Here is a 57,671-nt window from a genome sequence, read left to right as displayed (position 1 = left end):
GTTCCAGCCGCACCGTTATACCCGCACCCGCGACCTCTACGAGGACTTCGCCGATGTGCTCTCCAAGGTAGACGTGCTGGTGATGCTGGAGGTTTATGCTGCCGGTGAGGAGCCGATCCCGGGCGCTGATGGACGGGCACTGTGCCGCTCCATTCGCTCGCGTGGCAACCTGGAACCCATCTTCGTCGCCACACCGGATGACGTGCCAGCCGTACTGGCCGACCTGATCGGCGAGGGGGATTTGGTGCTGACTCAAGGCGCCGGGAACGTCGGGGCGCTGGCTCGTCGTCTCGGAGAGATGAAATTGAGCATAGATAGCATGAAATCTGGCGCCTGAGGGCCCAATGAGTATTTTGACCGCCAAGCCGGGGCCTATATAATGGCGAACCGGTCTGTCAAAGGCCGGTTTAGCGCGTTACACGGGGATCGATCGGGTGGAGGCAAGGGCACAGGGGCGCACCAAGGGTGGCTTCATCGCAGGGGTAGCATTTTTCCTGCTGGTGATATGGGGCTGCTACCGGACGGCGCTGGATGTTAAAGGTTGGCTGACAGATGCCAACCGGTTGCCCATGAGCGAGCTGTTGCTGCAGGGGCAACACCAGTATTTGCAAACCGAAGAGCTGCGGATGGCCGTGCTGGATGGCGCCGAGCTGCGCAACTTCTTCGAATTGGACGTCAACGAATTGCAGGCAAGGCTCAACGCCCTGCCATGGGTGGCCTCGGTCTCGGTACGAAAGAAGTGGCCGAACAAGATCAAGATCTACCTCACGGAACAAGATGTGGCGGCTCGCTGGAATGGCAACCGCTTCGTCAACACCAAGGGCAAGGTATTCAGTGCCCCAGATCGGGTCAAGACACCGCTGTTGCAGCTGTCAGGGCCGGATGACCAGGCCGCCCGGGTGTTGAAAGAAAGTCGGCAGTACGAGTCGCAACTGGCTGCCAAGGGATACAAGTTGCTGGGGGTGAATCTGACCCCCCGCCATGCCTGGGAACTGACCCTGGATGGCAATATCAAGCTGTTCCTGGGACGCAATGACATTGCGCTCCGGCTGCAGCGGTTTATCGATGCCTTCCCGGTTATCGAACCCCGTGCGCAAGTCGCCTACGTGGATCTTCGATACGACACCGGAATGGCAGTTGGCTGGAAGAAGAGCGAAGAGAAAGTGCATGACCAACACCGCAGATAGGAATTTGATTGTCGGACTGGATATCGGCACAACCAAGGTGGCGGTTCTGGTCGGGGAAGTATTGCCGGACGGTGAACTGAACGTCATCGGTATGGGCAGTCACGCTTCTCGCGGAATGGAGAAGGGCGGGGTCAATGACCTCGACTCCGTGGTCAAGTCACTGCGCCGCGCGGTGGAAGAGGCCGAGATGATGGCGGATTGCCAGATCAGCTCTGTCTATCTGGGGTTGTCCGGCAAGCATATTGATTGCCGCAACGAGACCGGCATGGTGCCCATCTCCGATGAAGAGGTGACCCAGGAGGATGTGGACAACGTGATCCACACCGCCAAGTCGGTTCGCCTCTCCGACGAGCTGCGGGTGCTGCATGTGCTGCCTCAGGAGTTTGCCATCGATTATCAGGAAGGGATCAAGAATCCGGTCGGCCTCTCCGGTGTACGGATGGCTGCCAAGGTTCACCTGATCACCTGCCACAACGACATGGCTCGCAACATCGAGAAGTGTGTCGAGAAAGTGGGTCTGCGAGTCGATCAACTGATCTTCTCCGCGCTGGCCTCCAGCTATGCGGTGTTGACCGAAGACGAGAAAGAGCTGGGGGTCTGCGTGGTGGACATCGGTGGCGGTACCATGGATATGTCGCTGTTTACCGGCGGTGCCCTGCGCCACACCAAGGTGATCCCGTATGCTGGCAGCACTGTGACCAGCGACATCGCCTACGCCTTCGGCACGCCGCCGCTCGACGCGGAAGCGATCAAGGTGCGCTACGGTTGCGCCCTCGGTCGTCTGGTCAGCAAGGAAGACAATATTGAAGTACCCAGTGTCGGCGGTCGCCCGGCGCGCAGCCTGCAACGGCAGACACTGGCTGAAGTGATTGAGCCCCGTTACACCGAGTTGCTCTCCATGGTGAATGATGAGCTGGTGCGGGTACAAAGCGAGTTGAAAGCGCAGGGGGTCAAGCATCAGCTGGCAGCCGGTGTGGTCTTGACCGGCGGCGCTGCCCAGATTGAAGGCATTGTGGAGTGTGCAGAGCAGATCTTCCAGAGCCAGGTCCGGGTGGGAGAGCCCATGAACATACGTGGTTTGAGTGATTACGTGCAGGCACCGGTGTACTCGACTGCGGTCGGGTTGCTGCAATATGGCCGCACCCATCAAGCCACAGGTAGCAACAAAGAATATGCCGCCAAGGCAAGCGTCGGTGGCCTGGTCAAACGGGTTAGCAACTGGCTGCGTGGCGAGTTCTAAGAATTTTGCTGAGTCAGGCAAATAAAGCGGAGAGACAACATGTTTGAATTTATGGATAGCCACACTGACGAAGCCGTCATTAAAGTGATCGGTGTAGGTGGCGGCGGCGGTAACGCTGTCGAGCACATGGTTCGTCAAAATATTGAGGGTGTTGAGTTTATTACCGTCAACACCGACGCCCAGGCACTGCGTAACTCCAGCGCCAACACTACCCTGCAGATCGGCGGTGGCATCACCAAGGGTCTGGGTGCCGGCGCCAATCCGGAAGTGGGTCGTGATGCGGCCATGGAAGATCGCGAAGCGCTGCGTGAGCTGCTGACCGGTTCCGACATGGTGTTCATCGCTGCCGGTATGGGCGGTGGTACCGGTACCGGTGCTGCGCCGATCGTGGCCGAAGTGGCACGCGAGATGGGCATCCTGACCGTTGCTGTGGTGACCAAGCCGTTCTCCTTCGAAGGGAAGAAGCGGATGGGCTTCGCCGCGCACGGTATCGAAGAGCTCTCCAAGAATGTCGACTCCCTGATCACCATCCCCAACGACAAGTTGCTGAAGGTGCTGGGTCGCGGTATCTCCCTGCTGGATGCCTTCAAGGCGGCCAACGATGTACTGCTTGGCGCGGTACAGGGCATTGCCGAGTTGATCACCCGTCCGGGCTTGATCAACGTCGACTTCGCGGACGTGCGTACCGTGATGCGTGAAATGGGTACCGCCATGATGGGTACCGGTTCCGCCTCCGGTGATGACCGTGCCGAAGAAGCGGCCGAGAAAGCCATCTCCAGCCCGCTGCTGGAAGATGTGGATCTGGCTGGTGCCCGTGGCATCCTGGTCAACATCACCGCCGGCATGGACATGACCATCGAAGAGTTCGAAACCGTGGGTAACGCGGTCAAGGCCTTCGCTTCCGAGAACGCCACTGTAGTAGTGGGTACCGTAATCGATCCGGAAATGCACGACGAACTGCGTGTGACCGTGGTTGCTACCGGTATCGGTGCCGAGCGCAAGCCGGATATCACTCTGGTTAAGAGCAGCCAGGTGCAAGAGCGCCCGGTGCGTCAGCCGCTGGTTAGCGACATGATGCAAGGCCGCGTGATGGACGAAGCCCCGGCCAAGGTGGTCAACGCCGAGCCGCAAGCTCGTCGTGAACCGGATTACCTGGATATTCCGGCGTTCCTGCGCAAGCAAGCTGACTAAGCCTCTTATGGCTCTCGTTTGTTTGTTGTTCAAGGAATGTGCTAAGATGGCCTGCCAACGACCATCTGGTCCGGATTTTAAGCTGTTTAGGGTACACCCATGATTAGACAAAGAACCTTGAAAACGAGTGTACAGGCGACTGGTGTCGGCCTGCATTCGGGCCGGAAAGTCACCATGACGTTCCGTCCGGCGCCTGTGAACACAGGGATCGTTTACTTGCGTACCGACCTGAATCCTGTGGTGGAGCTGCCAGCCAATGCCGATCAGGTGCGCGATACTGTGCTTTGTACCGCTCTGGTCAACGAAGCCGGTGTCCGTGTCTCTACCATTGAGCACCTCTCTGCCGCGCTGGCCGGGATGGGGATCGACAACCTCTATGTCGAGGTTGACGCGCCCGAGATCCCGGTAATGGACGGCAGTGCGCATCCTTTTATCTACCTGCTGCAGGAAGTCGGGATCCGTGAGCAAAATGCTGCCAAGCAGTTTGTGCGGATCAAGAAGAGCATCCGGGTTGAAGACGGCGACAAGTGGGCGGAATTCCACCCCTATCGCAACGGCTTCAAGATGGATCTCGAGATCGATTTCCAGCATCCGGTCTTTGAAGGGCGCAATCAGCGTTGCGTACTGGATTTCTCCGGTGCCTCCTTCGTGAAAGAGATCAGCCGTGCCCGTACCTTCGGGTTCATGCGTGATATCGAGTACCTGCGTTCCCAGAACCTGGCGCTGGGCGGAAGCCTGGAAAACGCCGTGGTACTGGACGATTATCGGGTGCTGAACGAAGACGGTTTGCGTTATGAGGACGAATTCGTCAAGCACAAGATGCTGGACGCGATCGGTGACCTCTATATGTGTAACCGCAGCATCATCGGTGAGTTCCGTGCCTACAAGACCGGGCATGCCCTGAACAACAAGCTGCTGCGTGCTTTGCTGGCCGAGCAGGAGGCTTGGGAACTGGTGACCTTCGAGGGTGAGGGCGACAAAGCGCCTATCGCTTACTACGATAACGGTCTGGTTCTGGCCTGATAGCTGTGCAACGGAACGTCGGTCCTCTCTCCGCACCGACGTTCCGTCATTTGTTTACTCCATCCTTTAATACCGATTATCTCCCGGTTTTATTTCCCGTGCAGGCTCCTGGCCGCACCTGACCGAGCAGACTGATTTCTATGAGCATTACCCTGATCCTCCACGGCAAGCAGCGACGCAAGTTGCACCTGCCCAAACAACGTCTGGCCTGGGTCGGCGGTATTCTCTTCTCCCTGTTGGCCCTTGGTGGTGGTTGGCTCTGGCAGAGCTGGCACCAGAAAATGGAGGCGCTGGAAGTGGCGCTTGCCGTTGCCGAGCAACAGTCCGTCGACCAGAGTGGCGACGAAGCCCGTGAACAGTTGGCAATGCTGGCTGCTCAGGTGGGCACTATGCAAGGCCAGCTTGGCCGCCTCAATGCCCTCGGTGAACGATTGACCGAGCAGGCCGATCTCGATCCCGACGAGTTCAATTTCAAAGAGCTGCCCCCCATGGGCGGCCCTTCTTATGATGAAGAGCTGGAAGTGAGCCTCAACGAGCTGCAAGCCTCGATGAAACACCTCAGCCAGCAGCTCAGCAGCCGTGAAGAGCAGCTGTCGGTACTTGAATCTTTCATCATGAATCACCATATCACCGATGCCGGTTTTATTTCCGGCACGCCAGTCAAACAGGAGCGAGTTTGGGTCTCGTCCGGGTTTGGTGGACGGGTCGATCCGTTCAATGGGCGTGCCAAGATGCACAAAGGGGTCGATTTCCGTGGCAAACCCGGAACCCCGATTCTGGCCACCGGGCCCGGCATTGTCAGCTGGGCGGGCCGTCATCCGGAATTTGGCAATATGGTGGAGATTAATCACGGCAATGGCCTGGTCACCCGCTATGCCCACAACTCCAAGTTGCTGGTCGAGGTGGGCACCCTGGTTGATCAGGGTCAGAAGATTGCCTTGATGGGACGCACCGGTCGCGCGACCGGGGTCCATTTGCATTACGAAGTGTTGAAAGATGGTCGTCAGGTCAACCCCGCACGCTTTCTCAGTGCCAGACGGGGTTAGGTTTTTTTCTTCAGGTTCCAGTGACGGAACGCTTTTATAACCAGAAATAGTTGGTACCCATGATTAGCACACTGCTTACCAAGATTATCGGCAGCCGGAACGACAGAACGCTCAAGGCTTTGCGCAAAATTGTAAAACAGATCAATGCCATGGAGCCGCAGTTCGAGGCTCTGTCCGATGCCGAGTTGCAGGCCAAAACGGCTGAATATCGTCAGCGTATCGAGCAGGGTGAGACCCTGGAGCAGTTGCTGCCGGAAGCGTTCGCGACCGTGCGTGAAGCCTCCAAGCGGGTGTTTGGCATGCGTCACTTCGACGTGCAGCTGATCGGCGGCATGGTGCTGAACTCCAACCGTATCGCGGAAATGAAAACCGGTGAAGGTAAGACTCTTACTGCGACTCTGCCAGCTTATCTGAACGCCCTGAGTGGCCGCGGTGTGCACGTCGTGACGGTGAACGACTATTTGGCCAAGCGTGATGCGGAGGCGAACCGCCCGCTGTTTGCCTTCCTAGGCATGACCGTCGATTGCAACGTGCCCGGTATGGATGCATCCCAGAAGCGTGACGCCTACGCAGCCGACATTACCTACGGTACCAACAACGAATTCGGTTTTGACTACCTGCGCGACAACATGGCGTTCTCGCCAGAGCAGCGCGTACAGCGTCCGCTCAACTACGCGCTGGTGGATGAGGTGGACTCGGTGCTTATCGATGAAGCCCGTACTCCGCTGATCATCTCCGGTCCGGCCGAAGACAGCTCCGAGCTCTATATCCGCGTCAACAAGTTGATCCCGCTGCTGGTCAAACAGGACAAGGAAGACACAGAAGAGTACACCGGTGACGGTCACTACACGGTGGACGAGAAGAACCGTCAGGCGCTGCTGACCGAAAACGGTCAGATCTTCGTGGAAGAGCTGCTCAAGAAAGAGGGGCTGCTGGACGAGAACGACTCCCTGTTCTCCGCCTCCAACATCAGCCTGCTGCACCACGTCAATGCGGGTCTGCGTGCTCACACCCTGTTCGAGCGCAACGTGGACTACATCGTCCAGAAAGACGAGATCGTCATCGTCGACGAGCACACCGGCCGTACCATGCCGGGCCGTCGCTGGTCCGATGGTCTGCATCAGGCCGTTGAAGCGAAGGAAGGGGTGAAGATCCAGAACGAGAACCAGACACTGGCATCCATCACCTTCCAGAACTACTTCCGCCTCTACAACAAGCTGGCGGGGATGACAGGTACTGCGGATACCGAAGCCTTTGAATTCCAGCAGATTTATGGCCTGGATACCGTGGTTATCCCGACCAACAAGCCGATGGTGCGCAAAGACATGGGCGATCTGGTCTACCTGACCGCCAATGAGAAGTATGCCGCCATCATCGAAGATATCCGTCAGTGCGTGGCCAAGGGCCAGCCTGTACTGGTTGGTACCGTCTCTATCGAGAACTCCGAGCTGCTCTCCGGCATCCTGACCAAGGAGAAGATCCCGCACAAAGTGCTGAACGCCAAGTTCCACGCCATGGAAGCGGAGATCGTCGCCCAGGCCGGTCAGACTGGCGCGGTCACTATCGCCACCAACATGGCCGGTCGTGGTACCGACATTGTGTTGGGCGGCAACTGGCAGGCAGAGCTTGCCAAGCTGGAGAACCCGACCAGCGAGCAGATTGCCGAGCTGAAAGCGGCCTGGCAGGTGCGTCACGATGCGGTGCTGGCCGCTGGTGGTCTGCACATTATCGGCACCGAGCGTCACGAATCCCGTCGTATCGACAACCAGCTGCGCGGCCGTTCCGGTCGTCAGGGTGATCCGGGTTCCTCCCGTTTCTACCTCTCCATGGAAGATACCCTGATGCGGATCTTCGCCTCCGATCGCGTGACCGGCATGATGAAGAAGCTGGGCATGGAAGAGGGCGAAGCCATCGAGCACCCATGGGTCACCAAGGCGATCGAAAACGCCCAGCGCAAGGTGGAAGGTCGCAACTTCGACATCCGCAAGAGCTTGCTGGAGTTTGATGACGTGGCCAACGACCAGCGCAAGGTGGTCTACGAGCAGCGTAACGAGCTGCTGGATACCAACGACATCTCCGAGACCATTCACGTTATCCGTGACGACGTCTACGGCGCGGTGATCGACGAGTACATCCCGCCCCAGTCTCTGGAAGAGATGTGGGATGTGCCGGGTCTGGAAGCACGCCTGAAGGCCGACTTCGCGCTGGATCTGCCGCTGCAACAGTGGCTGGCGGAAGATGACAAGCTGTATGAAGAGAAGCTGCGCGAGCGCATTCTGGACGAAGCCACCAAGCTCTATGCCCACAAGGAAGAGCTGGTCGGCAAAGAGGTGCTGCGCAACTTCGAGAAGGCGGTGATGCTACAAACTCTGGATGGTCTCTGGAAAGAGCATCTGGCGGCCATGGATCACCTGCGTCAGGGCATCCATCTGCGCGGTTACGCCCAGAAGAACCCCAAGCAGGAGTACAAGCGCGAATCCTTCGATCTGTTCACCCAGATGCTGGAAACCCTCAAGCGCGACGTGGTCAGCATCCTGAGCCGTGTTCAGGTGCAGGAGCGCGATGTGGAAGCGATGGAAGAGCAGCAGCGCCAGCAGGCGGAAGCCGCTCCCCGCACCTATACCCACGCCGCTGCCGAGAGCCAGCTGGCCGATGAACAGGCCGCAGGCGAAGAGGGGCACACCACCTTCGTACGTGACGAGCAGAAGGTCGGTCGTAACGATCCCTGCCCGTGCGGCTCCGGCAAGAAGTACAAGCACTGCCACGGTCAGTTGACCTGATCGACGCTATGCCATAACAGGCGGGCCAAGTGCCCGCCTTGTTATTGGTGGCAACAAGCGAACAGAGGTAATTGATGGAACAGAAAAAACGGATCTGGGTGGCGGTTGGCGTCATCGAGAATGAACGGGGCGATATCTTCATCGCCAGACGCTCCTCCGATCGCCATCAGGGGGATCGCTGGGAGTTTCCCGGTGGCAAGGTCGAGTCGGGCGAGGATCTGCTCACCGCACTGGATCGGGAGCTGTGGGAAGAGATCGGCATCCGGGTATTGGATTGTGCCCCCTTTATGGAGCTGCAGCACGATTACCCCGAGAAGCAGGTATTGCTGGATATCTGGAAGGTGACCCGTTTCAGCGGCGAGCCGTTCGGCAAGGAGGGGCAGGAGTGCCTGTGGGTGCCGGTGGCCGAGCTGAACAACTACCACTTCCCCGATGCCAATGGCCCGATTGTCGCGCGGCTACAGGGTCTGCTGGCGTGAGCCGGTAGTAATCAACAAGCATGAAAAAAGGGCCAATCGGCCCTTTTTTCATGTTGCAGAGGTGCGTGACTAGGGGCTTATAGCCACTGATCCCCCTCTTCCGGCTCCGGCAGCAGATCCGGGTTGATCTCCCCCGGGATGCGCTTCTCTTCATCGGCCCATTCGCCGAGATCGATCAGCTGGCAGCGCTTGCTGCAGAAGGGACGGAACGGACTCTGCGGGCCCCACTCCACTTCGCTCTGGCAGGTCGGGCACTTTACCTTGGTGACCATGAGCCCTCCTTAGCAGCAGGCGAGCTGGAATGGCACATCGCCAATCGGCTGTTCGCCGGTTGGCAGGAAGCGCAGCGCGAAACGGTTCTTGTGGCCGCTCAGGGTAGGGTAGCAGCAGAGATTGCCCGGCAGCTTGATGCGGATCAGCTCGGCGCTCTCGGCGGTGTCCTGGAAGAAACCGTTGCTGGCAACCTGCTCACTGAAGCTGCCTGATTCACGCCACAGGCGCAGCAGGAGCGTGATGGCATTCATCAGCAGGTTAATATCGCTCAGCCAGCCCTGCATCTGCTGGTGACGGGTGATGGCCGGGGTGCCGAGCCAGTGGTGCAGCTGCGGCACATCGAAGGCACACAGACCACCCGGGATGGAGAAGCGCTGGCGGATGGAGCCGAGCAGACGATCCTCTTTCAGGCGGGCACCCGGGCGTGGCGAATTGAGCAGGTTGCGGGAGAGCTGGCTGCTCTCTTGCTGCATCAGTTTGATCTGCTCCAGATCGACATCGGGCAGGCTGGCCCAGTGGCTCAGACGCTGGCCGAGACGCTCCAGATCCTTGATGAGGTCGGCGCGCAGGTCACCACGCTCCAGCAACTCCTGCAGATCGAACAGCCCCTTGAAGAAGGCGATATGTGCCCAGGATTGTTCACTCTCCAGATTGTCGCGGATCTGGGAAAACAGGGACTCCAGACGAAGATAGGTCCGGCTTTTTTCATTGAGGGGGAAATCGTAAATCATGCCTAATCCTGGCCAGCCATAAACCGGCCTAGTGTACTCACACTTGGCGGCCTTGTTGAGAGGCAATTGCCAGATATGTCTCGTGCAGCGCCAAAATCCGCGTTTTAATCGCCATTTCGCTGCCATTGTAGTTTTCGATGACATCATCCGCCGCCGCGAGGCGCTCCGACCGACTCGCTTGGGCGGCGATGATGGCCTTGGCTTGCTCGGCCGATACCCCATCACGGCGACAGGTGCGCTCAATCTGGGTGGCTTCATCCACATCGATCACCAGCACCCGGTTGGCGAGGCCAGTGAGTTTGTTCTCCACCAGCAGCGGCACCACCAGCAGGCAGTAAGGAGAACTGGCTGCGGCACACTGGCGCAGCATTTCGCTGCGAATGAGCGGATGGAGCAGGGCATTGAGCCACCCCTTGGCCTGCGGGTCGCTGAAGACCCGCTCGCGCAGGGCACGACGGTCGAGTTGACCGCTAGGTTCAATCACATCAGGGCCAAAATGGTCGGCGATGGCGGCAAGGGCCGGGGTGCCCGGCTCGACCACTTCACGGGCGATCACATCGGCATCCACCACCTCGATACCCAGCGCGGCAAACTGATTGGCGATAGTGGTCTTGCCGCTGCCGATACCACCTGTGATAGCAACTACATACATGGGGCCTCTTGCTCAAAGCAGGGTAGAGAGATACCAGCGGGTGATGGTATCGCCCCACAGCAGGGCGATCCAGCCCGCGATGGCGAGGTAGGGGCCGAAGGGAATGGGCTTGCCCTGATGGTGTTTGTGCAAGGCGATCAGACTGATGCCGATCACGGCGCCGACCAGGGATGAGAGCAGCAGAATTATGGGCAGCGCCTGCCAGCCGAGCCAGGCGCCCAGTGCCGCCAGCAGCTTGAAGTCGCCATAGCCCATCCCCTCCTTGCCGGTTAGCAGCTTGAAAGCCCAGTAGAGGCTCCAGAGCACCAGATAGCCGGCCATGGCGCCGCTCACTGCATCAGCCAAGGGGACGAAGCCACTTGCCAGGTTGAACAGCAGCCCGCCCCACAGCAGTGGCAGGGTGAGCTGGTCGGGCAGCAACATCTTGTCGAGATCGATAAAGGTGAGGGTGACCAGCACCCAGGTCAGCAACAGGGCGGCCAACGTACCCCAGCCCGGGGTTATGACCATGGCTACGGCCACCGAGAGCAGGGCTGTTATCAGCTCTACCAGCGGATAGCGGGCCGAGATGGGGGCCTGACAGTCGCGGCAACGCCCTTTGAGCCAGAGCCAGCTCAACAGCGGGATGTTCTCAAGCGCAGTGATGGCGTGGCCACAGTGAGGGCATGCGGAGCGCGGTACCATCAGGTTGTAGCGCTCTGGCGCAGTTGCCTCCTCATCGGGGGAAAAGTAGCCGCGATACTCGGCCTGCCACTCCCGCTCCAGCATGATAGGCAAGCGGTGGATCACTACGTTAAGGAAGCTGCCGATCATCAGGGAGAAAAGAAAAACCAGCGAGAAGTAGAGCCAGGGCAAGCTGTGAGCCAGCTCGAGAAGAAGTGTCATAACCAACCGTCAGTTATTGGATGAGGGGGAGGGCATGGCGGTGGTGCCATGCCCTGATAAATCAGCCTACCACGTCGCCAAGCTTGAAGATGGGCAGGTACATGGCGATAACCATGCCGCCGACCAGCACCCCGAGCACCACCATGATAAGGGGTTCCAGCAGGCTGGTGAGGCCATCGACCAGATCATCCACCTCCTGTTCGAAGATGGTGGCGACCTTGGAGAGCATATCATCGATGGCACCGGACTCCTCACCGATCATCACCATTTGGATCACCATGTCGGGGAAGAGATCGACGGTGCGCATTGCAACGTTGATCTGCATACCGGCCACCACCTCGTTGCGGATGGCCATGACAGCGGTGCGATAGACATAGTTACCCGAGGCCCCAGCCGCCGAAATCAGCGCATCTACCAGCGGGATACCGGCGGAGAAGGTGGTCGACAGGGTGCGGGCAAAGCGGGCCATCGCCGCCTTGTGCAGGATCATCCCGACCACCGGAATGGTGAGGACGAACTTGTCGGTATTGTCTTTCACCTTCTGGGAGGCCCGCCAGGCCCGCACGTAAAGGAAGATGCCAAGGGCCGTGCCACCAAAGAAGACATACCACCAGTTCTGCATAAAGCGGGAGATGCCGATAACAAACTGGGTGAACACCGGCAGCTCGGCACCGAAGCTCTTGAAGATATCCTCGAACTGCGGAATGACGAACAGCAGCAGGATGGAGGTGACCACGATGGCGACCAGAATGACCATGGTGGGGTAGAACATCGCCTTCTTGATCTTCGACTTGAGCGCTTCCGACTTTTCCCGATAGGTGGCGATACGGTCGTAGATGGTTTCCAGCGCACCGGATTGCTCACCGGCTTCCACCAGATCGCAGTAGAGATCGTCAAAGTAGAGGGGATGGCGGCGCAGTGCCTCCGACATGGGGGTACCGGTCTCCACATCGGCGGCAATCTGCCCCATCAGCTCGCGCATCGAGGCTTTCTCGTGACTGCGGGCGATGATCTGCAGGCTCTGCACCAGTGGTACGCCGGCGGAGAGCATGGTGGTGATCTGGCGTGAGACGATGGCGATATCCATCGGCTTGATCTTGGCGCCGCCCTTGGAGAAGAGCCCCTGGGATTTCTTGGCTACCTTGGTGACGTTGACCCCCTGCTTGCGCAGTTCGGTCTTGACGGTGTTGATGCTGTCGGCCTGCAGCTCGCCGGAGACCTTCTGCCCCTTGCGATTAACCCCGTGCCAGCGGAAGGCGAAGACTTTCTTGGGGGCATTGTTCTTTTTCGTTAGGGTTGCCATCTTTGCATCCTGCAATGGGGTTGGTTGTCAGAGTCGGACTCTGCACGTCACCAACCTGGTCAAGGTGCCCGACTGGCTTGATGCCTGCGGGGTACTGATAGGGTGGGTGGTACCTTCTTGGCGCCAGCCCAGTTACTTGAATATCTGATTACTCCGTTGTCCTGACTATCGTCCGTCCCGTATTCGTGAACGACCGATAGGCTCTGCCAACCAAACCGGCGGTTCGTTCCGCACACGGATCAGTTGGTGGTGACCCGGTTGACCTCGGCCAGACTGGTGACCCCGAGCCGGGCCTTCTCCAGTCCCGAGGTGCGCAGGGTACGCATCCCTTCCTTCTGGGCGATCGCGGCGATTTGCAGGGAGTTGGCCCCCTGCATGATCAATTTGGCGATGTTCTCCGACATCAACATAATTTCGTAGATGCCGACCCTCCCCTTGTAGCCGCCGGAACACTCCTTGCAACCGACCGGTTTGAACAGTCGTAGCCCGGCCGCCAGCTGCTGCGGCGTAAAGCCCAGCTCCAGCAGTTCGGCTTCCGGTACTACTTCCGGCGCCTTGCAGTGGTCGCACAGTTTACGGGCCAACCGCTGGGCCATGATTAGGGTCACCGAGGAGGCGATGTTGAAGGCGGGCACCCCCATGTTCATCATCCGGGTCAGGGTCTCGGCGGCGGAGTTGGTATGCAGGGTGGAGAGCACCAGGTGGCCGGTCTGGGCAGCCTTGATGGCGATCTCGGCGGTTTCGAGATCGCGAATTTCCCCCACCATCACCACATCCGGATCTTGCCGCAAGAAGGATCGCAAGGCGCTTGCAAAGGTGAGCCCCGCCTTGGGGTTGACCTGCACCTGGTTGACGCCGGGCAGGTTGATCTCCACCGGATCTTCGGCGGTAGAGATATTTACCTCGGTGGTGTTGAGAATATTGAGGCCGGTATAGAGCGAGACCGTTTTGCCCGAGCCGGTGGGGCCGGTCACCAGGATCATCCCCTGCGGCTTGGAGAGGGCGCGCAGGTACTGCGCCTTCTGCCTGTCATCAAAGCCGAGTTGCTCGATATTGAGGCGTGCCGCCGAGGAGTCGAGCAGACGGATAACGATCTTCTCCCCCCACATGGTGGGCAGGGTATTGACCCGCATATCCATCGACTTATTGCGCGACAACTTCAACTTGATGCGGCCATCCTGCGGCAACCGCCGCTCGGCAATATCGAGTCGCGCCATCACCTTGAGGCGAGCGGAGAAGCGGTTGGAGAGGTTGACCGGCGGTGTGGCAATTTCATGCAGAATGCCATCGATGCGAAAGCGAACCCGATACTTGAACTCATAGGGCTCGAAGTGCAGGTCGGAGGCACCGCGCTTGATGGCATCCATCAGGATCTTGTTGATGTACTTGACGATGGGAGCATCGTCATCGGCGGTATTGACGCTTTCGTCCAGCCGGCTGTTCTCGTCGGAGACCTCGAGATCCGAAATCTCGGATTCGTCGATATCCTCCATGCCGAGGGCGTCGTTTTCGCTCTCCAGCAGCTTGCCGATGGCGGCGGTGAGCTTGTTTTCCTCTACCAGCAGTGCTTCGGTATGAAGGCCGAAGCTGAAGCCAAAGTCCTCCAATGCCGAGACATTGGTCGGATCCGACATGGCGATATAGAGGGTGTGGCCCTGGGTGTAGATGGGCAGCACGTGGTGTTTCTCAATCAGCTTCTGATTGAGGTACTTCTGCGGGATCTCGGCCAAATCGAAGGCGGCAAGATCCAGCAGAGGTACCCCATACTCCAGCTCGCAAAAATCGGCGAGCGCTTTACTGTCGAGGATTTCGTTCTCTATCAGAAATGTGACAAAGGGTTTGCGCTGGGCCTTGGCTTGGCTCAGATAGCGCTGGGAGTCCTCTTCACTGATCAGTGAAGAGGCGGCCAGGCTTAACGCCAGGCCGCTATTGGGGCTAGAAGTCATCTATTTATGGGCAGTAAGCAGTATCGTCACTGCCAGACAAGTCACATGTGCCAACCCACACCAGTGGATCACTCGTGCTTGTAGGTGCAGATGCTGCAAGCTTATAAATATCGCTATCTGTTAATGGGGTTAGTTTGCCTGTAACCGGTTTAACTTCGATCGTATAAGGGGCGGAGGAGGAGCCTGCGGTATATTTTACTTGCACATTTCCTCTTGCCACAAATGCGGTATCAGTTGCTGGACACCCTGATCCGGATTGAACACAGAGTTCCACTGCTGTCTTGATTGCACCTGTCGCAGCGACTAACTCAGTCATCTTGGCTTTTTTGGTGTAGTTCTGATAAGCCGGCAGCGCTACCGCCGCCAAAATGGCCACGATTGCGACCACGATCATCAGTTCAATAAGGGTAAAACCCGATTGCTTCTTCATTTGAAATATCCTTTTATCCTTGGTTCCTGGGAAGTGTCGGTGGAAAATCATCCGCACGTCAGTATCTTATCCGAGCTGTCAGGGGTGGCAACAGAGATTGCTGCCTTTGTTAACTACTTTCATGTCATTTACCAAAAACTTGATGCGAGTCATAAAATAAGTGGCTTCTTATGACTCTTTGTTACGGGTGAAAGCGGGTCCGTCATTACACTCCTTTGCTGATGGATCCTGCATAAAGAAAAGGCGCCCATGGCGCCTTTTGCAAGTTGTTTATCCGGTTAGGTCGAGTATTTGCTCAGGCCTGCGGGGTGAATCTCACTGCTGGATAAAGCGCATGGAGAGATCGAGCGCCCGTACATGCTTGGTCAGCGCCCCGACCGAGATAAAATCGACGCCGGTGGCCGCAAACTCGGCCAGAGTGTCGAGGGTCACATTGCCGGAGACTTCCAGCTTGGCGCGGCCCTGATTGATGGCGACCGCTTCCCGCATCATGGTCACGTCGAAGTTGTCGAGCATCACGATATTGGCCTTTGCCGCCAGCGCCTGTTCCAGCTCTGCCAGTGATTCCACTTCCACCTCCACCGGTTTGCCCGGATTGAGATGACGAGCCTCGCTAATTGCCTCGGCAATGCCGCCACAGGCGAGGATATGGTTCTCTTTGATGAGGTAAGCGTCGTAGAGGCCGATGCGATGATTCTTGCCGCCGCCACAGGTGACTGCGTACTTCTGGGCGGTGCGCAGCCCAGGGATGGTTTTGCGGGTGTCGAGCAGGCGGCAGTCAGTGCCCTCCAGCTCTGCCACATAGCGGGCGGCGAGGGTGGCGACACCAGAGAGGGTCTGGACAAAGTTCAGGGCATTGCGCTCGCCGGTCAGCAGCAGGCGGGCAGGGCCGTGGAGGCGGAACAGCTCCTGATTGGGGGAGAGCACTTCTCCATCCTGCACCTTCCACTCTACCTTGACGTCGCCGCCGAGTTGTACGAACACTTCATCAACCCAGGGCTGGCCGCAGAACACACCGGCCTCACGGGTGATGACCCGGGCGCTGGCCATCCGATCGGCCGGGATCAGCTGGGCGGTGATATCGGCGCTGGCGTCCGGTTGGTCCAGCGTAGTGAGGGCATCGCCCAGATCTTCGAGTAGTGCGGCGCGCACGGCGCGGCTGACATCCTGTTGAAACATGCCTTATTCCTGCAAGGGTCTGAGCAGCAGTTGCCGCTCCTTTTGAACCAGCTCCAGCCGACCGAGGGCGTTCATGCCAACCAGCACTTCGTCACCGTCTGCCGCCGGATTGATAAAGATGGCCAGATCGTACAAGGTCAATGGCCCCATCGCCAGCGTTTCGATGGTGCCGTTGCCGACCCGGATCTGCCCCGCAGCGGTATTGACCTGGCTGCTGCCATGAGCGGTTAGGCCGAGCCGCTCGGCAACCTGCTGCGGGATGGTGATACGGGTGGCGCCGGTATCGAGCAGCAGTTGCACCGGCTGACCGTTGATGGCACCCTCCAGACGATAGTGGCCGCTCTGGTCGGCCCGCAGCAACAGCTCGCCGCTGGCGGTGACGCTTGGTTGGTTGCGGGAGTGAAAATAGAGGGTCAGCAGGCTCATCAAAGAGAGCCAGGCCAGTAACCACATCCAGCGTGCCGTGTGCTGCATACCCCATCCATATCGAGCGGAAGATGACTCAGCCTAACATACCATTTCCCTTGGATTCAGTGAGTTGGTGCCGGATTGCCTATCAGGTATCTTCGTTTTCTCGCCATTTATCAGCCAACTCGAGTAGCAGATGACTCAACTCGCTTCGCAACCTTGTTTCTCTATCGATGCCGCAGGCTGGTGCCAGCAGGCGCGCCGGGTGCCTTCTCCCCATCACAACGAACGGGCAGCGCCGGATGATATCTCCCTGCTGGTGGTGCATGGCATCAGCCTGCCGCCGGGGGAGTTCGGCGGTCCCTTTATCGACGATCTCTTTATGGGACGACTCGACCCTGAGGCTCACCCCTATTTTGCCGGTATCCATCAGTTGCGGGTTTCGGCCCATTGCCTGATCCGCCGTGATGGCGAGCTGGTGCAGTATGTGCCGTTCGGCGCGCGCGCCTGGCATGCTGGTATCTCGAGCTGGCAGGGGAGGGAGGCATGCAATGACTTCTCCATCGGTATCGAGCTGGAGGGGACTGACGAAATCCCCTACACCGAGGCTCAGTACCGGGCACTGGCGGGGCTCACCCGAGCCATATCAGATCGCTATCCGGCGATTACCCACGAAAAAATTGTCGGCCATTGCGATATCGCACCAGGGCGCAAGACGGATCCCGGAACCAGTTTCCAGTGGGATTACTACCGGCAATTACTAAACAGATAAAGTAAATATTAAAATTTAGTTTGGATTTTAAAATCAATGGCTTGCCTATCTGGCAGGCCATTTTTGTCTCTGGTTGCGCAAATGTTATTTGTGAGCGTGGTCAAGATTATTGGTCAGACCATTTTCTATGAGCTAAATCATGATTCCCCTGCTTTACCTCTTAAGTGGTGGGGCTGATTCTTGACTCAGATCATCTTTTGAGTGGACTTTTCAAAAGGCCTCTGCTAATTTTCGCCCCATCCATAAAATTGGTAATACCAATTTAACAAAGTAGCCTCATGCCCTATCGCAAGATTACGCAACCCAAGTTGGCCGACTCCATTGTCGCCGAGCTGGAACAGATGATTCTGGAAGGCAGCCTGCAGCCGGGGCAGAAATTGCCTCCCGAGCGGGAGCTCGCCATCCAGTTTCAGGTATCGCGCCCCTCCTTGCGCGAAGCCATCCAGCGACTGGAAGCGCGCGGATTGCTTTATCGCCGTCAGGGCGGCGGCACTTATGTGCAGAATGCCCTGAGCAAGGGGATCGCCGATCCTCTGTTCGAACTGCTCAGTACCCACCCGGAAGCCCAGTATGACCTGCTGGAGTTTCGCCACGCGCTGGAAGGCATCTGTGCCTACTACGCGGCTTTGCGGGGAACCGGGTCTGATTTCGAGCGCATTCGTCAGGTGCAAACCACCATCGAAGAGGCGGGCCAGCTGGGCTCGCTGGTGGCCGAGTCGGCAGCCGTGACCCAGTTTTATCTGGCGGTGGCCGAGGCGTCCCACAACGTGGTGCTGCTGCACCTGCTGCGGGCCATGAGCCCGATGCTTGAGCAGAACATTCTGCAGAATAACGAGATTTTGAATCGCCGCCCGGGAGTGGTAGCCAAGATACGTCGCCATCGCGCGAATCTGATCGAGGCTATTCTTTCGGGGGCTCCGGAGCGGGCCAGAACAGCTTGTCATGAGCATCTGGCCTTTATCGAGGACACCTTGTTGGATATGCAGAGGGAAGACAGCCGGATCCAGCGATCCATGCGTCGGATCCGTCAGCAGGAAAACTAATCCCACAAGGCTCTATTGTCGAATGCTTGCGCCCTTCGCCGTGCAATGCCGTGCAATCACAACAACATAGGAACCAGCCATGTCTGATATCCTGAAGAACGATGTGGACCCGATAGAAACGCTGGAGTGGCTTGCCTCTCTGGAATCCCTGCTGCGTGAAGAGGGTCCGCAACGCGCTCAGTTCATCCTTGAACAGTTGGCCGAGAAAGCCCGCGTAAGCGGTGTGGACGTGGCTGCCAAGGCAAATCGCGATTACATCAACACCATCCCGTCCAGCGATGAGCCGGACTACCCGGGTGACCTGGAGATGGAACGCCGCATTCGCGCCATCATCCGCTGGAACGCCATGATGATCGTGCTGCGCGCGTCCAAGAAAGACCTGGACCTGGGTGGTCACATGTCTTCCTTCGCTTCTTCTGCGACCATCTATGATGTCTGCTTCAACCACTTCTTCCGTGCTCGCAACGAGAAGGATGGTGGCGATCTGGTTTACTTCCAGGGTCATATCTCCCCGGGCATCTATGCTCGCGCCTTTGCTGAAGGTCGTCTGACCGAAGAGCAGCTGGACAACTTCCGTCAGGAAGTGGATGGCAAGGGTATCCCTTCCTATCCGCACCCGAAACTGATGCCGGACTTCTGGCAGTTCCCGACCGTCTCCATGGGTCTGGGCCCCATCGCCGCCATCTATCAGGCTCGCTTCCTGAAGTACCTGACCGACCGTGGTATCAAGGATTGCTCCGAGCAGACCGTTTACGCCTTCCTGGGTGACGGCGAGATGGACGAGCCGGAAGCCAAGGGTGCCCTGACCGTTGCCGTGCGTGAAAAGCTCGACAACCTGGTGTTTGTGGTTAACTGCAACCTGCAGCGTCTGGATGGTCCGGTTGTCGGTAACGGCAAGGTCATCAACGAGCTGGAAGGCCTGTTCGCTGGCGCCGGTTGGGATGTCACCAAGGTTATCTGGGGTCGCAAGTGGGATGAGCTGCTGAAGAAAGATACCTCAGGCAAGCTGATCCAGCTGATGAACGAGACCGTGGACGGTGACTACCAGACCATGAAGTCCCGCGACGGTGGCTACATCCGCGAGCACTTCTTCAATCGTTATCCGGAAACTGCCGCGCTGGTCAAAGACATGACCGACGAGGAGATCTTCGCCCTGAACCGCGGTGGTCACGATCCTCGCAAACTGTTCGCCGCATTCAACAAGGCGACCCAGACCAAGGGCAAGCCGACCGTTATTCTGGCCAAGACCATCAAGGGTTACGGCATGGGTGAAGCGGCCGAAGGCAAGAACATCGCTCACCAGGTCAAGAAGATGGAGCTGGACTCCGTGCGTCACCTGCGTGACCGCTTCAACCTGCCGGTGGCCGACGAGCAGCTGGCCGATCTGCCGTACCTGAAGATCGAAGCCGGTTCTGCCGAGCACAAATACCTGCATGACCGTCGCACAGCCCTGAAAGGCTATGTGCCGACCCGTCTGCGCGAAAGCACCACCAAGCTGGAAATCCCGGCGCTGGATGCCTTCGGTCCGCTGCTGGGCGAGCAGGCGCGCGAAATCTCCACCACCATGGCGTTCGTGCGTTCCCTGAACGTGATGCTGAAAGACAAGTCCATCGGCAAGCGCATCGTTCCGATCCTGGCTGACGAAGCCCGTACCTTCGGTATGGAAGGTCTGTTCCGCCAGATCGGTATCTACAGCCCGCACGGTCAGCAGTACACCCCGCAAGACCGCGACATCGTCTCCTACTACAAGGAAGACAAGCAGGGTCAGGTTCTGCAAGACGGTATCAACGAGCTGGGCGCCATGTCCTCCTGGCTGGCTGCTGCGACCTCTTACAGCACCAACGATTGCCCGATGATCCCGTTCTACATCTACTACTCCATGTTCGGCTTCCAGCGGATCGGCGACATGGCGTGGGCAGCCGGTGACCAGCAAGCCCGTGGCTTCCTGCTGGGTGCGACCTCCGGTCGTACTACCCTGAACGGCGAAGGTCTGCAGCACGAAGATGGTCACAGCCACATCCTGGCGAACACCATCCCGAACTGCATCTCCTACGACCCTTCCTACGCCTATGAAGTGGCGGTGATCGTACAGGACGGCCTGCGCCGCATGTACGGTGAGAACCCGGAGAACGTGTTCTACTACATCACCACCCTGAACGAGAACTACGCCATGCCGGCCATGCCGGAAGGCGCCGAGGAAGGCATCCGCAAGGGTATCTACAAGCTGGAATCCGTCGCCGGTGCCAAGGCCAAAGTTCAGCTGCTGGGTTGTGGTTCCATCCTGGGTCACGTGCGCAAGGCTGCCCAGATCCTGGCCAGCGAGTACGGCATCGGTTCCGATGTGTTCAGCGTCACCTCCTTCAACGAGCTGGCTCGTGACGGTCAGGACGCGGATCGCTGGAATATGCTGCACCCGACCTCTGAAGCGCGTGTTCCCTACATCGCTCAGGTACTGGGTTCCGAAGCCACCATCGCTGCGACCGACTACATGAAGTCCTTCGCCGATCAGGTTCGCGCCTTTGTTCCGACCGAGAACTACCGCGTGCTGGGTACCGACGGTTACGGCCGTTCCGACAGCCGTGCCAACCTGCGTCGTCACTTCGAAGTGAACGAGTTCTACGTGGTTGTTGCTGCTCTGACCGAACTGGCCAAGCGCGGCGAGGTAGACAAGCAGGTTGTGGCCGACGCCATCGCCAAGTACGGCATCGATGCCGACAAGGTCAACCCGCTGTACGCGTAAGTGGGTCAAGGGTCGCGCCGTATGACGGCGCGACCCTGCCAGGATTTAAAACGGTTAACGCGAGATGTGCGTGGCGGCATCAGCCAGTCACGCGGATCGACGCAAGAGGATAAAGCACAATGTCCAAACAGATTATGGTGCCGGATATCGGCGCCGATGAAGTTGAAGTCACCGAGATCATGGTGGCCGTGGGTGACAAGGTCGAGCTGGACCAGTCCATCATCGCGGTAGAAGGCGACAAGGCCTCCATGGAAGTGCCGGCCCCGTCTGCCGGTATCGTCAAAGAGATCCTGATCAAGGTAGGCGACAAGGTTGCCACCGGTTCCCAGATCATGATCTTCGAAGCCGAAGGCGCTGCCGCCCCTGCTGAAGTGGCTGCACCGGTTGCTGCTGCTCCGGCCGCCGCACCTGCCGCTGCCGTGCGCAAAGATGTGCACGTGCCGGACATCGGTGACGACGAAGTGGACGTGACTGAAATCATGGTTGCCGTGGGCGACATGGTAGAAGCTGACCAGTCCATCATCGCCGTGGAAGGTGACAAGGCCTCCATGGAAGTACCGGCACCGTTCGCAGGCCGCGTAGTCGAGATCAAGGTTGCCGCTGGTGCCAAGGTCTCTACCGGTTCTCTGGTGATGGTATTTGAAGTGGCTGGCGCTGCGCCTGCTGCCGTTGCTGCTCCGGCTCAAGCTGCCGCGCCCGTGGCTGCTGCCCCGGTTGCCGCTGCTGCCAAAGAGGTCAACGTACCGGATATCGGTGGCGACGAAGTGGAAGTCACCGAGATCATGGTTGCCGTGGGTGACAAGGTTGAAGCCGACCAGTCCCTGATCGCCGTGGAAGGTGACAAGGCCTCCATGGAAGTGCCTGCGCCGTTCGCCGGTGTGGTCAAAGAGATCAAGGTGAAGGCGGGTGACAAGGTCTCCACCGGTTCCCTGATCATGGTCTTCGAAGTGGCTGGCGCTGCTCCTGCCGCCGCGCCGGTTGCTCAAGCTGCCGCTCCGGTCGCTGCAGCCCCTGTTGCCGCTGCTCCGGCTCCGGTTGCCCAGGCTGCTGCCGCTGCGACCGATTTCGTTGCCAACGATGCTTACGTGCACGCCTCTCCGGCAGTACGCCGTCTGGCGCGCGAGTTCGGCGTCAACCTGGCCAAGGTGAAAGCCTCCGGTCGCAAGGGCCGCATTGTCAAAGAAGACGTACAAGCCTACGTGAAGGATGCCATCAAGCGTGCCGAGTCCGCTCCTGCCTCTGCCGGCGTAGCCGGTGGCAACGGTCTGGGCGTACTGCCGTGGCCGAAGGTAGACTTCAGCAAGTTCGGTGATGTGGAAGAGGTCGAGCTGACCCGCATCCAGAAGATCTCCGGTCCGAACCTGCACCGCAACTGGGTCATGATCCCTCATGTCACCCAGTTCGACGAAGCCGATACCACCGAGCTGGAAGCGTTCCGCAAAGAGCAGAACGCGATGCTTGAGAAGCAGAAGGCTGACGTGAAGATCACCCCGCTGGTGTTCATCCTGAAAGCCGCCGCCAAGGCGCTGGAAGCTCACCCGCGCTTCTGCAGCTCCCTGTCCGAAGATGGCAGCAAGCTGATCATGAAGAAGTACATCCACATCGGTGTGGCGGTTGATACCCCCAACGGTCTGGTTGTGCCCGTGGTGCGCGATGTTAACAAGAAGGGCATCATGGAGCTGTCTCGCGATCTGGCCGAGATCTCCAAGAAGGCCCGTGCCGGCAAGCTGACCGCTGCCGACATGCAGGGCGGTTGCTTCACCATCTCCAGCCTGGGTGGCATCGGCGGTACCAGCTTTACCCCGATCGTCAACGCGCCGGAAGTGGCCATCCTCGGTGTCTCCAAGTCCGAGATGAAGCCGAAGTGGAATGGCAAAGAGTTTGCGCCGCGCCTGATGCTGCCGCTGGCTCTGAGCTACGACCACCGCGTGATCGATGGTGCCGATGGGGCTCGCTTCATCACCACCATGAACGGCGTGCTGTCCGACATTCGTCGACTGGTCCTGTAAGTGAGAGGGCGGGCCCAGAGCCTGCCCTTTTTACTTCTCATTTCATTAACATGATCGTAAACTTGCCCCGTTTTTTTCACGGCTGCAGCCACCCGTTTCGGTATAAGACTGCGCTGTCCGGGGATATAAGAACGACAAAGAGGTCATGATGAGTAAAGAAATCAAAACCCAGGTCGTAGTACTGGGTGCTGGCCCTGCCGGTTATTCCGCTGCTTTCCGTGCAGCCGATCTGGGTCTGGATACTATTATCGTCGAGCGTTACTCCACCCTGGGTGGCGTCTGCCTGAACGTGGGCTGCATCCCCTCCAAGGCGTTGCTGCACGTTGCCAAAGTGATTGAAGAAGCCAAGGCGCTGGCCGAGCACGGCATCGTCTTCGGTGCCCCGCAGACCGACATCGACAAGATCCGTCTGTGGAAAGAGAAGGTTATCAACCAGCTGACCGGCGGTCTGGCTGGCATGGCCAAGATGCGTAAAGTTCAGGTTGTTAACGGCTTGGGTAAATTTACCGGCCCGAACACCCTGGAAGTTGAAGGTGCCGACGGCAAGACTACCGTGACCTTCGACAACGCCATCATCGCGGCCGGTTCCCGTCCGGTGAAGCTGCCGTTCATTCCCCACGATGACCCGCGCGTATGGGACTCTACCGATGCGCTGGAGCTGAAAACCGTTCCTGGCAAACTGCTGGTTATCGGTGGCGGCATCATCGGTCTGGAGATGGGTACCGTTTACTCCTCTCTGGGTTCCGAGATCGACGTGGTGGAATTTGCCGACCAGCTGGTTCCGGCTGCCGACAAAGACATCGTCAAGATCTATACCAAGCGTGTGGCCAAGAAATTCAACATCATGCTGGAGACCAAGGTCACCGCAGTTGAAGCGCGCGAAGACGGCCTGTACGTCTCCTATGAAGGCAAGCACGCCCCGGCCGAGCCGGTTCGTTACGACAACGTGTTGGTTGCCGTAGGCCGTGTGCCGAACGGCAAGATGCTGGATGCCGAGAAGGCAGGCGTTGCCGTGACCGAGCGCGGTTTCATCGAGGTGGACAAGCAGCTGCGTACCAACGTGGCGCACATCCACGCCATCGGTGACATCGTTGGTCAGCCGATGCTGGCACACAAAGGTGTTCACGAAGGTCACGTTGCCGCCGAAGTTATCGCCGGCAAGAAGCACTACTTCGACCCGAAAGTGATCCCGTCCATCGCCTACACCGAGCCAGAGATGGCATGGGTTGGTCTGACCGAGAAGGAAGCCAAGCAACAGGGCCTGAACTTCGAAGTCGCCACCTTCCCGTGGGCTGCTTCCGGTCGCGCCATCGCGTCCGACTGCTCCGACGGTATGACCAAGCTGATCTTCGACAAGGAGAGCGGCCGCGTCATCGGTGGTGCCATCGTGGGTACCAACGGCGGTGAACTGCTGGGTGAAATCGGTCTGGCCATCGAGATGGGTGCTGACGCCGAAGATATCGCGCTGACCATCCACGCTCACCCGACTCTGCACGAGTCCGTGGGTCTGGCTGCCGAAGTCTTCGAAGGCTCCATCACCGACCTGCCGAACGCCAAGGCCAAGAAGAAAAAGTAATTTTCTTCCCCGCTTGTCTAAAAAGCCGCTCGAATGAGCGGCTTTTTGTTTTCGGGGTTTGGCTAAGAGGTTAGCAGCGCCCCTTCTTGGCCTGACCGGGCGGGCAGAAGGTGCCATAACCGCCACCACTGCCGTCACTGACCCGGATCCGGGTATCGTCTACGCTCACGTCGGCGCCGTGTACCCGCACCGGCCCGTTGCTGCAGGCGCTGAGCACTCCTCCCAGCAACACCATCACTATCAGTTTGCCCATAACTCCTCCTCATATTTCCCTGATTATGAGGCATTTCGAGAGCCGCATAACGGCGGTTGAATGGCCGTGCGTCACCGTTTGCCGTGGCTATGACAGAGGGTGCCGCAGCGCCCTCTGGTGAGTCTTCATAAGTGGGATGCAGACTACAGCCGGAAGTTGCCAACCAGCTTGTCCAGCTGACCGGAGAGCTGCTGCAGGCTGCGGCTCGATTCGGTCAGCTGGTGGGCGATATCGGCGGTCTCCATGGTGAGCTGGTTGATATCTTCCACGTTGCGGTTGATCTCGCCGACCACGCTGGACTGCTCCTCGGTGGCGGTGGCGACCTGGATATTCATGTCGTTGATCTGGGTGATGTGCGCGGTGATCTGGCCGAGGGCTGCGTTGGCCTCATCGGCCTGGCTCACTACCTCCAGACTCTGGTTGCGCCCCTGCGCCATGGCGCTGACCGCGCGGGCACTCTGCTCCTGCAAGCGGTTGATCATCCCCTGGATCTCGGCGGTCGAGGCGGCTGAGCGGTTGGCGAGGTTACGCACTTCATCTGCTACCACGGCGAAACCGCGACCCTGTTCACCGGCACGAGCGGCCTCGATAGCAGCGTTCAATGCCAGCAGGTTGGTCTGCTCCGAGATGCTGCGGATGGTTTCGAGGATGCTGCCGATGGAGTCGGTCTGGCTCGCCAGCGACTCGATAACCCCTGCCACCTGCTCAATCTCGCCGGAGAGGTCGACGATGCCGTGGCGCGCCTGCGCTACCACTACTGCCCCTGCATCGGCCTGATCGTTGGCCTGTCTGGCTACTTCGGCTGCCAGCGAAGCGTTACCGGCGATCTCGCTCACCGTGGCCCCCATTTCGTGGATAGCGGTGGCCACCTGCACGGTGCGATCGCGCTGGGCAGTACAGTTGTGCTGGGTCAGCTGCGCCTTGTTGGCCACCTCGTTGGCGGTGGCCGCGAGCTGGCGGGAGTTCTCCGCCACCTGCTCGATGGAGCCGTGGATCTTGGCGACGAAGTTGTTGAAGCCGGTGGCGACCTGACTCAGTTCGTCACGTCCTTCCACCTTGAGGCGCTGGGTGAGATCCCCATCGCCGCTGCCCAGCTCCTTGAACAGGCGGGCCAGCTCGTTGAGCGGGCGGCTGACCGAACCTGCCAGCAGCATCCCCATCAGCCCCATGACCAGCGCAATCACCAGCGAGATCATCAGGATCTCGTTGCGGGTCTGATCCAGCTCGGCATAGATCTCGGCTTCTGGCACCTGGGCCACCAGATACCAGTCGAGCAGCGGGATATAGCTACTGGCCAGTACCATGGGCTCGCCATTGACTTCGGCGTTGATAACGGCAAAGGGACGTTTGGCCAGCAGGCTGCCGGTATCACCGCTGGCAATGTTGCCAAGCGTGTCACGCTCGATGCGGTTGGCCTCGGGGTGCAGCTTCACCTTGCCGCTGCCATCGACCATAAAGACGATGCCGCTCTCTTCCAGCCGGAAGTTGGAGACCATGGTCACCATGGTGTCGAGGGATTTGGCAAAGCCGGCCAGCCCGCGCCCGTTGAGCTGCTGGAAGTTGACGAACAGCTTCACCTCGCCGTTGCTCTCGCGGAAGATGCTGAGGGTCATCTCCTTCTGGCTCTTGGTGTAGTCATAGAACCAGGCATCTTGCGTGGGGGTCAGGTTGCGCAGAAAGCCATCCTGGTTGTAGTAGGCGGCACTCTGGCGATCGGCGAAGGAGGCAGTCACCAGACCATACTGGTTGGCCACATCCTTGAGCTGGTTGATGAGGATTGGCTCCTGCTCTTTGGGCATGCCCCGATCCACCCAGTCGAGGATGAAGCGGTCGGTGGCCAGTTGGCGGGCGGCCTGGGCGATGCCGTGGAGATCCTGTTCAATCTCCTTGCTGATCCGCTGGGTCAGGTTGGGGAGCTCCTGCTCGAACATCCGGTTTTCGATCAGTTGCTGGGCCGAGCGTTGGCTGAAGTAGCCTACCAGCAGGCAGGAGACGACCACGGCCAGGGTGACCGTGGCCAGTATTTTCTGTTTAAGAGTGAGGGTTGCCAGCATAAAGGTGCTCAAAAGGTTGAGATTGACGACGCTCATATTAGCGGCAGCGCGGCGCTACCCATGAGGCTTGCAGCCCTTTATTTGCGGATTACGTTTGCGCTCACAGGGGCGGCGGCGTGCCCCTTCGCCATGCAGCACAGGCGGGATGCGGATTGACGGTTGCGCTAACTGCCGGGCCCCTTATAGTAGAGGCCATCCTTGGTGACTGACCCTCTGAATAATATGGAAAATATGATGCGCAGCTTAGGTGCGGGATGGACCCGTCTGCTTTTGGTGATGCTGGCGGCCTGCCCACTGCTGGCTGTGGCGGCACAGGGGGAGCGCCCGAAAATTGCGGTGGTGCTCAGCGGCGGCGGCGCCAAGGGATCGGCCCATATCGGCATCCTCAAGGTGCTGGAGCAGAAACGGATTCCGGTCGACATCATAGTCGGCACCAGCATGGGCTCTTATGTGGCGGGGATGTACGCCATGGGGCTCAGTGCCGAGGAGGTGGAGCGCACTACCCTGGCCATCGACTGGAACAAGGGGTATCAGGACAAGGTTGGCCGCGACGAGCTGTCGTTGCGTAAAAAGCAGCAGAACGAGCAGTATCAGCTGCGCACCGATATCGGGGTGAATGGCGACACCACCCAGCTGCCGGACGGTTTTTTCCAGGGCCAATCCATGGCCAGCCTGCTGCGGGGGGCCACCTCCAACCTGCCGGTGCAGGAGAGCTTCGATGATCTCCCCATTCCCTACCGCGCCATGGCGACCGACATGGAGACGGTCACCCCTTACGTGCTCGATCACGGCAGTCTGGCCAAGGCGATGCAGGCCTCCATGTCCATTCCCGGTGCCCTCAAGCCGGTGGAGTGGGAGGGGCACATCCTGGCGGACGGCGGCAGCGTCAACAACATGCCGGTGGATGTCGCCAAGGCGATGGGGGCCGACGTGGTGATCGCGGTGGATATCGGTGCCAAGCTGCGTACCCGGGAGTCCCTCAAGTCAGGGTTGGCGATGATCGACCAGCTCACCACCTACATGACCCAGGTGGGCACCGACAAGCAGAAGGCGCTGATGGGACCGAAGGATATTCTGATCGCCCCCGAGTTTGGCGATATGGGGATCGCCGACTTTGCCCGCATGCCGGAGGGGATCAAGATTGGTGAGACGGCGGCTGACAAGGTGTCGCTGCAACTCGATAAGCTGTCGCTCACCAAGGCGCAGTACAACGCCTATCGCAACCAGAAGCTGAGCCGCCGTGCCGAGCGTAGCGGTCAGCCCGCCTACTTCATCGACAAGGTAGAGATCATCAACAAGTCGCGCCTCTCCGACGAGACGGTGCGCGCCATGCTGAAAGTGCGGCCGGACAAGGTACAGACCAATGAGAGTCTGGAAGCGGGCATTCGCCGCCTCTATGCCCTTGAGTCGTTCGATCGCATCACCTACGAGGTGGAGGAGCGTGATGGGGAGAATGTGCTGCTGGTGGATGCCAGCGAGAAGAATTGGGGGCCGGGCTACCTCAACTTCCAGTTCGGTTTCACCGATGACTTCGAGAACACCTCCAACTACAACGTCGGCATGTCCTATACCCTCACCAACGTCAACGAGTGGGGGGCGGAGTGGCTGACCGAGGCATCGTTGGGCACGGCCAAACATATCAAGACTGACTTCTATACCCCGCTCGAACCCTCCCAGACCTTCTATGGTGAGGCGAGCCTGGCCTATGACCAGACCCTGCGCCGCCTGTTTTTCCCCAATCCGGATCCCGAGACGGTTTCGATAAGCTATCTCGACTCCGAATACTCCTTCTTCAGCGGTGATCTGGCGGTGGGCTGGAACCGCCAGCCCTGGAGCAGGTTGTCGATGGGGCTGGAGGGACAACTGGGCACGATTGATGTGAAGAACTTCAAGGGGCTGGAGATGGATGCCACGGCGTGGGGCCCCTATGTCCGCTTTGAACACGACAATCTGGATAGCCGCTATTTCCCCTATCAGGGGATGAAATGGGACATGAAACTGGGCCACTCCCACGTCAGTGTGGATGGACTCGAGTCAGCAGATGGCCGCAGTGAAGGCTGGAATTATCAGCTCTCGATGATCAAGCCCTGGTCATGGGACAGGCACAGCCTCAACCTGATCCTCGAAGGGGGCGGCTCGGGCAGTGAAGAGGTGGTGCCGCTGCATATTCAGGATCTGGGCGGGCTGTTCCGCCTCTCCGGTTTCCAGCGCTACCAGCTGAGCGGTCGCTACAGCCTGTTTGGTGGCCTGCGCTACATCTATCGGGTGGCAGACAATGACTTCGGTGCCCTCAAGATGCCGCTCTATCTGGGCGGATCTCTGGAGCAGGGCGGGGTCTGGAACAAGGGGGAGGATATCAGTCTGGAGAGCTCCTTCACCGCCGGTTCGCTTTATGTCGGGGTGGAGAGCTTCCTCGGCCCTGTGTTCCTCGGCTACGGCATGGCGGAGGGGGGCAATGACGTCTTCTATCTGCAATTGGGCAGTACGTTCGAATAATGCCGAAATGATGCCAATTTGTTAACTATGGTTGAGGGCGTTCAATTAATTTTCAAAAAACACCAGTCTGTTTAATTGGTTACGACTTTGTGGTGAATAAGTAAACAGGGTTTGGATTTTAATTAGTCGTTAAAACTTATATAGTGGGGAGCACCCTACGGGGTGTCCCGCAAGGACGATCGCCGCGAGCGTGGGCGAACCCCAAAAAAAGACCAAAGAGGAATTAGTCGTGCTTGAAACATACCGTAAACACGTCGCAGAACGTGCCGCCGAGGGCGTGGTTGCCAAACCTCTGGATGCAGAGCAGGTCGCCGCCCTGGTAACGCTTCTCAAGAACCCGCCCGCTGGCGAAGAAGACTTTCTGAAAGAGCTGTTGTCCTCCCGTATTCCCCCCGGTGTTGATGAAGCGGCCTATGTCAAAGCCGGTTTCCTCACCGCCGTCGCCAAGGGCGAAGCCCACTCTCCCATCCTGACTGCCGCCGAAGCTGTTGAGCTGCTGGGCACCATGCAGGGTGGTTACAACATTCAGCCGCTGATCGACCTGCTGGATCATGCCACTCTGGCGCCGCTTGCCGCCAAGGGGCTCTCCCACACCCTGCTGATGTTTGACTCCTTCCACGACGTGGAAGAGAAGGCCAAGGCGGGCAATGCTCACGCCAAGCAAGTGATGCAATCCTGGGCTGACGCCGAGTGGTTCCTCTCCCGCCCGGAGCTGGCCGAGAAGATCACCGTCACCGTGTTCAAGGTAACCGGCGAAACCAACACCGACGACCTCTCGCCGGCACCGGACGCCTGGTCCCGCCCGGACATTCCGCTGCACGCCCTGGCGATGCTGAAAAACGCCCGTCCCGGCATTACCCCGGACAAGGATGGCACCGTCGGCCCCATCAAGACCATCGATGCCCTGAAAGAGAAAGGCTTCCCGCTGGCCTATGTGGGTGACGTGGTCGGTACCGGTTCTTCCCGTAAATCCGCCACCAACTCGGTGCTCTGGTTCATGGGCGACGACATTCCGTTCGTGCCGAACAAGCGCGCTGGCGGTGTCTGTCTGGGTGGCAAGATTGCCCCGATCTTCTTCAACACCATGGAAGATGCCGGCGCACTGCCCATCGAAGTGGATGTCTCCAAGCTGGAAATGGGCGATGTGATCGACATCTACCCCTATGCCGGCAAGATCTGCAAACATGGCACCGACCAGGTGCTGGCGCAGTTTGAACTGAAAACCGACGTGCTGATCGACGAAGTACGCGCCGGTGGCCGTATCCCGCTGATCATCGGACGCGGCCTCACTGACAAGGCCCGCGAAGCGCTGGGGCTGCCGTTCTCCACCGTATTCCGCCGTCCGCAGCCGGTGGCCGATACCGGCAAAGGCTTCACCCTGGCCCAGAAGATGGTGGGCAAGGCGTGCGGCGTGAAGGGCATTCGCCCGGGTACCTACTGCGAACCCAAGATGACCACGGTCGGCTCTCAGGACACCACGGGCCCGATGACCCGCGACGAGCTCAAAGATCTGGCCTGTCTCGGCTTCTCCGCCGATCTGACCATGCAGTCCTTCTGCCACACTGCCGCCTATCCGAAGCCCATCGACGTACAGACCCACCACACCCTGCCGGACTTCATCATGAACCGCGGCGGTGTGAGCTTGCGTCCGGGTGACGGCGTCATCCACTCCTGGCTGAACCGCATGCTGCTGCCGGATACCGTGGGTACCGGTGGTGACTCCCACACCCGTTTCCCCATCGGTATTTCCTTCCCGGCGGGCTCTGGTCTGGTGGCCTTCGCCGCCGCCACCGGCGTGATGCCGCTTGATATGCCGGAGTCCGTGCTGGTGCGCTTCAAGGGCGAGCTGCAACCGGGCATCACCCTGCGTGATCTGGTTCATGCCATTCCCTACGCCGCCATCCAGAAAGGGCTGCTGACCGTCGAGAAAGCGGGCAAGAAGAACATCTTCTCCGGCCGCATCCTCGAGATCGAAGGTCTGCCGACCCTGAAGGTAGAGCAGGCGTTCGAACTGGCTGACGCCAGCGCCGAGCGCTCTGCCGCCGGTTGCACCATCAAGCTGGATAAAGAGCCGATCATCGAGTATCTGAAGTCCAACATCGTGATGCTGAAATGGATGCTCTCCGAAGGTTACGGTGACCCGCGCACCATCACCCGTCGCATCAAGGGGATGGAAGAGTGGCTGGCCAACCCGACCCTGATGGAAGCGGACAAGGATGCCGAGTACGCCGAAATCATCGAGATCGATCTGGCCACCATCAAGGAGCCGATCCTGTGTGCGCCGAACGATCCGGACGATGCCCGTCTGCTGAGCGACGTGGCTGGTGACAAGATCGACGAGGTGTTCATCGGTTCCTGCATGACCAACATCGGTCACTTCCGCGCCGCCGGCAAACTGCTCGAGAAGTATCAGGGCGAGCTGCCGACCCGCATGTGGATCGCACCGCCCACCAAGATGGACAAGGATCAGCTGACCGAAGAGGGCTACTACGGCATCTTTGGTCGCGTCGGTGCCCGCATCGAGATCCCGGGCTGCTCCCTCTGCATGGGCAACCAGGCGCGGGTAGCGGAAGGGGCCTCCGTGGTCTCTACTTCCACCCGTAACTTCCCGAACCGTCTGGGTAAAGGTGCCAACGTTTATCTGGCCTCAGCAGAGCTGGCCGCCGTTGCCGCCATCCTCGGCAAGATCCCGACTGTGGCGGAGTACCTGCAGTACGCCAAGGCGCTCGATGCCACTGCGGCAGATACTTACCGCTACCTCAACTTCAACGAGATTGCCTCCTACACCAAGAAGGCCGATGCGGTGATCCTGCAGCAAGCCGTTTAACGGAGTTCTTGCGCGATTTGCGCGATAAGAAGCCAATAATGCCGCGTATTTACGCGGCATTATTTATTTGTGTGTTATTCACCGTCTTTTTTGAAGATTGTTTGCACGATCCTTGCTAGAGAGATCCAACCACCTGTTTGGTGGTTCGTTTTATAAACGCTTTGGGTTATGTTGTTCGGTTATGTGCGGTAATGATGAGGCATCGTTATCGAGGGAAAGTGGATATCTGTTCACTGGGTGCTTGCGTTGGCAGGCCTGACGAATTGCGGCGTGGTTCTTTATGTTTCTGTTCAGGATCGATCTCTCCCGAACCGGGTTACGCTTCGGCGGTGCCTTGCTGGTCTTTACCCTGCCGCTGCTGGTGGGAGCTTGGCTCATCCACAGCAATTATGTGCAGGAGCTGAAAGCGGAATCCAGCGCCTCGGCCCACAAGGCCAGAACCCTGATGGAGTCGATGCTGGATCATGCGGAGCAGGCCAATCGCTCCGTGCTGCCTCTGGTGAATGCTCCCTGTCGCGACAATCTGCTGGTGCTGCGCAAGAAGGTCGCCATCGAGCCCTTCCTGCGTTCGGTCAATCTGGTACGAAACGGCATCATCAATTGCACCTCGCTGTTTGGTGAGGCCAATGATGCCGATGATGGCTCCATCTACACCGGCCGCAAGCTGCTGCTGATGAGTGGCAACCGGGTGCGGCAAAATCACCCGCTGCTGGTGGTGCGCACCGAGCAGGGTAAGGATGCCGCCTTGAGTGCCATCGACAGTACCCAGCTCAGCTTCATGCTCTCCATGAGCGGAAAATCCAGTGCGCTCTATCTGCAGGTGGGATCGGCCTGGCTCAATGAGTCTGGCCGCTATCTGAGCGAGGCGCCCACTCTCCATCGCGGGATCAGTCAGGCCCTCACCTCATCCCATTATCCTTTCACCATCCATGCCGGTTATGCCATGCCGGTCTACTGGAAGTCGCTGTGGGCCGCGCGGCATGTGGCGCTGTCGTGGCTGGCGTTTTCCTCGCTTTTACTGGCCTGGCTGGTGTGGTGGGTGCTGGGGCGTCCCGGCTCGCCAACAGATGAATTGCGACGGGCCCTGCGAGCCAGGGAGTTTGTTCCCTACTTGCAGCCGCTGATTGCCAGCCACGACGGCAAGATGATGGGCGCCGAGGTGCTGATGCGCTGGGAGCATGTCAATGAAGGGGTGATCCGGCCCGATCTCTTTATCCCGCAAGCGGAGGAGTCGGGACTGATCGTCCCCATGACCACCCATATCATGAAGCAGGTGGCGACACGGTTGAACCGCTCTCAGGAGCAGTTGCCCGATGGGTTTCATATCAGCTTCAACATCAGCGCCGCCCATTGCCACGATTTTGCCCTGCTGGCCGAGTGCCGCGCCTTCCTCGGTCACTTTGTTCCCGGCAAGGTGGTACTGGTGCTGGAGCTGACCGAGCGGGAGCTGTTGATGTCAGATCCCCAGACCCTCTCCCTGTTCCGCCAGCTGGACGAGATGGGGGTCAAACTCGCCATCGACGACTTTGGTACCGGCCACTCCAGCCTGGCTTACCTGCAGCAGTTCCATGTGGATTACCTCAAGATCGACAAATCCTTTATTGCCCGCATCGGTACCGAGTCGCTCTCGGAACATATCGTGGATAACGTGATCGATCTGGCGACCCGGCTCGGTCTGGCGCTGGTGGCGGAAGGGGTGGAGAGCGAGCGTCAGGCTGACTACCTCAGGGCTAAAGGGGTCGACTATCTACAGGGATACCTGTTTGCCCGCCCCATGCCGCTGCGCCAGTTCTGCGAGGAGCTGCTGCCGGAAGAGGCGCAGACCCGGCAGCCAGATGGGGTACGAGGCATCCCGAACGCCACCTGATCTATCGGTGACAGACGGGCGGACACGCTCCTGTCTGGCAGGGTAGGGAAGTGCTCTCTCCCTATCCCCCCTCAAGTGCAGGGGCTTGTTTTCCATGCCTTGTGGCTCGCTTTTCGGTAGAATCGGCGCTCATTTTGACGTCAGTAAAAGATGAGGCGCGGTATGACGGTTCAGTTCCAGGCATTTCACAGCATCAAGGCGATCGGTAATCGGGAGGTGCTGTTCAACTGGTCGAGAACCAATCCCCTTGGGGCGCTGGATCAGGTGTGGCGCCCGAAAAGCCGCGACGAGTTGCAAGCGCTGCTGCGGGAACACCCCGAGCGCAAGCTGCGCCTTATCGGCTCCGGCCTCTCCTTCGAACCCATCCACAGCGTCTATGCCGAGGGCAGTCAGGCGCTGCTGGTGGACTTGCACCACCTGCGCGGCCAGCTGGCGAAAACTGCCGATACCGTGACCTATCAGGCGGGGACGCCGCTCGATACCGTTTATGCCGAGCTGATCGCCATGGAGCGGATGCTGCCCGCATCCCCCGGCGTTATCGGCATCCAGACCCTGGGCGGCGCCCTCAGCACCGGCACCCACGGTCAGGGGCTGCACCAGTCTGCCCTGTGCGATGCGGTGGAGGCGATGACGGTGATGCTGGCCAGTGGCGACATCATCCTGGTGGATCGCACCGACCCGCGCTTCGGTGCCTTCGTGATGGGAATGGGGATGCTCGGCATCCTGCTCGACGTCACCCTGCGCACCGTGTCCAACCGCATTATGCGCTGCACCAAGTTCACCACCGATTACCCCTTCCTGCTGGAGCACAACGAACGGCTCAACCGCGAGCATGGCTTTGTGAAGAGCTGGTGGTTTGCCTGGACCGGCGAGAGTCACATCTGGCTGGTGGACCCTGCCTCCGATGAGGAGGTGGCCCGTTATCGCGCCGGTGGTAGCGAGCCGCTGCTGCTGGATGGCGATATCGACGCCCGCATGAATGCCACCATTGATGCCACTTTGCAGAAGATGGCGAAAGACACCAAGGATGAGGCCTTGGCGGGGGAGCACTTCGAGACGGTGCGCCGCTTCAAGGATGCCTCCGATCTGGTGGGCAACGTCTACCAGATCCTCTGCAAGGGGATCCCGGCACCTCAGATCAACTGTGAGGTGGCGGTGCCGCTTCATCGCATGAACGAGGCACTGGAGACCCTGCAGGCCTGGCAGCAGGCCAACCCGGGCGTGCTGCACTACCCCTTTATCCTGCGCTGTACCGGCCCCTCTGAGGCCTGGCTCAGCGCCGCTTATGGCCAGCCGGTCTGCTGGATCGGTTTTCTGGTCTATCTGGCGGCGGACGGCACCTTCGTCAACGGCTCCATGGAGCAGATGCGCGAGCTGCAGCAACTGCTGGTGCCCCTTGGCGGCATCCCCCACTTCGGCAAGCATCTGGCGATGGATCTCTACGATTTCCCGGCCCTGCTGCCGCGCTGGAGCGACTTCGTGGCGTTGAAAGCCGAGCTCGACCCCCACGGCCGCTTTGAAAACCGCTGGCTCAGCGACCTGTTTGCCAACCGGTAAGGATCTGACATGACCGATATGCAAGATACCCGTATCCCAGTGACCCTGCTGACCGGCTTTCTCGGCAGCGGCAAGACCACCTTGCTCAACCACTGGGTCAAGCAGCCGGAGCTTGGCGAGTGCGCCGTGCTGATCAACGAGTTCGGCTCGGTGGGGCTGGATCACCATCTGGTGCAACAGGTGGATGAGCAGGTGATGCTGCTCGACTCCGGCTGCATCTGCTGCTCGGTGCAGGGCTCCTTGGTGGAGGCGCTGCAGGGGCTCTTTATGAAGGCCATCCAGCGCAAAATCAAACCGTTCAAGCGACTGATTATCGAGACCACTGGTCTGGCCGATCCAGCTCCCGTGCTATTTACCCTGCGCGAAGAGGGCTTTATCGCCCAGCGCTACCGCTTCGATGGCACTGTCACCGTGGTGGATGCTGGTCATATCGAGCAGCAGTTGGCGGCCCAGTATGAAGCGGTGAAACAGGTAGCGCTGGCGGATCTGCTGGTGGTGAGCAAGGGGGATCTGGTAGATGGCGAACAGCTGGCGCGGGTCGAAGCCCAGCTGGCGGCACTCAATCCTGCGGCCCCGATCCAGCAGGTGACCAATGGCGAACTGTCGCCAGCGGTGCTGGAAAAGCTCGGCGCCTACAACGAAGCGGCGGGGCGCGATGTGCGCCAGCTGCTGGCCTGGTTGCGCACCGAATCCCCCAAGCAGGGGCTGGCGTCACCGATGCAGCCGAAGATGCAACCGTTCGCCGCCAAGGTGGGCACAGCTGCGCCCACCCACTTCGAGCACGGCAACATCGAGAGTTTCTCCCTGCGTATCGGCGAGCCGCTCAAGCCCTCTCGTCTGCTGGCCGCTATCGATGCGGTGCAGGCGCAGTATGGCGATGCCCTGCTGCGCCTCAAGGGGATTTTGCAGCTGGAAGGGGAGAGCCAGCCGGTGGTGATCCACGGCGTCCACGGCCAGCTCTATCCGCTGCAGGCGCTGGGCGACTGGCCAGAGGGCAAGGCCCAGTCCCGACTGGTGTTTATCGTGAAAAGTCAGGACAAGGCCGGTATCGAACAGCTCTTTATGGCGACCCTCAAGGCCCCCGAGCCAACTCTGGAAGAGCGGCTCAAAGCCATGCTGGGTCAGCCCGACAACTGATCTTGCGCGTTGCAGCTCTCCTGCACCGGGTCAGGACGGCGGCGGTTGAACAACACAAACGCCACCGGCACAAAGTAGAACGAGAGCAGGGTCGCCAGCGCTGTGCCACCGGCGATGGGGATGGCAAAGGGGGGCCAGAAGCCGCCGCCCCCCAGCAATAGCGGGATGAAGCCGCCCACCGTGGTGATGGTGGTTGAGACGATGTGGCGGCTGCAACCGGCCACCAGGTCACGGATCTGCGGCAGATTGCCCTGTTGTGCCAGCGGGTCTGCCTTCAGCTCGGCCAGAATGACGATGGCGGCGTTGATGGCCAGCCCCATCAGTCCCAGCAGGGCGATGATCACCGTAAACCCGAAGGGGTAGCCCAGCAGCCAGACCCACAGCAGGCCGAGCCCCGCCGACTGGATCGCCACCAGGGTGACGATGCCTGCCAGCCGGAACGAGTTGAAGCTGAGCACCAGCACGGTCACCAGCAGCACGGCGACCAGGCTGACATGGGCCATCAGATTGCCCACCGATTCATCCCGCTTGGCGGCTTCCCCGCCAAACTCCAGTCGATAGCCCGGCGGCAATGCCAGCGCCTTGGCGGCCAGCCTCTCTTTTACCTGCTCCAGCACGGTTTGCGGCAGTACGCCGACCGCCAGATAGGCCTCCAGCACATTGACCCGCTCACCATCCCGACGGCTGATCTCCCCCCAGCTTGGCAGCAGCTCGGGAGTGGCCAGCGCCCGCAAGGTGAGATTGGCTGCCCCTTGCTGGCCGGTGCCGGTGAGCGACAGCGGCACATTGAGCAGCGCATCCGGATCCTGACGCAAGGGCTCGGCCAGTCGCACCCGAACCGGGATTGACTCGGTGCCTTCCAGCACAGTGCCGCCCAACCTGCCATCCAGTGCACCCGCCAGCCGGGAGGCAACATCTGTCAGGCTCATGCCTGCCAGTCGGGCGGCCTCCTCATCGACCTGCAACCAGAGTTTGGGTGCCCCTGCCTGCAAGGTGGCGCGGGTCTGCACCACGGCCGGGGTATTGGCGAGCAGACTGCGCAGCTCCTCTCCCAGACGGTGTAGTTGTTCAAGGTCGGGGCCAAACAGCCGCAGCTCGACCGGGGCATTGAAGGGCGGCCCCTGTTCCAGCTTGCGCACCAGGATCTGCGCTTCGGGAAATTTTGCATCGAGCCGCTGCTGCAGTTGTGAAATGAGCCGCTCGGCGGCATCGGCATCCTGCAGGGTGATCATCCCCTGGGCGTAATCGGCCCGCCCCTGTTTTCTGGGGACCAGGTTGTAGTAGAAGCTGGGGGCGTTGTCGCCCACCACCCAGTCCTGACGAACCAGTTCGGGGAGACTGGCCAGCTCGGCGTAGATCCCCAGTGCCAGCTCGCGGGTGCGCGCCAGGCTCGCCTGTGGGGAGAGGCTGGCCTCGATGTGGATCATGTCCCGGTCGGCAGGGGGAAAGAACTGTTCGGTGAGGCGGCCCGCCACCCAGAAACCGAGCAGGGGCAGCAGACTGACCAGCAGCAGGGTACGCCAGGGGTGAGCCAGCGCCATGGCGATGCTCTGCTGGAAACGGGCGCTCACCCGGGGCAGGTGCAAGCCATCCTGATACCAGCGTCCCCCCTGATCACTGTCAATCCAGCGGGCTGCGAGGCCAGCCACCAGGGTGTGGGCGATGAGGTAGGATCCCAGCAGCGAACAGATCACCGCCCAGGCGATGCCGCCGACAAACTCGCCCGCCGGGCCCGGCATCAGAATGATCGGCATAAAGGCGAGCATGGTGGTGAGGGTGGAGCCCAGCAGTGGCAGCCAGAGGTGGCCGATGGCTTCCAGTGCGGCGGCACTCATGGCCATGCCGTGACGGCGCTGATACTGCACCCGATCCGCCATGACGATGGCGTTATCCACCATGATCCCGAGCGCCACCACCAGACCGGTGACCGACATCTGGTGAATGGGCAGATTGATCAGGTTCATGCAGGCGAAAGAGAACGCCACGGTAAGCGGCAGCGACAGGGCCACGATAATGGCGGCCTTGACCCCCAAGGTCACCAGCAGCACGGCCACTATGATGAGGAAGCCCTGCACAATGTTGATGAGCAGGGTGTCGAGCCGCTGATCGGTATAACGCTGCTGATCGAAGCTGGTGACGAGGCCGATATTATCCGGCAAGTCCTGTTGCAGCTTGGCCAGCATGGTATCGACCCGTGCCGACCAGAGGTCGATGCGGTGATCCTGTGCCATGCGCAGGCCGACCACCACCGCCCGCTCACCATTGGCAAAGGCCAGCTGGCTCTCCGGCTGGTGCAGGGTACGCCGTACCTCGGCCAGATCGCCAAGGCGCAGGGTCTGGCCTTGCTCGCCGGTGCGCAGCGGGATCTGGCGGATCCGCTCCAGGGTATCGAGGGCGCCGCGGATCTCTACCTGAAAGCGATTGTGGCTGCCCTGCAACTCCCCGGCGGCTACTTTGGCATCAGCACCGCTCAGCGCCTGGGCAAGCTGTTCGCCACTCATGCCGCTGGCACTGAGGGCGAGGGGATCGAACCGTACCTCGATCTCCTCCTGTGGTGCCCCGACCCGCTCGACGTATTCGGTACCCGGCAGCTGGCGAGCCCGGCGTTCCAGCTCGGCGCTGTAGCGGGCGAGGCGATCCAGCTGCGGCTGGCCCGGCCCGCGCCAGACCACATTGACCAGCCGGGTGAAGGGATAGCCCTTCTCGTCATCCAGCTTGGGGGCACTGGCGCCGGCTGGCAGCCCGGAGGCAAGATCTGCCAGCCGGTCACGGACTCTGGACCAGACAGGCTCGACATCGCTGACCTGATCCTTGAGCTCCAGATTGATGATGGAGAGACCGGGGCGAGAGCTCGACTCGATCAGCTTGATCTCGCTCTGGGCCCGCAACCGGTTCTCGATGGGCTCGCTTACCAGCGCTTCCACCCGCTCGGCGCTGGCCCCGGGGAAGTGGGTAACCACGCTGGCAAAGCGGCTGGTGAGCTGGGGATCTTCGGTTCTGGGCAGGGTCTGCAATGCCGCAAGGGCGGCCGTCAGCAGCAGCGCGACCGTCAACAGCAGCAGGCGGCCATTCTCGATAAACGGGCGGATCATGACTGTGGCTCCGGATGGCCTGCCTGATGATCCACGCTGGTTGTCAGGGTGACCTGCTGGCCCGGCACCAGTTTATGCAGGCCATCGGTCACCAGCTGTTCCTGTCCGTTCAGGGCACCACTTATCCAGGCCCGCTCGCCATCTTGTTGCAGCAGGGTGACGTCCCGACTGACCACCCGGGGTGGCGTTTCGTCGTTGAGCAGATAGAGGGTCCAGCTGCCGCGCAATCCCTGGGTCAGCGCGGTGAGCGGCACCTCGTAGGCGCGGGTGGGCTCGCGGGTCTGATGCAACAGGGTGATCAGTTGCCCCTCTGCCAGTTGTTCGCCGCCCCGGGTCAGCTGGAAGCGGGCGGTGCGGGTGTGGGTCTGCCCGTCCACTTGTACCCCCAGATTAAGCAGGCGTCCCTCCAGTGATTGCGCCCCGCTTTGCAGGGGATAGCGTTGGCCGACGATCAGGGACTCGGCCTGTTTCACCGGCACGCCGATATCGGCCTCCCACTGGCCGCTGCGGGTCAGGGAGAAGAGAGGCTGGCCTGCGGCCACCACGGCCCCCAATGCCTGTTCACGGCTGACCACAATCCCGTTGAAGGGGGCGCGCAGCTGTGATTTCTCCTGTTTGACCCGGTTGGCTTCGAGGGCGGCGGCCAGCTGGTTGGCGCTTGCCTCCAGCATGCGGACTTTGCTCTGCTGTTCATCCAGCGCCTGACGGGAGCTGAACTGCTGCTGGCGCAGGGCGGTGAGTCGTTCGAGCGTCTGTCGGGCAAGGGTCAGCTCGGCCTCGTTCTGGGCGGCCCGGGCGGCCAGCTCTTTGGCTTCCACTGCCAGCAGCCGGGTATCCAGTGTGGCGAGCAGTTCGCCAGCCGCGACCGGCTCTCCCCGTCCCTTGTGCAGGGTGGCGATCCGCCCTGCCAGCTCGAAGCCTATCTGGCTGTGCTCGGGGGCGATCACCCTGCCATTGAAGCGGTGTAGCACCGGGTAGTGATCGCTGGCTTGCAGCGGCTGGGCGATCACCCGGGTCAGGGCAGGTGTTTCTTCTGACTCTGTGACCGGGCTGCAGCCACTCAGTAACAGCGCCAGCAGGATTAAGCAAAGTGTCATGACATCATCCTCTGGTTGACATAACATCAAATCACACCGGTGAGTCTAGTTTTTCGAAACTAGACTGTCCAGTTTGATTGTGGAGGAAAAATGAACATTTCACCCCGTAGTCAGCAGAAGCGGGCTGCGATCCTCGATGCTGCCGGGCGGCTCTTCTGTCAGCACGGTCTGCATCTGGTCAGCATGGACATGGTGGCCAGTGAAGCGGGCGTCTCCAAGCAGACGGTCTACAGCCATTTTGCCAACAAGGAGTCGCTGTTTGCCGAAGCGGTGGGCAGCAAGTGCGTCAGCAGTGAGCTTATGCCGGAGGTATTGTTGCGTGGCAACAATGTGCGGGAGAGTCTGATTGCCTTTGGTCGCAGCTTTCGCAAGTTGATCCTGAGCGATGATGCCATCAATATCTTTCGCACCTGCATCAGCTGCAACGATGCCCAGCTGGCCACCCTTTTTTTCGAGGCGGGCCCGCTCTACGTGACCGAGATGCTGTCCAACTGGCTGGAGCAGCAGAAGCAGCAAGGCCTGCTGTGCCATCAAGACAGCGAACAGGCCGCTTTGCAGCTGTTGCTGATGTGGCAGGGCAAGGAGCGCATGCTCCGTGAGCTGGGTCTGCCGTTGACCCAGAGCGCTGCCGAGCAGGATGCCTGGACCCTGAGTTGTGTCGATCTCTTCCTGACCGCCGCCGCTCCCCCGCAAAAATAATGGAGGTGGCAATGAGCCACACAGTGACAGATGCCCAGCGCAAGTGGCTGCCCCTGCTGGCGGCGGTCGGTTTCTTTATGCAGGCGCTGGATGGCACCATTCTCAACACCGCCCTGCCCAGCATGGCCGAGACCTTGGGGGAGAGCCCGCTGCAGATGCAGTCGGTGATCATCGCCTACATGCTGACTGTGGCGCTGCTGATCCCGGCCTCCGGCTGGCTGGCAGACAGATTCGGTACCCGCCGCATCTATCTGGCCGCCATCTCGCTCTTTACCCTCGGCTCGCTCGCCTGCGCCGCCTCCAATTCGCTCTCCATGCTGGTGGCCGCCCGTGTGCTTCAGGGGATTGGCGGTGCGCTGCTGATGCCGGTGGGACGGTTGGCGGTGCTGCGGGTCTATGACAAGCACGAGCTGCTGCGGGTGATGTCGTTTGTCACCATCCCGGGGCTGCTCGGCCCGCTGATGGGGCCGGCACTCGGTGGCTGGCTGGTGGAAGTGGCGAGCTGGCACTGGGTATTTCTCATCAACCTGCCGGTGGGGCTGCTCGGCTTTATCGCCAGTTGGCACTTTATGCCGGAGCTGCGGCAGCAGACCGCCCGGTTCGACTGGCAGGGCTTTGTGATGTTCAGCGTCGGCATGGTGCTGGTGTCGGTCGGCTTGCAGGGGCTGGGGGAGCACAGCATCTCCACCGGTTGGGCGCTGTTTGCACTGATCTTCGGCTTGGCTGCGATGGCGAGCTACTGGCTCTATGCCGCCAATGCACAGCAGCCGCTCTTTAGCCTGAACCTGTTCAAGACCACCACCTTTGCCATCGGCATCTGGGGCAACCTGTTTGCCCGCCTCGGCAGCGGCGCCATGCCCTTCCTCACCCCGCTGTTTCTGCAGTTGGGGCTCGGTTTCTCGCCAAGCAAGGCGGGGATGACCATGATCCCCACCGTGATTGGCGCCATGCTGACCAAGACGCTGGTGAACAAGCTTATTTCGAAGGTGGGCTATCGCCGCATCCTGATCGGCAACACCCTGTTGCTGGGGGCGATGATCGCCAGCTTCTATTTCATCGACAACCAGCTCCCCTACTGGGTCTTGCTGGGCTGGCTGGCGATCTTCGGCGCCATCAACTCGCTGCAGTTCTCCGCCATGAACACGCTCACGCTGCAAGATCTCAGCCCGACCCTGGCCAGCAGTGGCAACGGTCTGCTCTCGGTAGTGATGCAGCTCTCCATGAGTTTGGGGGTGGCGATTGCCGCCAGCCTGCTCGGGCTCTTCTCGGCGGGCACCTCAGTGGCCGAGGGTCAGTGGCTGGCCGGGTTCCACCTTACCTACCTCTGTGTCGGGCTGCTCTCCATGCTGGCGGCGCTGATCTTCGCCCAACTGGCGCGCGATGGGGCTACGTCGTCGGGGCGGGTAGATAGCTGACCTCGCAGGGGAGCTGCGCCAGCACTTCGGCCAGATGCTCGGTCGCCAGCAGAAAGGTCTGCTCCGGGTGGCCCGGAGTCCAGGTGAAGGCGGTGTGGTTGAGCAGTTGCGGATCCACCAGTAGCGGAATATCGGCGCGGGGCAGGAAGGGGCAGACCGCCCCCGGCAGGCAGCCAATCTCCGCCTGCATCTCTTCGGCGGTGCAGATGGAGGGCTTGGCACCGAGTGCGGCCTTGACCGCCTTGTTGTCGAGCCGTCCGTCCCTGTGGGTCAGCAGCAGGGCGAAGCGGCCATCCTTGAACTTGAGAAACAGGGTCTTGCTGAACTCCGCCTGCCAGCCGAGGCGGGCCTTGACCTTTTCATCGGTGGCGTAGTCGAGAATGGGTTCATGCTCATAGCGCTGGTGGGGCAGTTCAGCCAGCAGCTGGCAGTTGAAATGGTGAATGGTATCGAGTGGCATGGGGTTCTCCTGTAGTGGGCGCTATCCTGCCAGCCTCGCAGGGTCAGGCCCAATGACACTTTCTTATCCGTGATAAGCAACTCTGTCCGTGAAAACAACAAGGGCGCCGTGAGGCGCCCTTGTTGATCAGTGATGCTGCAATTCGCACGCTTCCCAGTGAAAGGGAATGGGACACAGCTGCTGGGAGGTCTTGTCATAGGCCTGCCACAGCTCGCCCATGGTGCGGCCATCGACCGGGTGGCGCAGTTTGGGTGCCAGCTCGGCCAGCGGCCATAGCACGAAGGCGTTGGTGAGCACTTCACCGCGCGGCAGCACCAGCGGGGTGTCGCAGACCAGATCGCCATAGAGCAGCAGATCGAGATCCAGGGTGCGCGGGGCGAACTTCTTGGCATCCGGCTCGCGGCCGTGGGCGAACTCCATGGCCCGCAGTCGCTGGCAGACGGTGGTCAGCGGCAGATCGGTCTCGGCAGCCGCCACCAGGTTGTAGAAGGGGCGGCCGTTGAAGCCGACCGCCTCGCTCTCGAATACCCGGGAGACCCGCAGCTCGCCAAACTCGGCGTGCAGGGCATCGAGCCCGGCGCGAATATGGCGCTCTCGCTCGATGTTGGAGCCGAGGCTGATATAGATGGTGGTCATCAGTTGCTGCTCGCAGTTGGTGTGCGATGGCGCAGGATTTCGACGCCGACCCCGGCGGCATTGGGCACGGCGCCCGGCTTGGTGAGGGTCACCTTGACCCACTGTACCCGCTCGTCGGCGAGCACCAGCATGGCAACCTGCTCGGCCATGGTCTCGACCAGCTCAACGACTTTGCCGGTGACATGCTCGCAAATCTTGTTGGAGAGGTCGGCATAATCCAGTGCCAGATTGATGTCGTCGGTTGCTGCCGCGGGGCGGTTGTCGAACCCCATCTCGAGGTCAAAACGGAGCTTTTGGCGAATGCCCTTCTCCCACTCATATACACCTATGGTGGTCAAAACTTCGAGTCCGCGAATAAACACCTTGTCCATGACTGTACTTCTTCTTTACTCTTGATGGGCTGTGATGACAGCGCAGGGATGCTGGCCGGGCAACAGGCTTGCCGAGGCGCTCTGGGTGGGCATGGGCCCATGCCAGCGTATGTGGCCCGCATCATACCCCATTCATATCGTGGTAAAAACGACCAAGATGACGGCCCTGACGATTTTGATGATTATTCTGGCCTACCTGGGTGGTTCACTATCCAGTGCTGTGCTGGTCTCCCGCTGCACAGGTCTGCCCGACCCGCGGGATCATGGCTCCCACAATCCGGGGGCAACCAATGTGCTGCGCCTCGGTGGCCGGATGGCGGCGCTGGTGGTGCTGTTGCTCGATGTGCTCAAGGGCACTGTGCCCGTCTATCTCGCCTGGTATCTGCAGATCAAACCCGTCTACCTCGGCTTTATCGGGGTCGCCGCCTGCCTCGGCCATATGTACCCCATCTTCTTTCATTTTCGTGGTGGCAAAGGAGTCGCCACGGCACTGGGGACCATGATGCCCATCGGCTTTACCATGGGGGGCGCCGTGATTGGCACCTGGCTGCTGGTGCTGCTGGTGAGCGGCTACTCCTCGCTGGCCTCCATCATTACCGTGCTGCTGACGCCACTCTTTACCTATCTGCTCAAACCCGAATACACCCTGCCAGTCTCGCTGCTCTCCTGCCTCATCCTGATCCGCCATCACGAGAACATCTCCCGCCTGCTCAAGGGGGAGGAACCCAGAGTCTGGGGGCGAAAAGGCGCGGCCTGTGCCGAAGAAGTGGCAGAAATGGACGATGTTGCGCAAAAAAGAGACGAACGAGACAAAAAGTGAAATTTCCCGTTGACCATCCGCCTTAAAATCCGTTTAATAGCGCCCACGCCCAGATAGCTCAGTCGGTAGAGCAGGGGATTGAAAATCCCCGTGTCGGCGGTTCGATTCCGTCTCTGGGCACCAATTTTGGTGCCATGAAATAAAAAATTTGTTCATGCACAATGGTTTAAAGTGTGCCGGCTTAGCTCAGTAGGTAGAGCAACTGACTTGTAATCAGTAGGTCACCAGTTCGATTCCGGTAGCCGGCACCATTTGCCCAGATAGCTCAGTCGGTAGAGCAGGGGATTGAAAATCCCCGTGTCGGCGGTTCGATTCCGTCTCTGGGCACCAATTACAATTCCTCCTTAGTTCAGTCGGTAGAACGGCGGACTGTTAATCCGTATGTCACTGGTTCAAGTCCAGTAGGAGGAGCCAATTCAAAAAGCCCTTGTCGCAAGACAAGGGCTTTTTTCTATTTGGCGCAGCCATTTTTTAACCATAAAAACAACCACACACGCACAGATGAACCGCAGGATAGATATGGAAAATCATGTAGTTATAGAGTCAAAGGGGCGACTTGCCGTCATTCGGAACTGGATGGAACCCGTGCTGGTGCTGCTTATTCTCGGCAGCCTGTTCGGTTACCTCGGCAGCCAGATGGGCCTCTCTGCCATGGTCAACACCCTGTTCAATACCGCCCACCAGCTACTGCTCAATACCGTGCTCTTTATCATGGGGATCACGGTGCTCTCTGGTGCCCTGAGCCAGCTATTGAGCGAGTTCGGAGTGATCCGCCTGCTGGAAGTGCTGCTGGCCCCGCTGATGAAGCCGGTGTTTCGTCTGCCCGGTCGCACCGCGCTGGCGGCGCTGATGACCTTCTTCTCAGACAACCCGGCGGTGATCAGCCTCGCCAAGGACAGCCGCTTTCGCAAAGGCTTCACTCCGTGGCAACTGGTGTCGCTGACCAACTTCGGCACCGCCTTCGGCATGGGGCTGATCGTGGTCACCTTTATGGCCACCTTGCAGCTGCCGAGCGGTGAATCCACCGCCAGCGCGGCGCTGATCGGGCTGCTCGGTGCTCTGGTGGGCTCGGTGGTCTCTACCCGACTGATGCAACGGATGATCCGCCCCTTGGTGGGGGAAGTGCTGAACGATGACGCGGTATCGTCCGACGGCCGCAAGGTCGGGGTAACCAAAGAGGCGGCTCCCGGCTGGCTGCGGATCCTCAACTCTCTGCTCGATGGCGGCAAATCTGGTGTGGAGCTGGGAATGGCGGTGATCCCCGGGGTGCTGATCATTAGTACCTTCGTGATGCTGCTCACCTTCGGCCCGGGCGACAAGGGGTACACCGGCGAAGCGTTTCAGGGGGTAGCCCTGCTGCCGGTGCTGGCCGCCAAGGTGAGCTGGCTGTTTGACCTGCTGTTCGGCTTCCAGCAGCCGGAGCTGGTCGCCTTCCCAGCCACCTCCCTCGGTGCGGTCGGTGCCGCCATGTCACTGGTGCCCCCCTTTATCGCCAAGGGGTGGATCACTGGTAACGAGGTCGCGGTGTTTACCGCCATGGGGATGTGCTGGAGTGGCTTCCTGAGCACCCACACCGCCATGCTCGATGCCCTCGGCTATCGCCACCTCACCTCCCGCGCCATCGTTGCCCACACCATCGGCGGCCTGTGCGCTGGTGTGGCCGCTCACCAGCTCTATCTACTGCTGGGCTGAGTCGGGTTCAGATACGGACATAAAAAGAGGCTCTTCGGAGCCTCTTTTCATTTCTATTGGTCATGCCTTGTGGGCGGATCACCGCTCGATTAGTAAGCCCGCAGGTCGTTATTCGGTGCCTGATCGCTGCGGTGCTTTTGTCAGGTTTTACTCTGTTGGTGCCATCAGCAGCGCAAGTGGCTCAAAGAGTTGGCGATCAGGGTGTGAAAGGAAGGGGGCGCGGCTCGGGTGGGCGGCAAAACGCTTTGCCACCACATTGCCACTACCGCTTGTGGCGGCAGCTACTGGCCGCCTGACACCCCTTTGCGCTCGGCCATCTCCTGCGTGCTGGTTGAATAAATAGATCAGCCATTCAAGGGATTAGCCGGTGCGGTGCGTTTTATCGCCGTGCTGGCCCCGCTTATGCACATCTCTTGGCAACACCATTCAGGGTCGTTGTCGAGGAGAAAGAGCATGATCAGCAACCTGCTTCCCCTTGCCTCTATCGCCCTCAAGCTGGGCAGTCAGTTGCTTGGCAGCAGTGCCAAACCTAAGCCTGTGCAGCAAACCGTGCAGGAAGAGCGCCTTGCCCCGACTGTCCAGAGCTTGTTCCAGCGACTCGGTATCAAGGATGCCGATAGCGAACAGAACCGCTCGGCCATCAACCACTTTATGGGGGAGCTGATGCAGACTCTGGGGCAGGAGAATGGTGGCCAATCCCTCCCGGCTGCCATCGACAGCGCCCGCAACCAGCTGGCGAGCGGCACCCAGAGCACTCGCTTTGATGCGCTGCAAAGCGAGCTCAATACCCTCAAGGATTCCCTCGGTGCCAGCAATCTCAACCTCGAACAGGTGCTCTACGCCTTCAAGCAAACCCTGCCCAATGGCAAGGGGGAGGGGGTGGGTAAACTGCTCAATGCCTGTGCGTGAAATGCCTGAGCAGTATCGACTTCAGTAGATGACGAGCCTGTCAATAAATAATCTGGTAGCGTATTCGTGTGGATGTGATGCAAAGCGTGACTATGGCTATTTCCTAGGAATAGCCCACCCGTTTCATATCCATAGAAGAGAGGAATTCATATCTTTCTATTCGTGGAGAATCAAATATGCCGTCAGTTACACCTATGTATTGCAAAAAGTGTGGTAACCATTTCAATGGCTATTCAAATGGACTTCTCGCTGTTCGGTGTGAATACACGGCCAATTGTCCAGCGTGTGGAAACACAATCGCAATACATAATATTGGGGCTTTTTTTACATCGGTACGTCCTGCTAATTCAGTAGAACTAAAGAAGTCGTAAATAAGGGGAGCTATCGCTCCCCCTCCTCACTTTCAGATATGCCCGAATTTAAGTGCGTTGCGCCAGACATGTTTCGGCAGCAGTGAGGGCCGCTTCTACCTGCTCGCGGGCGACGCCGCCTTTGGCAACCCGTTTGGCGAGGGTCGCTTCCAGTTCCAGATTGGGGTAGACGTCGAACTCGATCACCGGGCTGAAGCGCTGGAACTCGCCGATGGAGAGCTCCTCCAGCGGTTTGCCCACGCTGATGGCAAAGACCACGGTTTCGCCGACGATATGGTGCGCTTCACGGAATGGAATCCCCTTGGCCACCAGATAGTCCGCCAGCTCGGTGGCGTTGGCGTAGCCGCCTTGCGCTGCCGCCATGGTGCGCTCGCCATTCACTTTCAGGTCGATCAGCACCAGAGCCGCCATATCGAGGCAGTCGTGCCAGGTGTCGAGGGCATCGAACAGCCCCTCTTTGTCTTCCTGCATGTCCTTGTTGTAGGCCAGCGGCAGCGCCTTGAGGCTCATCAGCATGCCCATCTGGGCGCCGACCACCCGGCCGGTCTTGCCGCGGATCAGCTCCAGCGCATCCGGGTTCTTCTTCTGTGGCATCAGGGACGAGCCGGAAGTGACCGCATCGGAGAGCTCGACAAAGCCCGCCTCGCCGGTGTTGTAGAAGATAAGGTCTTCGGCAAAGCGCGACAGGTGTGTCATGGAGAGGGACGCCACATGCATCAGCTCTACCACATGATCCCGATCTGAGACCGAATCCAGACTGTTGCGGGTGGCGCCGGCAAAGCCCATGTCGAGCGCCAGCGCTTCGCGGTCGATGGCGTAGGCAGTGCCCGCCAGCGCGCCGCAGCCGAGCGGGCTGGTGTCGAGGCGCTTGAGGGCATCCTGCAGCCGGGAGTAGTCCCGCTCCAGCATCTCCACATAGGCCAGCGCCCAGTGAGCGAAGGTGACCGGTTGGGCCCGCTGCAGGTGGGTGTAACCGGGCAGCACCGCGGCCTGATTGGCACGGGCGGAGGCGACCAGTCCCTGCTGCAGGGCGGTGATGGAGCCGAGCAGCAGCTCACCCTGCGCCTTGCACCAGAGTTTCAGGTCGGTGGCGACCTGATCGTTGCGCGAGCGGCCGGTGTGCAGCTTCTTGCCAAGATCGCCGACGGCGGCGATGAGCTGGCTCTCGACCCAGGAGTGGATATCTTCGGCGTCCGAACTCAGGATCTGTTGGGGATCCTGCTGCACCGAGGCGAGCAGCACCTCCATCGCCTGTTGCAGTTTTCCCTGCTCATCGGCGGTCAATACGCCCACTTTCACCAGCGCTTTGGCCCAGGCCATGGAGCCCTGAATATCCTGCTCCGCCAGCCGGTAATCGAACCGCAGCGAATCGTTGAACTGCTTGAACCGGCTATCGGCTCCCTGACTGAAGCGTCCACCCCAAAGTGCCATACTGCTCTCCTTGAATGCGTTGTCGGTGGCGCCCTAGCCGCCGAGCTTGAAATCGTGCCCTGTTTTTCTGCGAGCCTGTTATCTCACAGAAGCGGCCGGGGCGCTGCCGCTCTTGTCACACCGCCGATGATGGGTCAGGGGTTATGCCCTCTGCCTGTAGAAGAGGGGGCCATGCCCCCTCTTCGGTACCAGCGGATTAACTCCAGTGGCTTAACCGTGGGTATGATCACCACCGATGGCCTGATGCTGTTCCTTCATGGCGCGGATCCGGCTGGCCAGGGTGTAGAGACGGATAAAGCCTTCGGCATGGCTCTGGTCATACACTTCGTCGGCACCGAAGGTGGCGAAGTCTTCGGAGTAGAGGCTGTTCGGCGACTTCTTCTGCACCGCAGTGACCTGACCCTTATACATCTTCAGCACCACTTCACCGTCGAGATCTTCGGCGATGGCGTTAGCAGAGGCGAGGATCGCCTTGCACAGCGGAGTGAACCAGCGACCGTCATAGACCAGATGGGAGAACTCGGCACCCAGCTTCTCCCGCCAGGCGCGGGTTGGGCGATCCAGTACCAGCTCTTCCACGGCGCGCAGCGCAGCGACCATCACGGTACCGCCCGGGGTTTCGTAGCAGCCGCGGGACTTCATGCCCACCATCCGGTTTTCGGTGATGTCGATGCGGCCCACGCCGTGCTTGCCGGCACGCTCGTTCAGGGTCATCAGGATCTGGTGCGGGCTGAGCGGCTGGTCGTCAACGGCCACCACTTCACCCTGCGCCACGGTCAGCTTGACGTACTCCGGCTGATCCGGTGCCTGTTCGGCCGGTACGGTCCACTGCCAGACCGCTTCGGAGGGCTCGTTCCAGGTGCTCTCCAGCTCGCCACCCTCGGTGGAGATGTGCCAGGCGTTGGCGTCGCGGCTGTAGATCTTCTTCAGGGTCGCCTTGCAGGGGATGTTGCGGGTCTCCAGATAGGAGAGCAGATCTTCCCGGGAGCGCATGTCCCAGATCCGCCACGGGGCGATCACTTTCAGCTGGGGCGCCAGCGCAGCGACCGCACCTTCGAAACGTACCTGATCGTTACCCTTGCCGGTGCAGCCGTGGGAGATGGCATCGGCCCCTTCCGCCAGCGCCGCTTCGACCATCGCCTTGGCGATCACCGGACGGGCCATGGAGGTGCCCAGCAGATAGGTGCCTTCATAGACGGCGCCGGTCTTCAGGGTCGGGTAGACGTACTCTTTGACGAACTCTTCCCGCAGATCCTTGATGATGCATTTGGTGGCACCGGAGGCGATCGCCTTCTGCTCGATCCCTTCCAGATCGTCGCGCTCCTGACCCACATCGGCCACGAAGGCGATGATTTCGGCGTCATAGTGCTCTTTCAGCCAGGGAATGATGGCCGAGGTATCCAGTCCACCCGAGTAAGCCAGTACGATCTTGTTGATTCCGCTCATGTTACTTCTCTCCGTGATGATTCGATGATGATTCAATAAAAGGGTCGTGATTCAGGTTGAGTGTCGCGTTACTTGCCACCCAGAAGGGTAAGCAACACGGCGTTCTGGATATGCATCCGGTTTTCGGCCTCGTCCATGATGAGGGAGGCGGGGCCATCCATCACCTGCGAGGTGATCTCCAGCTCGCGATGGGCCGGCTGGCAATGCAGCACATGTGCAATGCCGGTGCGGTCGAGCAGGGCCTGGTTGATCTGGTAAGGCATAAAGAGGTCTTTGACCTGCTCCATCGGGGTGTTGTCGCCCATGGAGACCCAGGTATCTGTGTAGGCCACGTCGAACCCTTCGATATCTGCCACGTCATCGCTGATGTGGATGGTCGCCCCCGACTTGGCCGCCAGAGCCTGCGCCTGCAGGAAGATCTGGGTATCCGGGCCGTGGCCTTTCGGGCAGATCAGGGTGACGTCGGTGCCGAGGGTGGCCCCCAGCAGCAGCAGAGAGTGACTGACGTTGTTGCCATCACCGAGGTAAGCAAGCTTCACCTTCGACAGATCGTCGTAGTGCTCGGCAATGGTCATAAAGTCGGCCAGCCCCTGACAGGGGTGGTAGAGGTTGCACAGGCTGTTCACCACCGGCGCAGAGCCGTGTTCAGCAAGCTCAACAAGCGTCTGGTGATCGAACACCCGGGCGACGATGGCATCACACCAGCGCGACAGGTTGGCGGCGAAATCCTTCACCGACTCCCGCTTGCCCAGCGCGCCGTTTTGCTGATCCAGATAAACGCTGTGGCCGCCCAGTTTGGCGATGCCGATGTCGAAAGTGACCCGGGTGCGCAGGGAGGGTTTCTCGAACAGGGTGACCACGCTCTTGCCGGCCAGCACCTGGCTGTACTTCTTCGGGTCGGCCTTGACCGCTTTGCCCAGCGCAATCAACGCCTCGATCTGGGCTTTGTTCAGATCACTGTCTTTCAGAAGATGTTGCATCGGATGTTCCTTGTTCCGGTGGAGATCAAATGGCCACTTGGGTGCCGACCGCGCTGCCAGCCAGCAGCTTGAGCAGCTGGTCTGGGTAACGCCAGCTGGCGACACAGACCGGCTTGCCAAGGGTCTGAGCAGCGTGCAGGGCCGCTTCTACCTTGACCGCCATACCATCGCGGATCACCCCTTTCTCCATCAGATCCAGTGCGGTCAGCTTGTCGAGCTGGGGCACCAGCTTGCCCTTGCCATCGAGGATTCCGCTCACATCGGAGAGCATCACCAGATCGGCACCGAGCGCCTCGGCAATGGCGGTGGCCGCCTGATCCGCGTTGACGTTCATCAGTTGCCCCTCGGCGGTGATGCCGATGGAGCTCACCACCGGCAGGAAGCCCTGCCCGAGGATGCCCGCCACCAGTGCCGGGTTGCCCGGCTTGCACTCGCCGACTGCACCGAGATCCGGGTCGAGCTGGGTCACCTGACAGAGGCCACCATCTGCCAGACAGAGCCCCACCGCCGGAATGCCGGTGGCGATCGCCTTGGCCATCATCTGCTTGTTGGCAGTGCCCGCCAGCGCCCCGGCAATGAAGGGGATCTGCTCGAACGGGGTCACCCGCAGGCCGTTCTTTTTGGTGGAGGTGAGGCCCAGCCCCTTGAGCAGGTCATCCACCAGACAGCCACCGCCGTGTACCAGCACCAGCGGACGGTGCTGATCATCGAGAAAGGTTTTGAGGGTGGCGAACAGGGCGGTCAGCGCCTCGTCGTTCTCGATAAGGGCGCCGCCCAGCTTGATTACCAACGTCTGTTTGTCCATGTTCGAGATCCTTCCTAAGTCCTTAAATCAGGCCGGTGGCCGGTTCAAAACCAAATTTGATATTTATGCACTGCATGGCTTGCGAGGCGGCGCCCTTGAGCAGGTTGTCGATGGCGGAGACCACCACCAGCATGTTGCCCTGCTGTTGCCAGGCGATATCGCAGTAAGGGGTGTTTGCCACACCGCGAATAGAGGGCATCTGGCCGGTGAGGCGCACCAGCGGCTTGCCTTCATAAGCCTTGAGGAAGGCCTGATCCACCTGAGTGGGGGTGACGCCGTCCGCCAGCTGCACATAGATGGTGGCCAGAATGCCGCGCACATAGTTGCCAAGGTGGGGCTGGAACAGCACCTCCTTGCCGAGGTGATGGCTGATCTCCGGCTGGTGTCTGTGATTGAAGGTGCCGTAGGGATTGAGGCTCACTTCGCAGAAGCTGGTGTTGATGGCCGCCTTGCGACCGGCGCCGGAAACCCCGGAGACGGCGTTGATGATGGGCTGCCACCCCTTGGCAATCAGACCATCCTGCTGCAGCGGCTTGAGAGCGCACAGCGATGCGGTCGGGTAGCAACCCGGCACCGCAATCAGCTGGGCGGTAGCGATGGCATCGGCATTCCACTCCGCCAGGCCATAGACGGCCTGATCCAGCCACTGCTCGCTGTCGTGGGTGAAGCCGTAGAAGCTGTCGTAGAAGCCCTGATCCTTGACCCGGAAGGCGCCGGAGAGATCGAACACCGGCAGCCCCTTGGCGAGAAACTTGGGTGCCAGCTCGGCGCTCACCTCGTGGGCGGTGGCCAACAGTACCAGATCGGCCTGGGTCAGGATCCGGGTCATGCCATCGTCGTCCAGCGGCAGCAGCGGCTGATCGAGGGCGCCTACCCACTGGGGATGCAGGGAAGAGAAGCGCTTGTGGGCATCCTGACTGCCGGCGGAGACGTAGAGGCCGAACAGTTTGAGTTGTGGATGGTTCTGTACCAGTGCGGCCAGTTCGGCTCCCGCGTAGCCACTGGCACCGACGATAACGGTGTTAAGCATGTTGAATATTCCAAGTCAGAGTTCGAGATTCACAGCATGACGCTGCAGTGCACAAGGGTGTTCGAGCGCCCCTTTGCACAAGTGCGGAGGGGCAATTCAGGCGGGTGTGTGTCGTCGGTTATAGATCAGGTGACAGAACATTAACTTTCCCTTACAACTAGAAGCCTTTGTTGATGAGCCAGATATTCAGGTAAAATAACAGAATATTCATGCACTCACTTTGCATTTGTATTTTCTAACAGAAACATTCCGGGGACGCAAGGAGGAGCTGATGGCCAATCTGGATTTTTTTTCACTTTATAAGAATATTATTGCGATTCCCTCTATCAGCAGCACGGATCCCAAGTGGGATCAGAGCAATGAGGCGGTGATCCGGCTGCTGGCCGACTGGTTCGGTCAGCTCGGTTTTCAGTGCGAGGTGACGGCGCTCCCCGATCTGCCGGGCAAATTCAATCTGGTGGCGACGATGGGTCAGGGGGAGGGCGGTCTGCTGCTGGCGGGCCACACCGATACGGTGCCGTTCGATGAGGGGGGTTGGAGCAAGGATCCCTTCAAGGTGACCGAAGAGGGCAATCGTCTCTATGGCCTCGGCACCATCGACATGAAGGGCTTCTTCGCCTTCATAGTGGAAGCGCTCAAAGAGATCGACCTCACCAAGCTGACCAAGCCGCTGCGCATTCTCGCCACTGCCGACGAAGAGACCACCATGGCGGGGGCCCGCGCCATCGCCGCGGCGGCCGAGCTCAAACCCGACTACGCCGTGATTGGCGAGCCGACCGGGCTGGTGCCTGTAGTGGCCCACAAGGGGCATATGTCGGAGGCGATCCGCATTACCGGCAAGAGCGGCCACAGCTCGGATCCCGCCAACGGCGTCAACGCCATGGAGATCATGCACAAGGCGATGGGGCAGGTGCTGCGCTTGCAGCAGGATCTGAAAGATCGCTATGCCGACCACCGCTTTGCCGTGCCGCAGCCGACCCTGAACCTCGGTTACATTCAGGGCGGCGACAGCCCGAACCGCATCTGCGGCTGCTGCGAGCTGCATATCGACCTGCGACCCACTCCGCAGGTGGGGCCGGATGAGCTGATGGGGATGCTCAAAGAGGCGCTCTCTCCCATCGAGATCCACCAGCCGGGCTGCCTGCATCTGCAACATCTGCACGAGCCTATTCCCGCCTACGCCTGCGCCGACGACTCTGCGCTGGTGCGCGAAGCTGAGAAGGCGAGCGGCCGCGCCGCCGAGTCGGTCAACTACTGCACCGAGGCGCCGTTTATCCAGCAGCTTGGCTGCGAGACCATAGTGATGGGCCCAGGTCATATCACCCAGGCCCACCAGCCGGATGAGTATCTGGACCTCTCCTTCGTCAAGCCGACCACCGCGGTGTTGCAACACCTGATCAGACGTTTTTGCCTGTAGCGGCGACGGTGAAAGGGGCGTAAAAACTGTAAGTAAGTTACATAACAAGCCGGTTGTGGAGTGGTGATGGAAATACATGTTCTGAATCGGCCTGTTATTTGACCTTGCGCAGACAATCTGGGTAGATTGTCACCCTAAGATGACGGAGCATATGTTGTAATCGCACAACAATAAGTGAGGTCGTCTCACACCCCGGATGGGTGTCAGGCACCAACAAGATAAGGATGTGGAATGAACGAAAAGTACGCCGCACTACGCGCCAACGTAGGCATGCTGGGTCAGCTGCTGGGTAAATCCATCAAGGATCATCAGGGTCAGGCCTTTCTCGACAAGATCGAAACCATTCGCCAATTGGCCAAGTCCTCCCGCAAGGGCAATGAATCAGACCGGGAACGTCTGCTCGATACCCTGCGCACCCTGAGCGATGATGAACTGCTGCCGGTGGCCCGCGCCTTCAGCCAGTTCCTTAATCTGGCCAACGTGGCGGAACAGTTCCACACCATCTCCCGTCGCTGTGAAGAGCAGGTCTGCACCCCGGATCCGCTGGAGCAGATGTTCGACAAACTCAAGGCATCCAACCTGTCACAAGAGGCCATCATTCAGGCCGTGCGCGAGCTGGATATCGATCTGGTGCTGACCGCTCACCCCACCGAGGTGACCCGTCGTACCCTGATCCACAAGCACGTACAGCTCAACGACTGCCTCGAGGCGCTGGAGCTCTCCGACCTGCTGCCTCGCGAGCGGGACAAGATCCTCAACCGCATCGAACAGCTGATCAATCAGGCATGGCACACCAACGAGATCCGCGAACAGCGCCCGACTCCGGTCGACGAGGCCAAGTGGGGCTTTGCCGTGGTGGAGAACAGCCTGTGGCCTGCCATCCCCGAATTCATGCGCAATCTGGACGAGCGTCTGCAACACCATCTGGGTGTGCGGCTGCCGCTGGATGCCGCGCCGGTCAAGTTCACCTCCTGGATGGGCGGTGACCGCGATGGCAACCCCTTCGTCACCGCCAAGGTGACTGCCGAAGTGCTGGAGCTGGGCCGCTGGATGGCGGTGAGCCTGTTCTACAAAGACATCAAGGAGCTCACTTCCGAGCTCTCCATGTCCGACTGTACCGACGCCGTGCGCGCTCGCGTTGGCGATCATCCCGAGCCTTACCGTGCGCTGGTGCGCGAGCTGCGTGAAGCGCTGCGCGAAACCAAGGAGCATCTCACCGCCAAGGTGCAGGGCCAGGCGAGCGAGAGCCAGGATCTGGTCAAGACCACCGCCCAGCTGCGCGAGCCGCTGGAACTTTGCTACCACTCATTGCACGCCTGCGGCATGGGCAACATCGCCGACGGCATGCTGCTGGATGTGCTGCGCAAAGTCGCCTGTTTCGGCATCCATCTGGTCAAGCTGGATATCCGTCAGGATGGCGAGCGTCACGGGCTGGTCTTCTCCGAGCTGACCCGCTATCTGGGTCTGGGTGACTACGCCGAGTGGAGCGAAGATGACAAGCAGGCCTTCCTGCTTAACGAACTGAACTCCCGTCGCCCGCTCATTCCCCACGACTGGGAACCGAGCGCCGAGGTGCGCGAGACGCTGGATACCTGTCAGGTTATCGCCCAGCACGACCCCGATGCGTTCGGTATCTACATCATCTCCATGGCCGGTGCGCCGTCCGACGTGCTGTCGGTGCAACTGCTGCTCAAAGAGGCGGGTTGCAAGTTCCGCATGCCGGTCGCCCCGTTGTTTGAAACCCAGGATGACCTGATGGCAGGCACCGCCGTGATGGAGCGCCTGCTCTCGGTGGACTGGTATCGCGGCTACATTCAGGGCCGTCAGTACGTGATGATCGGTTACTCCGACTCTGCCAAGGATGCGGGCATGATGGCCGCAGGCTGGGCCCAGTACGCCGCCATGGAATCCCTGGT

46 protein-coding genes and 4 tRNA genes (2 of these 50 only partly in view) are annotated in these 57,671 nt (G+C 60.0%); 29 read left to right on the top strand and 21 right to left on the bottom strand.

The window, feature by feature from the left end:
• The 8 genes from murC to mutT form a co-directional block, all read left to right on the top strand.
• On the top strand, nucleotides 1–337 hold the end of the coding sequence (gene murC / locus OKC31_RS08910) for a UDP-N-acetylmuramate--L-alanine ligase (protein ID WP_139440271.1). 1,118 nt of this gene lie to the left of the window's left edge; the window shows 337 of its 1,455 coding nt (coding positions 1,119–1,455); its start codon lies beyond the left edge, outside the window; the stop codon is at nucleotides 335–337.
• A gap of 97 nt (nucleotides 338–434) precedes the next feature.
• Entirely contained in the window at nucleotides 435–1,187 is a 753-nt protein-coding gene (locus OKC31_RS08905; protein WP_005336149.1) for a cell division protein FtsQ/DivIB, read from the top strand.
• A complete protein-coding gene (ftsA, locus tag OKC31_RS08900) occupies nucleotides 1,168–2,427 on the top strand; it encodes a cell division protein FtsA (protein WP_005336148.1) in 1,260 nt (419 codons plus the stop codon). Before OKC31_RS08905 ends, ftsA begins: the two co-directional genes overlap by 20 nt.
• A 39-nt stretch (nucleotides 2,428–2,466) precedes the next feature.
• Entirely contained in the window at nucleotides 2,467–3,618 is a 1,152-nt protein-coding gene (gene ftsZ / locus OKC31_RS08895; protein ID WP_005336147.1) for a cell division protein FtsZ, read from the top strand.
• A gap of 99 nt (nucleotides 3,619–3,717) precedes the next feature.
• Nucleotides 3,718–4,641: a UDP-3-O-acyl-N-acetylglucosamine deacetylase gene (gene lpxC / locus OKC31_RS08890; protein WP_005336146.1), complete on the top strand. Its 924-nt coding sequence runs from the start codon at nucleotides 3,718–3,720 to the stop codon at nucleotides 4,639–4,641.
• Between the two features lie 140 nt (nucleotides 4,642–4,781).
• Nucleotides 4,782–5,687: a M23 family metallopeptidase gene (locus tag OKC31_RS08885; protein WP_005355107.1), complete on the top strand. Its 906-nt coding sequence runs from the start codon at nucleotides 4,782–4,784 to the stop codon at nucleotides 5,685–5,687.
• A gap of 59 nt (nucleotides 5,688–5,746) precedes the next feature.
• Nucleotides 5,747–8,467, top strand: a complete 2,721-nt coding sequence (secA, locus tag OKC31_RS08880; RefSeq protein WP_164535949.1) for a preprotein translocase subunit SecA — start codon at nucleotides 5,747–5,749, stop codon at nucleotides 8,465–8,467.
• Nucleotides 8,468–8,541: 74 nt separating this feature from the next.
• Nucleotides 8,542–8,946 (top strand): 8-oxo-dGTP diphosphatase MutT, encoded by a 405-nt coding sequence (gene mutT, locus OKC31_RS08875; RefSeq protein WP_042053534.1) that lies wholly within the window; start codon nucleotides 8,542–8,544, stop codon nucleotides 8,944–8,946.
• 77 nt (nucleotides 8,947–9,023) lie between these two features.
• Here the strand turns inward: mutT and yacG are convergent, their stop codons facing one another.
• The 9 genes from yacG to OKC31_RS08830 all read right to left on the bottom strand — a co-directional run bounded on the left by yacG (nucleotide 9,024) and on the right by OKC31_RS08830 (nucleotide 16,819).
• Complete coding sequence (gene yacG / locus OKC31_RS08870; protein ID WP_005336142.1) at nucleotides 9,024–9,218, bottom strand: DNA gyrase inhibitor YacG; 195 nt, start codon at nucleotides 9,216–9,218, stop codon at nucleotides 9,024–9,026.
• Between the two features lie 9 nt (nucleotides 9,219–9,227).
• Nucleotides 9,228–9,950, bottom strand: a complete 723-nt coding sequence (gene zapD / locus OKC31_RS08865) for a cell division protein ZapD (protein WP_270656776.1) — start codon at nucleotides 9,948–9,950, stop codon at nucleotides 9,228–9,230.
• Nucleotides 9,951–9,987: 37 nt separating this feature from the next.
• Entirely contained in the window at nucleotides 9,988–10,602 is a 615-nt protein-coding gene (gene coaE, locus OKC31_RS08860) for a dephospho-CoA kinase (RefSeq protein WP_201952893.1), read from the bottom strand.
• A 12-nt stretch (nucleotides 10,603–10,614) separates the two neighbouring features.
• Nucleotides 10,615–11,487, bottom strand: coding sequence for a prepilin peptidase (locus tag OKC31_RS08855; RefSeq protein ID WP_270656775.1), 873 nt, complete (start codon nucleotides 11,485–11,487; stop codon nucleotides 10,615–10,617).
• Nucleotides 11,488–11,548: 61 nt separating this feature from the next.
• Nucleotides 11,549–12,790 (bottom strand): type II secretion system F family protein, encoded by a 1,242-nt coding sequence (locus OKC31_RS08850; protein WP_005336136.1) that lies wholly within the window; start codon nucleotides 12,788–12,790, stop codon nucleotides 11,549–11,551.
• Between the two features lie 239 nt (nucleotides 12,791–13,029).
• Entirely contained in the window at nucleotides 13,030–14,736 is a 1,707-nt protein-coding gene (tapB, locus tag OKC31_RS08845; protein ID WP_005336134.1) for a PilB family type IVa pilus assembly ATPase TapB, read from the bottom strand.
• A gap of 4 nt (nucleotides 14,737–14,740) precedes the next feature.
• Nucleotides 14,741–15,166 carry a pilin gene (locus tag OKC31_RS08840; RefSeq protein ID WP_270656773.1) on the bottom strand — a complete coding sequence of 142 codons (426 nt, stop codon included), beginning with the start codon at nucleotides 15,164–15,166 and terminating at the stop codon, nucleotides 14,741–14,743.
• A gap of 315 nt (nucleotides 15,167–15,481) precedes the next feature.
• Nucleotides 15,482–16,345, bottom strand: coding sequence for a carboxylating nicotinate-nucleotide diphosphorylase (gene nadC, locus OKC31_RS08835; RefSeq protein WP_270656772.1), 864 nt, complete (start codon nucleotides 16,343–16,345; stop codon nucleotides 15,482–15,484).
• A gap of 3 nt (nucleotides 16,346–16,348) precedes the next feature.
• Nucleotides 16,349–16,819, bottom strand: coding sequence for a retropepsin-like aspartic protease family protein (locus tag OKC31_RS08830; protein ID WP_270656770.1), 471 nt, complete (start codon nucleotides 16,817–16,819; stop codon nucleotides 16,349–16,351).
• Nucleotides 16,820–16,949: 130 nt separating this feature from the next.
• Between OKC31_RS08830 and ampD the strand changes: the two genes are divergently transcribed.
• From ampD to lpdA, 5 genes are all read left to right on the top strand, one after another.
• Nucleotides 16,950–17,525 (top strand): 1,6-anhydro-N-acetylmuramyl-L-alanine amidase AmpD, encoded by a 576-nt coding sequence (gene ampD, locus OKC31_RS08825; protein ID WP_270656769.1) that lies wholly within the window; start codon nucleotides 16,950–16,952, stop codon nucleotides 17,523–17,525.
• 278 nt (nucleotides 17,526–17,803) lie between these two features.
• Nucleotides 17,804–18,568: a pyruvate dehydrogenase complex transcriptional repressor PdhR gene (gene pdhR / locus OKC31_RS08820; RefSeq protein WP_005336127.1), complete on the top strand. Its 765-nt coding sequence runs from the start codon at nucleotides 17,804–17,806 to the stop codon at nucleotides 18,566–18,568.
• 79 nt (nucleotides 18,569–18,647) lie between these two features.
• Nucleotides 18,648–21,308, top strand: a complete 2,661-nt coding sequence (gene aceE / locus OKC31_RS08815; RefSeq protein WP_040068936.1) for a pyruvate dehydrogenase (acetyl-transferring), homodimeric type — start codon at nucleotides 18,648–18,650, stop codon at nucleotides 21,306–21,308.
• Between the two features lie 119 nt (nucleotides 21,309–21,427).
• A complete protein-coding gene (gene aceF, locus OKC31_RS08810) occupies nucleotides 21,428–23,317 on the top strand; it encodes a pyruvate dehydrogenase complex dihydrolipoyllysine-residue acetyltransferase (RefSeq protein WP_005336125.1) in 1,890 nt (629 codons plus the stop codon).
• A 148-nt stretch (nucleotides 23,318–23,465) separates the two neighbouring features.
• Complete coding sequence (gene lpdA, locus OKC31_RS08805; RefSeq protein ID WP_005336123.1) at nucleotides 23,466–24,893, top strand: dihydrolipoyl dehydrogenase; 1,428 nt, start codon at nucleotides 23,466–23,468, stop codon at nucleotides 24,891–24,893.
• A gap of 70 nt (nucleotides 24,894–24,963) precedes the next feature.
• On the opposite strand, the gene OKC31_RS08800 is transcribed toward lpdA, so the two are convergent.
• Complete coding sequence (locus tag OKC31_RS08800) at nucleotides 24,964–25,146, bottom strand: hypothetical protein (protein WP_216952195.1); 183 nt, start codon at nucleotides 25,144–25,146, stop codon at nucleotides 24,964–24,966.
• Between the two features lie 143 nt (nucleotides 25,147–25,289).
• Nucleotides 25,290–27,200 carry a methyl-accepting chemotaxis protein gene (locus OKC31_RS08795; protein ID WP_128834314.1) on the bottom strand — a complete coding sequence of 637 codons (1,911 nt, stop codon included), beginning with the start codon at nucleotides 27,198–27,200 and terminating at the stop codon, nucleotides 25,290–25,292.
• 234 nt (nucleotides 27,201–27,434) lie between these two features.
• On the opposite strand from OKC31_RS08795, the gene OKC31_RS08790 reads away from it, so the two are divergent.
• The 5 genes from OKC31_RS08790 to OKC31_RS08770 all read left to right on the top strand — a co-directional run bounded on the left by OKC31_RS08790 (nucleotide 27,435) and on the right by OKC31_RS08770 (nucleotide 37,084).
• Nucleotides 27,435–29,696: a patatin-like phospholipase family protein gene (locus tag OKC31_RS08790; protein WP_270656805.1), complete on the top strand. Its 2,262-nt coding sequence runs from the start codon at nucleotides 27,435–27,437 to the stop codon at nucleotides 29,694–29,696.
• Between the two features lie 229 nt (nucleotides 29,697–29,925).
• Nucleotides 29,926–32,523: a bifunctional aconitate hydratase 2/2-methylisocitrate dehydratase gene (gene acnB / locus OKC31_RS08785; RefSeq protein WP_247823573.1), complete on the top strand. Its 2,598-nt coding sequence runs from the start codon at nucleotides 29,926–29,928 to the stop codon at nucleotides 32,521–32,523.
• 280 nt (nucleotides 32,524–32,803) lie between these two features.
• On the top strand, nucleotides 32,804–34,390 hold the full coding sequence (locus OKC31_RS08780) for an EAL domain-containing protein (protein ID WP_236317096.1): 1,587 nt from the start codon (nucleotides 32,804–32,806) through the stop codon (nucleotides 34,388–34,390).
• Nucleotides 34,391–34,552: 162 nt separating this feature from the next.
• Nucleotides 34,553–35,947 carry a D-arabinono-1,4-lactone oxidase gene (locus OKC31_RS08775; protein ID WP_247823572.1) on the top strand — a complete coding sequence of 465 codons (1,395 nt, stop codon included), beginning with the start codon at nucleotides 34,553–34,555 and terminating at the stop codon, nucleotides 35,945–35,947.
• Between the two features lie 9 nt (nucleotides 35,948–35,956).
• Nucleotides 35,957–37,084, top strand: a complete 1,128-nt coding sequence (locus OKC31_RS08770) for a CobW family GTP-binding protein (RefSeq protein WP_005355076.1) — start codon at nucleotides 35,957–35,959, stop codon at nucleotides 37,082–37,084.
• Here the strand turns inward: OKC31_RS08770 and OKC31_RS08765 are convergent.
• Both OKC31_RS08765 and OKC31_RS08760 read right to left on the bottom strand, forming a co-directional pair.
• A complete protein-coding gene (locus OKC31_RS08765) occupies nucleotides 37,069–40,176 on the bottom strand; it encodes an efflux RND transporter permease subunit (protein WP_247823571.1) in 3,108 nt (1,035 codons plus the stop codon). The genes OKC31_RS08770 and OKC31_RS08765 overlap by 16 nt on opposite strands.
• Nucleotides 40,173–41,273 (bottom strand): efflux RND transporter periplasmic adaptor subunit, encoded by a 1,101-nt coding sequence (locus OKC31_RS08760; protein WP_219264534.1) that lies wholly within the window; start codon nucleotides 41,271–41,273, stop codon nucleotides 40,173–40,175. The genes OKC31_RS08765 and OKC31_RS08760 overlap by 4 nt, the downstream gene beginning before the upstream one ends.
• A 90-nt stretch (nucleotides 41,274–41,363) precedes the next feature.
• Between OKC31_RS08760 and OKC31_RS08755 the strand changes: the two genes are divergently transcribed.
• A complete protein-coding gene (locus tag OKC31_RS08755; protein ID WP_005355070.1) occupies nucleotides 41,364–41,972 on the top strand; it encodes a TetR/AcrR family transcriptional regulator in 609 nt (202 codons plus the stop codon).
• Nucleotides 41,973–41,983: 11 nt separating this feature from the next.
• Nucleotides 41,984–43,387: a multidrug transporter subunit MdtD gene (mdtD, locus tag OKC31_RS08750; RefSeq protein WP_247823570.1), complete on the top strand. Its 1,404-nt coding sequence runs from the start codon at nucleotides 41,984–41,986 to the stop codon at nucleotides 43,385–43,387.
• Here mdtD and OKC31_RS08745 read toward each other — a convergent pair.
• The 3 genes from OKC31_RS08745 to folB all read right to left on the bottom strand — a co-directional run bounded on the left by OKC31_RS08745 (nucleotide 43,359) and on the right by folB (nucleotide 44,854).
• Nucleotides 43,359–43,847, bottom strand: a complete 489-nt coding sequence (locus tag OKC31_RS08745) for a YbaK/EbsC family protein (RefSeq protein ID WP_076494031.1) — start codon at nucleotides 43,845–43,847, stop codon at nucleotides 43,359–43,361. The two genes, mdtD and OKC31_RS08745, sit on opposite strands and share 29 nt — an antisense overlap.
• Before the next feature lie 126 nt (nucleotides 43,848–43,973).
• Nucleotides 43,974–44,483 carry a 2-amino-4-hydroxy-6-hydroxymethyldihydropteridine diphosphokinase gene (folK, locus tag OKC31_RS08740; RefSeq protein ID WP_219264532.1) on the bottom strand — a complete coding sequence of 170 codons (510 nt, stop codon included), beginning with the start codon at nucleotides 44,481–44,483 and terminating at the stop codon, nucleotides 43,974–43,976.
• A complete protein-coding gene (gene folB / locus OKC31_RS08735; RefSeq protein ID WP_042053564.1) occupies nucleotides 44,483–44,854 on the bottom strand; it encodes a dihydroneopterin aldolase in 372 nt (123 codons plus the stop codon). Before folB ends, folK begins: the two co-directional genes overlap by 1 nt.
• Nucleotides 44,855–45,011: 157 nt before the next feature.
• Here folB and plsY point away from each other — a divergent pair, with 157 nt between their 5' ends.
• From plsY to OKC31_RS08700, 7 genes are all read left to right on the top strand, one after another.
• Nucleotides 45,012–45,674, top strand: a complete 663-nt coding sequence (plsY, locus tag OKC31_RS08730; RefSeq protein ID WP_042053596.1) for a glycerol-3-phosphate 1-O-acyltransferase PlsY — start codon at nucleotides 45,012–45,014, stop codon at nucleotides 45,672–45,674.
• Between the two features lie 47 nt (nucleotides 45,675–45,721).
• Nucleotides 45,722–45,797: transfer RNA gene (locus OKC31_RS08725), tRNA-Phe, on the top strand.
• 52 nt (nucleotides 45,798–45,849) lie between these two features.
• Nucleotides 45,850–45,925, top strand: a tRNA-Thr gene (locus OKC31_RS08720).
• Nucleotides 45,926–45,928: 3 nt separating this feature from the next.
• Nucleotides 45,929–46,004: transfer RNA gene (locus OKC31_RS08715), tRNA-Phe, on the top strand.
• An 8-nt stretch (nucleotides 46,005–46,012) separates the two neighbouring features.
• Nucleotides 46,013–46,088: transfer RNA gene (locus tag OKC31_RS08710), tRNA-Asn, on the top strand.
• Nucleotides 46,089–46,193: 105 nt separating this feature from the next.
• Nucleotides 46,194–47,366 carry a CD0519/CD1768 family membrane protein gene (locus tag OKC31_RS08705; RefSeq protein ID WP_219264531.1) on the top strand — a complete coding sequence of 391 codons (1,173 nt, stop codon included), beginning with the start codon at nucleotides 46,194–46,196 and terminating at the stop codon, nucleotides 47,364–47,366.
• A gap of 453 nt (nucleotides 47,367–47,819) precedes the next feature.
• Complete coding sequence (locus OKC31_RS08700) at nucleotides 47,820–48,275, top strand: hypothetical protein (RefSeq protein WP_219264530.1); 456 nt, start codon at nucleotides 47,820–47,822, stop codon at nucleotides 48,273–48,275.
• Nucleotides 48,276–48,694: 419 nt separating this feature from the next.
• On the opposite strand, the gene argH is transcribed toward OKC31_RS08700, so the two are convergent.
• The 5 genes from argH to argC all read right to left on the bottom strand — a co-directional run bounded on the left by argH (nucleotide 48,695) and on the right by argC (nucleotide 54,338).
• Nucleotides 48,695–50,077, bottom strand: a complete 1,383-nt coding sequence (gene argH / locus OKC31_RS08695; protein WP_219264529.1) for an argininosuccinate lyase — start codon at nucleotides 50,075–50,077, stop codon at nucleotides 48,695–48,697.
• 210 nt (nucleotides 50,078–50,287) lie between these two features.
• Nucleotides 50,288–51,523, bottom strand: coding sequence for an argininosuccinate synthase (locus OKC31_RS08690; RefSeq protein WP_033115910.1), 1,236 nt, complete (start codon nucleotides 51,521–51,523; stop codon nucleotides 50,288–50,290).
• A 68-nt stretch (nucleotides 51,524–51,591) separates the two neighbouring features.
• Nucleotides 51,592–52,503 (bottom strand): ornithine carbamoyltransferase, encoded by a 912-nt coding sequence (locus OKC31_RS08685; RefSeq protein ID WP_247823569.1) that lies wholly within the window; start codon nucleotides 52,501–52,503, stop codon nucleotides 51,592–51,594.
• A 25-nt stretch (nucleotides 52,504–52,528) separates the two neighbouring features.
• Complete coding sequence (gene argB / locus OKC31_RS08680) at nucleotides 52,529–53,308, bottom strand: acetylglutamate kinase (protein WP_270656768.1); 780 nt, start codon at nucleotides 53,306–53,308, stop codon at nucleotides 52,529–52,531.
• A 22-nt stretch (nucleotides 53,309–53,330) separates the two neighbouring features.
• On the bottom strand, nucleotides 53,331–54,338 hold the full coding sequence (gene argC / locus OKC31_RS08675; RefSeq protein ID WP_110304444.1) for an N-acetyl-gamma-glutamyl-phosphate reductase: 1,008 nt from the start codon (nucleotides 54,336–54,338) through the stop codon (nucleotides 53,331–53,333).
• A gap of 271 nt (nucleotides 54,339–54,609) precedes the next feature.
• Between argC and argE the strand changes: the two genes are divergently transcribed.
• Together argE and ppc are read left to right on the top strand one after the other, a co-directional pair.
• Entirely contained in the window at nucleotides 54,610–55,755 is a 1,146-nt protein-coding gene (argE, locus tag OKC31_RS08670) for an acetylornithine deacetylase (protein WP_247823568.1), read from the top strand.
• A gap of 231 nt (nucleotides 55,756–55,986) precedes the next feature.
• Nucleotides 55,987–57,671 carry the 5' portion of a phosphoenolpyruvate carboxylase gene (gene ppc / locus OKC31_RS08665; RefSeq protein ID WP_005341594.1) on the top strand. It continues 949 nt past the right edge of the window, so only the first 1,685 of its 2,634 coding nucleotides appear in the window; it begins with the start codon at nucleotides 55,987–55,989; the stop codon falls past the right edge of the window.

It is taken from the genome of Aeromonas sp. Y293-4 (genome assembly GCF_027705905.1).
Classification (GTDB): Bacteria; Pseudomonadota; Gammaproteobacteria; order Enterobacterales; family Aeromonadaceae; genus Aeromonas; species Aeromonas veronii.
This window is presented reverse-complemented; position numbering and strand designations above follow the sequence as displayed.

Coding starts and splice junctions, on each gene's coding strand:
- aceE (WP_040068936.1), top strand. CDS start 18,648: ATGTCTGATATCCTGAAGAACGATGTGGACCCGATAGAAACGCTGGAG.
- folB (WP_042053564.1), bottom strand. CDS start 44,854: ATGGACAAGGTGTTTATTCGCGGACTCGAAGTTTTGACCACCATAGGT.
- OKC31_RS08705 (WP_219264531.1), top strand. CDS start 46,194: ATGGAAAATCATGTAGTTATAGAGTCAAAGGGGCGACTTGCCGTCATT.
- lpxC (WP_005336146.1), top strand. CDS start 3,718: ATGATTAGACAAAGAACCTTGAAAACGAGTGTACAGGCGACTGGTGTC.
- OKC31_RS08855 (WP_270656775.1), bottom strand. CDS start 11,487: ATGACACTTCTTCTCGAGCTGGCTCACAGCTTGCCCTGGCTCTACTTC.
- OKC31_RS08760 (WP_219264534.1), bottom strand. CDS start 41,273: ATGACACTTTGCTTAATCCTGCTGGCGCTGTTACTGAGTGGCTGCAGC.
- mdtD (WP_247823570.1), top strand. CDS start 41,984: ATGAGCCACACAGTGACAGATGCCCAGCGCAAGTGGCTGCCCCTGCTG.
- OKC31_RS08765 (WP_247823571.1), bottom strand. CDS start 40,176: ATGATCCGCCCGTTTATCGAGAATGGCCGCCTGCTGCTGTTGACGGTC.
- OKC31_RS08800 (WP_216952195.1), bottom strand. CDS start 25,146: ATGGGCAAACTGATAGTGATGGTGTTGCTGGGAGGAGTGCTCAGCGCC.
- OKC31_RS08885 (WP_005355107.1), top strand. CDS start 4,782: ATGAGCATTACCCTGATCCTCCACGGCAAGCAGCGACGCAAGTTGCAC.
- OKC31_RS08775 (WP_247823572.1), top strand. CDS start 34,553: ATGACGGTTCAGTTCCAGGCATTTCACAGCATCAAGGCGATCGGTAAT.
- OKC31_RS08685 (WP_247823569.1), bottom strand. CDS start 52,503: ATGCAACATCTTCTGAAAGACAGTGATCTGAACAAAGCCCAGATCGAG.
- OKC31_RS08700 (WP_219264530.1), top strand. CDS start 47,820: ATGATCAGCAACCTGCTTCCCCTTGCCTCTATCGCCCTCAAGCTGGGC.
- OKC31_RS08850 (WP_005336136.1), bottom strand. CDS start 12,790: ATGGCAACCCTAACGAAAAAGAACAATGCCCCCAAGAAAGTCTTCGCC.
- argE (WP_247823568.1), top strand. CDS start 54,610: ATGGCCAATCTGGATTTTTTTTCACTTTATAAGAATATTATTGCGATT.
- yacG (WP_005336142.1), bottom strand. CDS start 9,218: ATGGTCACCAAGGTAAAGTGCCCGACCTGCCAGAGCGAAGTGGAGTGG.
- OKC31_RS08830 (WP_270656770.1), bottom strand. CDS start 16,819: ATGCAGCACACGGCACGCTGGATGTGGTTACTGGCCTGGCTCTCTTTG.
- ftsA (WP_005336148.1), top strand. CDS start 1,168: ATGACCAACACCGCAGATAGGAATTTGATTGTCGGACTGGATATCGGC.
- OKC31_RS08770 (WP_005355076.1), top strand. CDS start 35,957: ATGACCGATATGCAAGATACCCGTATCCCAGTGACCCTGCTGACCGGC.
- OKC31_RS08690 (WP_033115910.1), bottom strand. CDS start 51,523: ATGAGCGGAATCAACAAGATCGTACTGGCTTACTCGGGTGGACTGGAT.
- OKC31_RS08745 (WP_076494031.1), bottom strand. CDS start 43,847: ATGCCACTCGATACCATTCACCATTTCAACTGCCAGCTGCTGGCTGAA.
- argH (WP_219264529.1), bottom strand. CDS start 50,077: ATGGCACTTTGGGGTGGACGCTTCAGTCAGGGAGCCGATAGCCGGTTC.
- coaE (WP_201952893.1), bottom strand. CDS start 10,602: ATGTATGTAGTTGCTATCACAGGTGGTATCGGCAGCGGCAAGACCACT.
- OKC31_RS08795 (WP_128834314.1), bottom strand. CDS start 27,200: ATGCTGGCAACCCTCACTCTTAAACAGAAAATACTGGCCACGGTCACC.
- OKC31_RS08840 (WP_270656773.1), bottom strand. CDS start 15,166: ATGAAGAAGCAATCGGGTTTTACCCTTATTGAACTGATGATCGTGGTC.
- OKC31_RS08780 (WP_236317096.1), top strand. CDS start 32,804: ATGTTTCTGTTCAGGATCGATCTCTCCCGAACCGGGTTACGCTTCGGC.
- folK (WP_219264532.1), bottom strand. CDS start 44,483: ATGACCACCATCTATATCAGCCTCGGCTCCAACATCGAGCGAGAGCGC.
- pdhR (WP_005336127.1), top strand. CDS start 17,804: ATGCCCTATCGCAAGATTACGCAACCCAAGTTGGCCGACTCCATTGTC.
- argB (WP_270656768.1), bottom strand. CDS start 53,308: ATGGACAAACAGACGTTGGTAATCAAGCTGGGCGGCGCCCTTATCGAG.
- mutT (WP_042053534.1), top strand. CDS start 8,542: ATGGAACAGAAAAAACGGATCTGGGTGGCGGTTGGCGTCATCGAGAAT.
- OKC31_RS08790 (WP_270656805.1), top strand. CDS start 27,435: ATGCGCAGCTTAGGTGCGGGATGGACCCGTCTGCTTTTGGTGATGCTG.
- ampD (WP_270656769.1), top strand. CDS start 16,950: ATGACTCAACTCGCTTCGCAACCTTGTTTCTCTATCGATGCCGCAGGC.
- aceF (WP_005336125.1), top strand. CDS start 21,428: ATGTCCAAACAGATTATGGTGCCGGATATCGGCGCCGATGAAGTTGAA.
- ftsZ (WP_005336147.1), top strand. CDS start 2,467: ATGTTTGAATTTATGGATAGCCACACTGACGAAGCCGTCATTAAAGTG.
- tapB (WP_005336134.1), bottom strand. CDS start 14,736: ATGACTTCTAGCCCCAATAGCGGCCTGGCGTTAAGCCTGGCCGCCTCT.
- secA (WP_164535949.1), top strand. CDS start 5,747: ATGATTAGCACACTGCTTACCAAGATTATCGGCAGCCGGAACGACAGA.
- plsY (WP_042053596.1), top strand. CDS start 45,012: ATGACGGCCCTGACGATTTTGATGATTATTCTGGCCTACCTGGGTGGT.
- OKC31_RS08755 (WP_005355070.1), top strand. CDS start 41,364: ATGAACATTTCACCCCGTAGTCAGCAGAAGCGGGCTGCGATCCTCGAT.
- zapD (WP_270656776.1), bottom strand. CDS start 9,950: ATGATTTACGATTTCCCCCTCAATGAAAAAAGCCGGACCTATCTTCGT.
- nadC (WP_270656772.1), bottom strand. CDS start 16,345: ATGTTTCAACAGGATGTCAGCCGCGCCGTGCGCGCCGCACTACTCGAA.
- lpdA (WP_005336123.1), top strand. CDS start 23,466: ATGAGTAAAGAAATCAAAACCCAGGTCGTAGTACTGGGTGCTGGCCCT.
- argC (WP_110304444.1), bottom strand. CDS start 54,338: ATGCTTAACACCGTTATCGTCGGTGCCAGTGGCTACGCGGGAGCCGAA.